Raw genomic sequence first — 57,671 nt, forward strand, 5'->3', positions numbered from 1 at the left:
GTAATTCTCAATTAATGTATTACGGAAGTTCGTTTCAAACTGAGCACGCTGTGCAGCAGTACTATATTGGTTTGTTGCATAAGTACCCATCACAATACGAGTAAACGCTTGTGAATCAACATACGGGTCTAAGTTTTGGCGTACAATTGTTTTTACTAATGCTGGGTTATTTTGCAATTTAGCATGATCGGCTTTTAAACGAGAAATCAAGCCATCAGCAACACGCTTAATAAAGTCAGGTGGTGCTTCTGAAGGTGCAGCAAAAGCTGTACCAGCAATCATAGTAGACAAAATACTTGCTGTAAGGGTTTGTTTAAACAACGTATTCACCTGGAACCACTCCTTCAAATAATCTCTTACTCAACAAATGACGGCTGTGCACTGCTGTCAGTACTTGCAGGAGCTTTTTCTTCTGCTGAGGATGAACCAGCGGCAACCTTACCTGCGCCACCACCAGTAATAAATTTACTAATAAGATCTTCTAGATCCATCGTTCCTTGGGTATTAGAAATAGTATCGCCACGTTTAAGGTAGTTTAGACCACCACCCGGTACGATTTTTAAATATTTCTCACCCAATAAACCATTGGTTGCAACCATTATATAAGCATCTTCATCAATACTTGTGATGGAGTTCATGTTACTGATCAGTTGCTGTTCCATTGTTTTTTGTTGCGCTGGAGTCGCTTGTGTATAATCAGAACTATAACGTAATTCGTCTAAAGCATTTTTTTGAACTTCTTTTAACTGTTCAGCATTAAAGCTTGTCAGTTTTCCATCAAGATCAAAAGTAACCGTAGCCAAACGTGTAACCGGATCAAGCGTGATTGAATCAACGCGGCCAATTGTTACACCGCTCATCGTCACTTTAGCACGAGGCTTTAAACCATTAACGTTATCAAACTGAGCTTTCATGGTGTAGCCATCGCTCAAGTTCGTGCCCACTAAACCACTCACTTTCATTGCTAAAAAGAATAAAGCAATACCGAAGATAATGACAAAGATACCTACGGCCAGCTCACTAGTACGTGATTTCATTAAATCCCTCCGAACATGACCGCAGTCAACACGAAATCAAAACCTAAAACACATAATGAAGAATATACAACCGTGCGGGTCATTGCCGTTGCAATGCCTTCAGGTGTCGGATCACATGCATACCCTTGGAAAACAGCAATCCATGTACACAGCAAAGCAAATACAATGCTCTTAATAATGCCATTTACGACATCGTGGCCAAATTGAACATTATTTTGCATACCACTCCAAAAGGAGCCTTCATCAACGCCAAGAAAGTCAACTCCAACCAATTTACCGCCAACAATACCAATCGCAGCAAAAATAACGGTTAACATTGGCAAACTGACTATACCAGCCCAAAGACGTGGTGATACGATTTGCTTTAAAGGATCAACACCAATCATTTCCATACTGGCAAGCTGTTCACTTTGTTTCATCGAACCAATTTCAGCAGTCAATGCAGAACCTGCTCGTCCAGCGAAGAGCAAAGCTGCAACAACCGGTGCAAGCTCACGCAGTAAAGTTAAAGACACCATTGTGCCTAGCATTGATTCACTACCAACATTGACTAATATTGAGTAGCCTTGCAACCCGAGTACCAGACCAATAAATAAACCTGATACCGTGATAATAAGTAAAGACATTACCCCTACACGATGCATTTGATAGACGAAACGTCCAAAACCGCCCGCTGAAGGTAATGAAAAAATAATCTGTAAGAGCATCAGTGCCGCAACACCAATCCCTCGAATCCGCTCAATAACGAGTCTACCTAACCAGGCAATCGTATTCATGGACGAACCTCGTTATCTAAATAAGCTTGGTGGCTAAACTGGTATTCAACCGGACCTTCTACCGAGCCGGTTAAGAACTGTTTTACAAATGGAGAAGCATAAGCTTGTAATTCTTCTGGCGTTCCTTCCCCTTGAATCTTCCCTTCCGCTACAACATAAATGTAGTCAGCAATAGATAGGGTCTCAGGAACATCATGCGAAACAATAATCGTAGTTAGATCTAAAGCTTCTCGCAATGAACGAATGAGACGTGTTAAAACACCCTTCACAATCGGGTCTTGCCCCGCAAAAGGTTCGTCATACATAATTAAATCGGGATCAAGCGCAATTGCACGAGCTAAAGCGACCCGTCGGTTCATACCACCTGACAACTCAGTAGGCATAAGCTGTTCTGTTCCACGCAAGCCCACCGATTCAAGTTTTAAAGCGACCAGTTCTGCAATGAGATTTTCAGAAAGCTTAGTATGCGCACGAATTGGAAAAGCGACATTTTCATAAACCGACATATCGGTAAATAAAGCTCCACTCTGGAACAGCATTCCCATACGCGCACGTGCTGCAAATAATTCCTGACGTGACATTTGAGCAATATCTTTGCCATCAAGCAAAACTTCGCCCTGATCGGGAACAAGCTGTCCACCAATCAAGCGTAATAAAGTCGTTTTACCTGTACCAGATGGTCCCATAATGGCCGTGATCTGGCCTCGACGTATATTTAAACTAATATTGTCATAAATGACGCGTTCCCCTCGGTTAAAACTCAAGTTTTTCACTTCAATCAGTGATTGAGTCGAGAGAGGAGTTTTATTATTCATAATGGCAATCATTCCTGCACTTTTATGCCCGCATACTATAACACTGAATTTTGGGAATCTTGTTGTAATTTTGACAAAAGCAAAACAAGCTAATATAGGAATATGAGCTAGATTTTGAAAAGAAATTTATTGATCGAGAACTTGAAACTGGTCTACGAAATGGCCAGTTAATAAAGCATAGGCAAAGTAGATTCCATTGCACAAAGCAAGTGCAATAAAAAGATATGGCAAACCACGTTGAAATAAGAATTTACTCAACCATGCCAAAGGCGACTCTTTTCGCTTACTTTTACGCATTATTACAATAAAAATTGAACTGTTTCACACTTTGTTATTTTATAACAAAACTAAAAAATAAAAAAGGCCAGTATGTAAACTGGCCTTTTTTTAAATCTCTTAAAGATTAACGGTCGAATTTACGACGGCGCTCACCACGAGATTCTTGATTAAAGTGTTCTTCGCGAACTGCGCGACGTGGACGGTCTTCACCACCGAAGCTACGTTTTGGACGATCACCAAAACCACCTTCACGACGTGGACGATCTTCACCACCGAAGCTACGTTGTGGACGGTCACCGAAACCGTTTTCACGACGTGGTTTATAGTCTACGCGGTTACCACGATTGTCATCATTTGAATCAAAACGAGGCTTATCGTTAAAACCACCTTCACGGCGTGGACGATCTGAGTTGAACTCGCGACGCGGACGATCTTCACCACCGAAGCTACGTTTTGGACGGTCTTCAAAACCACCTTCACGACGTGGACGGTCTGAGTTGAACTCGCGACGCGGACGATCTTCACCACCGAAGCTACGTTTTGGACGGTCTTCAAAACCACCTTCACGACGTGGACGATCTGAGTTGAACTCGCGACGTGGACGATCTTCGCCACCGAAAGCAGGACGCTCACCACGAGGCTTATCATCGAAGCTACGACGTGGACGATCATCACGACCACCTTCACGACGTTTGAAGTTACCTTCACCCTCGAAACGACGACCACCGCCGAAACCGCCACCACGACGACCATCACGGCCACCGTTACCACCACGACCGCCTTCACGACGTGGACGAGCTGGAGGTGGAGATGGCTCTAAACCTTCAATTTCAGAAACATTTAAACGAGCTTCTAAGTAATCTTCAAGCGCACGGATTTTACCGCGTTCACGATAAGTCGCTAAAGTAATCGCTTGACCTGTACGACCAGCACGACCTGTACGACCAATACGGTGTACATAATCTTCATGCTTCATTGGTAAGCCGAAGTTAATAACGTGTGAAATTGTTGGAACGTCAAGACCACGTGCAGCAACGTCAGTAGCAACTAAGATTTTCGCACGGCCTTCACGGATACTACGCAAACGACGGTTACGAACTGTTTGCGGCATTGCACCGTGAAGTGCAACAACTGAATGACCTGCTTCTGCAAGTTCTTCAGCCAACATATCTGTATCTTCTTGTGTGCTCGCGAATACAACAGCTTGGTCAAGCGTTTCATCAGCCAACCAGTGAGTCAGAAGTTTCTTCTTGTGTTCGAAACCATCTGTCCAGTGTAAAGTTTGGGTGATGTCAGTATTGGTGCTGTGACCAGTTTCAATTGCAATACGCTCAGGTTCATTCATCATGCGCTCAGCAAGACGAATAATACGGTCAGCAAAAGTTGCAGAGAACATTAACGTTTGACCACGATTCGCAGCCAAGTCACTGATCGCTTCTAAGTCTTCAGAGAAACCAAGGTCTAACATACGGTCAGCTTCGTCCACGATTAAAGCATCAACTTTGTCTAGCTTTAATTGACGACGGTTAACTAAGTCTAATAAACGACCTGGAGTCGCAACTACAACTTGAGCACCTTTAAGCTGTTGAATTTGTTTACCAAAAGGCATACCACCCATAATTGCAGCAATACGAACACCTTTCATGTGACGTACAAAAGCAATTGCGTCTTGGCTAACTTGTTGAGCCAATTCACGTGTTGGGCATAAAACTAAAATGCTAGGCTGAGTCACTGCTTTCATACGTTCTTTGAACGGAACGAAAGTATCTTGACCTGCCAAATTATGTAATGTCGGTAATAAGAATGCAGCAGTTTTACCAGAACCAGTCTGGCTAGAAACAAGAAGGTCTTTACCTTCTAAAGCAGCAGGAATAGATTGTTCTTGCACAGGAGTTGGGTTAGTAAAACCTAAACCTTCAAGAGCTTGTTGTAAGGTTTCGTGCAAAGAAAATTCGGCAAAAGTTTTGCTCATAGAGAGTTCCACCCCAAAGGGTGCTCCATTTTTAATAAATACAAATAGACATCGGCAAAAGCGGCAAAGCAAATATTAGCTGAATCTTATTATTCAGCAGCAATCCGAGTAACGACGATGTGGACTAAACGCACGCTTGATTACGGCCGCAACCTGAAGAATCGCTGAGCGATTGGGGCGCAAGAAATGGTCCTCTCTATGGACAGCGTGCGCTTACAATGAATAGAACAGAATGTTCAGGTAATGAACGGAAATTTAAGTGCGTGGGCGGATTATAGCAGAAAGAATTTAAAAGTCATGTGTTTTAATCAACTTTCTCGGTATTTCTACTGTTATTTGTATTTTACCGACCATTAAAAAGTAAAACCCTCTATAAAAAGAGGGTCTTACTCAGAAATAATTTTTTAAATTATTTTGCAGCTTTGTCCCAAGCAGGAACTACAGTTTGCATTAATGGCTTTAACATTTTCAGTGAGCATGCAATCACTTGGCCATTTTCAAGTGAATCATTACCACCACGTGCGTCAACCACAACACCACCAGCTTCCTTGATAATAAGCTCACCAGCAGCGATATCCCATGGCTTTAAACCAAGTTCAAAGAAACCATCGAAACGACCAGCAGCAACATACGCTAAGTCGAGAGCAGCTGAACCACCACGACGGATTTGAGCACCCGCTTGAGTCACAGCTAATAATGAAGCAAAGTGCTGTTCTGCATAAGACACAATTTCACCAGCACGTTTAGCACGGTAAGGGTGACCTACTGCCAAGAATGTATTTTCTAGGCTGTCTTTTACATTTACGCGAATACGACGCTGGTTCATCACTGCACCACGGCCACGACTTGCAGAGAACAATTCGTCACGTACTGGATCGTAAATTACGCCGTGCTGAGTAACACCTTTGTGCTGAACAGCAATAGAAATACAGAAATGAGGGAAACCATTAATAAAGTTTTGCGTGCCATCAAGAGGGTCGATCACCCAGCACCAGTCTGCATCGTGGCCTTTGCCCTCTTGCAAACCGAACTCTTCACCTAAGAAGCTATGGTTTTTATAACTTTTACGTAATGTATCAATCGTCAATTGTTCTAAATAACGATCTACACGTGTTACAGGACCATCAATGCCTTTCTCTTCAACTTGCAAATCGAGCTTATGACGATTTTGATGCGCTTTTAAAAGCTCTTGACCAACTGTTTGAGCCGCACGCGCAGCCATCACCACCATAGGTTCCATTGAACACCCACTACAATACAAATTTGAAGATTTTGACAAAGAATAATGCATAAAAGCGTATCCATTTTAGCAAATGAATACGCTTTTTGGGAAAAAATGTTTCGAAAAATTTTATTGAGGTATTAAACCACCTGATTTACCTTAAGCCATGCTCGCTCAATCGAGTTCAAAATACCCTTAGCATCTAAACCACAATCTTGTAGCATTTGATTATGTGTCGCCTGATGCAAGAACGAGTCAGGTAGACCTAAATTAATGATAGGTTTAACAATTTGTTCTTGAGCCATAAACTCATTCACTGCACTACCCGCACCACCCATAATCGCGTGTTCTTCAACTGTCACGAATAAATGAGTATGCTCAGCCAAGTCTCGAATCATTTGTTCATCAAGCGGTTTTACGAAGCGCATATTTACAACACACACACTGACGTCATGTTTTTGCGCAAATTGCTCAGCTGCTTCCAGAGCAACCATGACACGACTACCAAATGCTAAAACCGTAATCTGCTCATCACTGTTTGCTTTAATTTCTGCAACAATTTCAGCTTTACCCAATTCAAGAACAGTCATCTCTTTTTGGATTTCGACGCCCACACCTGCACCACGTGGATAGCGTACCGCAGCCGGGCCATTATAGGCATAGGCCGTATGAAGCATTTGACGGCATTCATTTTCATCTTTCGGTGCCATGATCACCATATTAGGCACAGTACGCATATAGGCATAGTCATATGCACCTGCATGCGTTGGACCATCTTCACCAACCAAGCCTGCACGGTCAATACCAAAAGTCACGTCAAGATTTTGCAATGCGACATCATGAATAAGCTGATCGTAACCACGCTGCAGGAATGTTGAATAAATGGCGACAACAGGTTTTAACCCTTCGCATGCCATTCCTGCTGCAAGTGTTACAGCATGCTGCTCTGCAATCGCGACATCGAAGAAACGCTGAGGAAATTGCTTCGCAAATTTAACCATGCCCGAGCCTTCACACATTGCAGGCGTGATCGCAAGCAAACGCTCATCTTGTGCAGCTTCATCACATAACCACTCACCAAACACATCAGAGTATTTTGGTGGTGTTTTCCCGCCCGAAGCAGCATTAATTTTGCCAATCGCATGGTAAGTAATCGGGTCTGCTTCAGCAGGAGCAAAGCCTTTACCTTTCTTGGTATAAACGTGAACTAAACGTGGACCTTTGCGTTTTTTGAGCGCGTTGAACACCTGAACCAACTGAGTGACATCGTGTCCATCAAAAGGCCCGAAATAATCAAAACCAATTGCTTTAAATAAATTATCTGCCGCATCGGTTGCCGATTGGTGTAATCGAGAGTTATATGTCCATTTTGGGTGTGGCTGGATATAAGCTTCACCATGTTCATTGACATTAACTAAATGACCTTTTTCCCAAATTGCAGCTAAATGTTTGGCAAAGCCACCTGTACTGCAAGAAATCGACATATCGTTGTCATTGAGTACAACAATTAAATCTGCATCATGAGCAACAGCATCATTCATTGCTTCAAATGCCATGCCCGCAGTCATTGCACCATCACCCACAATACAAACGACTTCACATGGGTCTTTCTGATAGCGACGTGCCAAAGACATACCCAAACCAGCTGAAATAGCAGTTGAAGAATGCCCTACCCCAAAGGTATCAAAAACAGACTCTTCTCTGGCAGGGAAAGCAGCCAATCCATTTTTAGCGCGAATGGTCGTAATTTGTTCACGGCGTCCAGTCAGGATTTTATGTGGGTATGCTTGGTGTCCCACATCCCAAACTAAACGGTCATTTGGTGTATTAAAGCAATAATGCAGCGCTACCGTCAGCTCAACCACGCCGAGGTTAGCACCGAAATGGCCACCACTCTGGCCTGCTGCATATAAAATATATTGACGCAACTCATCAGCCACTTGTAGTAATTGGCTATGCTCGAGCTGACGTAATTGTTGAGGATGATCAATCGCATCTAACAATGGCGTAACAGGGCGTTGAGTTGGAATTTCGGTATACAACATATGTGGCAAAGCCTTTATAAGCCTGGCAAATCCTAAGCTGGGTCAAAATGGGTCGATCATACAATCGAATGAAGTCACCTTCAATCAGCCACATTTGCGAACGAGATCATGCAAAGCAGTCTCTCATACAGTATGGGTATGGTTGGCAGATTATCCTGAATAATCTGACTATTTATCAACTATTATCGTCTTCTTTATACAAAAAAGAAAACCTTAGTGTGCAAAATGATTATGACAATTCGACCAATCTCCCAGCATTACGCTATACTTTAAACCGTTTTCGGTTAAAAGATGAGTTAATCTGTGCCTATAGAGTTCATTGCAACATCAAAACTCCCGACCGCTTTTGGTGAATTCAATATTTCTGTGTTTCAAGATCCCGTAACAGGTGAAGAACATGTGGCACTTTCCAAAGGGTTAGAAAATCCGCCAACGGGTCCTGTTTTGGTCCGCGTACATTCTGAATGCTTAACGGGTGATGCGTTTGCATCATTGAAATGTGACTGTGGCCCACAACTACAAGCCACTCAGAAACTCATCAATGAAGCAGGACAAGGTGTAATTTTATACTTACGCCAAGAAGGACGCGGTATTGGTTTAACCAATAAAATTCGTGCTTATGCCCTGCAAGATCAGGGGCACGATACAGTAGATGCCAATTTACTACTGAATTTACCCGCCGATGCACGTCGTTACGATATGTGCAGTATTATGCTCGACCACTTAAAAGTGAAAGAAGTTAAATTAATTACCAATAATCCTTTGAAAATTCAGGCACTCAAAGATCAAGGTATTAATGTCGTAGACCGTGTACCTTTAACTGTCGGCCGTAACCCTTTTAATGAACAATATTTAAAAACCAAACGTGAAAGAATGGATCACCTTTACCAAAAAGATGATTTTTGATTTCGAGCCCAAAATTTAAAAATTATATTTAAGGGATTTTTTCAGGAATTAGAAAAAATCCCTTACTTTTTTTATGGATTTATGTTTTGATGTATCTAATCTATTTCGATCATCTTTGAGGGTCATTATGCAACATCCGACTTCAACAGATATTCAACGTGTCCGCGAATTTCTCCTCGATTTACAAGCCCGTATTTGTGCCGGTTTAGAACAACAAGAAAAAGCTGGTGGTGGGACAGCAGAATTTATCATTGATGATTGGGAGCGCCCTGAAGGCGGTGGCGGCCGTTCACGTGTACTGCAAAATGGTACAGTGATTGAAAAAGGCGGCGTGATGTTTTCACATATCAACATTAGCAAACTTCCTGCTTCTGCAACAGAACGTCACCCTCAAATTGCAGGGGCAAAAGCTCAAGCGCTAGGTGTGTCTTTAGTCATTCACCCTAAAAACCCGAATATTCCAACCTCGCATGCGAATGTCCGCTTATTCGTTGCAGAACGTGAAGGTCAAGATCCGATTTGGTGGTTTGGTGGAGGTTTTGACTTAACGCCATTTTATCCAGATGATCAAGATGTTTTAAATTGGCACCAAGCCGCTTATGACCTCTGTAAGCCTTTTGGTGACAATGTTTATGCTGAACATAAAAAATGGTGCGATGACTATTTCTATTTAAAGCATCGCGATGAACAACGTGGTGTGGGCGGTTTATTCTTTGATGATTTAAATTGCTGGGATTTCGAAACCTGCTTTAAATATATTCAAGCAGTAGGTAATGGCTATTTAAATGCGATCTTGCCAATTTTCGAAAAACACCGCGAACAGCCTTATACCGAAGCTCAACGCGAATTTCAGCTTTATCGCCGTGGCAGATATGTCGAATATAACTTGGTGTATGACCGCGGTACGTTGTTTGGATTACAAACAGGTGGCCGTATTGAGTCGATTTTAGTTAGCTTACCTAATCTAGCTGCATGGTCTTATCGCCCTGAATGGGATGAAGACTCTTCAGAGAAGCGTTTAACTGACTACTATTTAAAACCTCGTGATTGGTTAGGTTTAGAAGAAAAAGTCGCCTAATTTTTTGTTTTGGGGATTCTTTGGCTTCCACCCTAAAGAATCTCCTTTTTTGATTTCCATTTGCCTTCATTCAAATATTTTTTCTTGTGCTATTTTGACTTATAGTGAGGCCTGCTGAATATTCAGTGCAGGCTCTATCTGCTTCATGCCATTTTAAAATTTTGGATACAAGAATGACCAAACAGTTTGCAGTAATTGGCAATCCGATCGAACAATCACGCTCTCCTGAATTGCATCATGCTTTCGCTGAAAAAACAGGTGTTGAGCTAAACTATCAAAAACGGCTTGCTCCTCTTGACGGTTTTGAATCGAGCATGCGAAGTTTCTTTGCAGAAGGCGGCAGTGGTATGAACGTTACTGTTCCTTTTAAAGAGCAAGCTTTTGCTTTATGTGATGTGTTAACCGAGCGTGCTCAAATTGCTAAAGCTGTAAATACCTTATGGATGGAAAATGGCAAATTGCATGGTGACAATACAGACGGCCAAGGCTTAGTTGCCGCAATTCAAGCTTTAGAATGGAAGCTTGAAAATACAACTATTTTAATTTTAGGAGCTGGCGGCGCAACTCGTGGTGTTATTTATCCCCTTGTACAGGCTGGTGCCAAAAAAATCATCATTGCAAACCGAACTTTAGCTCGTGCAGAACAACTTGTAGATGACTTAAAAACAGCAGTTCCACAAGCCCAATTACAAGCAATTTCCCTAAATGATTTAGAAGGAGATTTTGATATTGTGATTAATGCAACTTCGGCAAGTCTTTCAGGCGATGCTTTACAACTACCTGAAAAATTAGAATTCAAATATGCCTATGAAATGGCTTATGGCAAACCTTCTAGTTTCCTTGATCAAGCGAAACAACGTAATGTGCCTTACGCAGAAGGTTTCGGCATGTTAGTAGGCCAAGCTATTGAAGCCTTCTCTATCTGGAATGGCGTACGACCACAATTAAAAGATTTTCTATAAACCAAAAAAGAACCTACATATGTAGGTTCTTTTTTATCTTACTCATTATTTTTTAGCGGCAACCATTTGCTTATAAACTTCTCGGAAAACTTCATAATCGATAAATTCATTATGTTCAGGTTTTAAGTTCTGAATTGTTTTTTCCGAAAGCTGTTTTTTACGAGCAGCCACATAAACATTCCCTAAAATATCAGCCGTTTCTGATAACAGATGCTTTTCTTCAGCAGAAACACCATTTTGTTTTTCAAACTCTAACTGATACTGTTTTGAGAAAAGTTGGGCTGGCTGTTTATATTGCTTCTGTAGCTTCTGCCAAGCTTCACGCCCTGTTTTACCTTGTATAGTCGTTAATACAATATGATCTACAGCACGTCCTAACTCGTGGTCAAACTGATCATCTTGTTCAAGATGATGTTTTTTCTGTAAAGCGGTAATACGCTCTAAGGCTTTTCCTTGAGGATTATATGTATCTTCATCAGAGAACCAATAAGCATAAACCTCAGCAATTTCTTGTAGCTGTTGAACTGAGTAATACTTAATATATGACGGTTTTTCGGCAGTCAATTTGGCAATAAATACTGCTTTATAAGTTTTGTCATAAGCATGCGTTGCATCATAGGTTTTATCTGCAAGTACAGCCAGATTTGCATCTAAATCTTGTACATCACTATGTGTGCCCACAGGGTGCTCTGAAACATCACTTTGCCCAAGCTTTTCACTAAAACCTTTAATAAAGTTTTCCAGCATAGAACCTTTACTTGCTTCAGCTACAGATTTAGCTTGTTTAAGCTGCTGCTGATCAATTGAAGTCGCTTTCCCATAATTCAGAATTTGCATATCTGCTTTAATATTGAAGCGGTGCTTAAACTCAGCTGGCGTATAATCAACATCGTAATCCATATTGACTGCACGGCCTTTGTCATCTAAAGCCACATCAATTGTGATTGGGTTTCTTTGCTTCGGTAAAGCTTGTTCAATTTCATCCTTATGTTTTAACCAAAGAGCTTTGAATGCTTCATCATTAATAAACTGGTTTTGGTTATACGCTTCAAAAATTTGCTTTAAAGCGTCCTGACGAGACTTAATTTGCGCTTTTTGAATACTTGTATCGCTCTGATCTAGGACATCAATACCGTAGATTTGGCAATAATTAATATCCCCTAAAGCGACCGGTTTTTTAAGCGATTTTAATTCAATACATTGATCTTCCGTCAGTGCAACTACTTCTTCATTTTCTGAGGTTTGTTCAGTCTCTGCTACAGCTACATCACTCGCCTCTTCACTAGAAGCAGACTCTACTTCCTCATCTTCAGAAGTAGAGGTATTGCCTAAATGAGCATTAACAAGGGAGTACAACTGTTGGCTAACAGCAGCGGCGTCATCAGAAGAAACCTTTTGTTCTTCTTTATCTGCAGTGCCTTTTTTCGCATCAGAAGCAGCAATCTCTGCGGCAAGCGTTTCAGCAAGTTTTTCCTCATCAAGACCTAAAACACTTTTTTGAAGATATTTTTTATTAACTTGCCCAAACAAATCTACTTCTAAAAGCAGTTGCTCAACCGTCGTCTTTAAACGAATTCTTTCAACCGCCCCTGCTTTACGATCAGCCTCAGTCAACGATACACGTTGTAAGTTTTGCGGTTCAGCTAATCGATATGAAACAGCACTTGAAGCTTTAAGGTATTCAATAAATTTCTTCTTATCGACATTTTTAAAGAAGGCTTTATATTTTGAGAAATCAACATAAGCTAAATTATTTTGGTTATCTTTATTGACCAAATATGGCATCAAACCAAAATAATTTATGTAAAACTTATAATTCTCAAGATCAAGCACCATTGGCAATTTTGCCTGAACTAAAAGTGTCGGTTTTTCATATCTAGCAGTTAAATTAAATGAACCCATTTTTTGACGATAATGTATCGAGCCGTCATAACTAAACTGAAGATCATTTAACAAATTAAATAATACGGTATTAATTTTTTCAGAACGTGTTGAGGAAGTCAGTCCCAAATCACCTTGTTCGTTTGCAATCGCCGCATATAAGGTTTGTTTCTGTGCTTTACTTAAGGCAACTTTTTGTTCACGTAAATATTGATCAACTTTCTTTTGTAATTCAGCATCTAGCTTAGCAGTATTCTCAGCTTTTACATTTTGCTTTATTTGTGAAGGATCAACGGTAATTTTAAAGTTTCCGCGATAATCATAACTTGGGTATTCATACATCGCATTAACACTTTGAATGGCTTTTTGCTCTAAACTCGCAGATGCCACCTGTGAACGCACGCCGTGTTGTGCACATGCCGTCAAGCCCAAACTAAATAAACATAAACTGAGATATTTTAAATGCATAACCTTTTTTAAAACCTTATCGCTTTATCTTTTTAACAAAACTTGCTAAAAATAAAAAAATTAGTTGTTTTTTCACATAAAAGTATAAGTCCCGACTTTAGCAGAAATTATAATTTCAGGTGTATTTATTTTCGACAAAATTCGCTTTTCTGACATTCCTTTCGGGTGCGATTAACATTGTATTTTTATCATGCGAGTGAATAATCAAATCATCGATTCAGATAATCCCACAATGATTCAAAATTAGGATTAAAGCCATGCCAGCATATAAAGCTCCGCTACACGATATCCGCTTCTTAATGAATGAAGTACTAGACTATCCTGCTCACTACAAAACTTTATCAAATGGTGAAAGTGCAGATCCTGATACAGTAGATATGATTCTTGAAGGTGCAGCAGATTATTGTGAAAATGTACTGTCTCCACTTAACCAATCTGGCGATGAAGAAGGTTGCCATTTTGACAACGGCGAAGTTAAAACGCCAAAAGGTTTTAAAGAAGCTTATGACCAGTTTGTAATGGGTGGCTGGCAAGGTCTTTCTTATCCGGAAGAATTTGGTGGTCAAGGCCTACCAATGTCTTTAAACCTGATTAAATCAGAGATGATGGGTACTGCGAACTGGTCATTTACCATGTATCCAGGTTTAAGCTCAGGCTGTATGAATACTATTTTGCAATTCGGTACAGATGAGCAAAAACAAACGTATATGCCGAAACTTGTTGAAGGTACATGGAGCGGCACAATGTGCTTAACCGAACCTCAATGTGGTACAGACTTAGGTCAGGTAAAAACCAAAGCTGAACCACAAGCTGACGGCACTTATAAGATTTCTGGTACAAAAATCTTTATTTCTGCCGGTGAGCATGATTTAACAGAAAACATTATTCATATTGTGCTTGCACGTCTTCCAGATGCACCAGCAGGTACTCGTGGTATTTCATTATTTATCGTCCCTAAATTTATCCCAACTGCGGATGGCGGCGTAGGTGAACGTAATACTGTAAGCTGTGGTTCAATCGAACACAAAATGGGTATCCGCGCTTCTGCAACTGCTGTATTGAACTTTGATAATGCAACAGGTTACCTCATTGGTGAAGTAAACAAAGGCTTACATGCCATGTTTACCTTTATGAACACAGCGCGTATTGGTACTGCGGTTCAAGGTATTGCCCATGCAGAGTTATCTTTCCAAGGCGCTCTACCATATGCCAAAGAACGTATATCTATGCGTGCCCTTTCAGGTAAAAAAGATCCAGATAAAGTTGCTGATGCAATCATTCACCATGCTGACGTACGCCGCATGTTGTTAACTCAAAAAGCAATCGCTGAAGGTGGTCGTTCAATGATCTACTACGCAGCACAGCTTGCTGACAAAATGACAGATGCTTTGACACGCGGTGACCAAGCTGCATTTGAAGATTATGATGATAAACTTGGTTTCTATACACCAATCTTAAAAGGTTTCTTGACCGAGCTTGGCCTAGAAGCTGCTAACCACGGTATGCAAGTGTACGGCGGCCATGGTTACATTAAAGAATGGGGTATGGAGCAAATCGTACGTGATGCCCGTATTTCTACTTTGTATGAAGGAACAACTGGTGTTCAAGCACTTGATTTGATTGGTCGTAAAGTGTTGTTAAGCTCAAAAGGTAAAGTAGTTCGTGAATACACTGCTGAGATCTTAAAGTTCTGTGCTGCACATGCTCGTAATAAATACTTACGTCGTTTTGCTTGGGACTTAACAAAGCTTTGTGCTCAGTGGAACACTTTAACTGTTCGTATCATGCTTGCTGCACGTAAAGATCGTGACATCGTATCTTCTGCTTCTGTAGATTTCTTGATGTTCTCAGGCTATGTGATGATGGCTTATTTCTGGGCACAACAAGCAGTTGTCGCTTCTGAAAAATTAGAAGCAGGTAATGGCCAAGAAACTCCTGAGTTCTATAAAGCAAAAATTAAAGTTGCAGATTTCTACTTTGACCGTTTATTACCACGTGCTCAAGGTCATGCAGAATCAATGGTAACGACTTCTCGTACGCTGACTTCATTACCAGCGGAACACTTCAGTTTCGACTACTAATGATGTATAGACTCTAAAATCAAAAGAGCGCAATTGATATTGCGCTCTTTTTTATTTTGCTAAAATTGGCTTTACTCTTTATCAAGTACATAAGCTTTTGTAGGAACAAAATAATTTTGTTCCAAAAACTCACGGTTTTTACCAAAATCGCTATAAAATAATTTTTCTAAATTTACGACTAATCTTTGTTTTGCATCAATATCAAAATAGAAGTTAACATCTGATAAAGGACATTGAATCGTTAACTCATGAGCGGCAGGTTCGACCTTCCATTTCAAGGAAGGACATAATTGATTGATGACCGCACTTTTTGAGCCATCTTTACTACCAACACGACCAAAATGAACAACATTCCAATACGCAGTTCCATCAGGTAATAAATTTAAAATATATTCTGCCTCGCCTGTTTCACAATCGGCAAAATTATCTTCACATGAAATACGAGTATGATAACGGCCTGCATATTGTTGGTCTGCTTCGGATAGTTTTGAGGTTTGATCTGGAACGCCCTCAGGCAAGAAAGTTCGTCCCGCTGCATCATCTAAAGTTTTAACCTTCGTAGTGCTTTTAATCAAACTATCTTCATGTCTAGAAGTCGTTGCTACCGCGGAGTGATCTTTAGAGTCGGCATGATTTACATCGCAGGCACTTAACCCCATACACAAGATGGCTGCCACACCCAAATGTTTTATTAAAAGACCAGACCACTTCAAAGACATATACATCATTCACATACAACAGCAATGCTACAGTTCAACCTTATTGTTCAGGAACGATATCATCGCTGCTACAAACACTTTCAGCCCCGAAACAGTGCATTTTAGTAGATGTTGCTTTCATTGATTTAAACCATTTACATATTTTAACCATTTTTAGTTTTGTGAACCTTTAATTCATTCGGATTGGCTCCATATTCTTATTAACCAAGTGAATAAATGATTCCTTGTAACTTATATATTTGAGGAGACTTAGATGGCCAATTCTGGTTTATATCGCTCGAACCGACAAAGCATGATCGCCGGTGTAATGGGCGGTATTGCTGAACGATTTGGTTGGAATGCAAATTTATTACGCATTATTTTCGTGTTAGTTTCGATAATGAGCGCGGCTTTTCCAGGGATTTTAGTGTACTTAGTTTTATGGTTGGTTATTCCTAAAAAACAGCCAGAACAAGTGCAAGGTTATCAACAACCTGTTCGCACTGTACGAGAAGAACAAATACATTAAATAACTTAGTTTATTTTGGTCGCTACGGTTGCATCCCCTAATCAACCGTAGCTTTTTTTATGTTTAAAATTACAATTTACGATTTAACTGCTGTTGTAAAGCCGCAATCATATCTGCACGGCTAATGATACCAATCAGTTTTCGTTCCTCAACCACCGGAATATAGTTAAAAGACTTCTCAACAAAGTAAGGTACAAGGTCTTGAATCGGCTGAGTTGGCAGTACAGTAACTACTCGACGACTCATAATTTGTCTTACGTAATGCTGCCATGAGTTTCTTGGGTCTGTTGCCCCTTTAAACCATTCCACAACTTCATATAACGCCAAAGTACCCACTAAATGGTTGTCTGCATTAACTACAGGCAAACTCATGAGATTTTCTTGTTTAAATTTATCTAATGCCTGATGAATATCATCATTTTCATGCAATTTAATCACATCTCGGCTCATAATATCCTGACAGGTATATTGGTTCACCATGCGTTCATTGGCATGTTCTTGCGCTTCTAAAATGATTTTTTCTAAGTCGTACTGGCTGATATCTAACAATTCAGTATGATGTTCTAATGCATACTCAATATCTTTTGGCTGAATTGATACTTTTTGAGTGGGAGTTGGATCTTTGCTTCGCTCATTTAAATGTGCAGTAACCGGATAATGTCGCCCAATCAATCGATTAAAAAATACAGCAAAACCGAGTAGAAGTAATGAGTTGAGCAGAACCGGATAAAAAACGAAATAAAAGCCTAATTTATGAATGGCAGCGCCGCCCAACACAGCCGTAATCGCAACTGCTCCACTAGGCGGATGCAAGGAGTCGGTAGTCATCATCAAAAATATGGCAAAACCCACAGCCACGCTAAAAGCCGTGGTTAAATCCGGAATCCACTGTGCACAGGCGACCCCAATAATTCCGGCTAATGTATTACCGACAATAACATTCCAAGGCTGAGCCAATGGACTGGTAGGTACAGCAAATAAAAGAACAGATGAGGCCCCCATTGGTGCAATGTACCAAGCATTAATTCCGCCTAAAACATACCAGCTAATTAACGAGGAAATTGCTAAACCACATAGCGCTCCAACGCCACAAAGCAACCGTTCTTTTAGGGGTAAAACCTTAAAATTCGGTTTTAAAATCTGTAACCATTCTGGCTGTATAACACTCACAGTACACCTTAGGGGATATGCCGTTATTTATAACGGGCAAAAGTATACGCCCAAAGCCACATAAAGTGCATTTAAATTATATCTTTCAATTATCAGAAAACCTGTTGAACGTGCTGTTACTATTTTAATGTTTTAATATTCAATTAATTTTTCATTTAAATAGCGCCAGTAACGTTTAGGCAAATATTGCACATGAAGCTTAATATTTTGGCGTTCCGTAATATTAACGCTTTTAAAATAATCCTTCCAAAGCTGGTCATATAAAACTTCCTGCTCATTAAGCTCAAGCTGAAAGCTTTGACTCATTCCATTTTTTAAATTACGGTCAACGTCTGAGGCTTCGAGTGAAACTTCATGTATTTCCCGTAAATCATAATACAGTCCGAATTTACGTTGCTCATCATAAATCAGCCAACGCTGATCTTGATAACGCCGTTTAAAATGCGGCTGAATGAGTGGTAAAACATTAAAATCAGGACGAACCAGACTTAAAAAAAGCTCATCTTTGGTTTTCTTAAACCGAATAAAAGCCTCCATTCGATGCTTCTCTCGTCCGACCTTTTTCGTCCACTGTGCAATCGCTAAGACACTTGGATTTGAATAATCTTTTTCTACAGAAGAATGACTACTAAACACATAAATACAATAATTAAATAAATGCTGATAGGCATCTAAAGATTCAGATAAAGAGGCAAAATAGAATTGTTTTAATGAAGAAGATGAAAGCTTTTTTTTCAGGGCAGACCAAACACGCTCGGCATGTTGCTCGTTATTTGAAACCTCAATTTTATCAGCAAATAAGCCATGTTGAGCCGTATCACTTAAACAGAGTCTGACTTGTAATTCTTTAAATTGAAATGCACGAAACACACAGCTCAGCAGCCCAACCATTGAACCATCAAAATAGTAAGCAACCTCCTCATTAAACATGGCTAAAACCCAAGACTTAATTGTGGCGAGAGCTGCTGTACATATTTTGATGAGCCTTGCGTTAAAATCTGCTGCCGAATAAAACTTGAAGACAATTCTTTTTGGAATTTTGGACTATCTTCACAGCGAATAAAGAATTTTGCACGTTGATAGGCCACACCGAGTTTTTTAAGTAAATCGATATGGATTTTTCCAAAACGGCGTGCTTGCACAATTTTCTTGGCCGATTTCACCCCAATGCCCGGTACACGCAAAATCATTTGATAATCTGCACGGTTTAAATCTACCGGAAACTGTTCTGGATGCCTTAAGGCCCAGCTTAATTTTGGGTCTACATCAAGATCCAAATTTGGGTGTTTTTCATTAACAATTTCATTGACTTCAAAACCGTAAAAACGCATCAGCCAGTCACTTTGATAGAGACGGTTTTCACGAAGCAACGGCGGCGCAGAACCAACTGCGGGCAAGTAATTATTTTCGGTATTAATTGGGATATAACCCGAAAAATAGACGCGCTTGAGTTTAAATTCTTTGTAATGCTTGTCTGCCATAAACAAGACATCTTGGTCTGACTCTTGATGGGCCCCCACTACCATTTGTGTGGTCTGCCCTGCCGGCACATATTTCGGTACATGCTTAATGATTTGTCGCTCATCTTTAAGCTGAATAAGTCTATCACGGACCAAACCTAAATCTTTTTGCACTTCCTGATGTGATTTTTCTGGCGCAAAAGTTTTTAACCCAATTTCGGTCGGCATCTCTAAATTAATACTCATCCGGTCAGCATATAAACCTGCTTCATGAATCAGTTCAGGCGATGCTCCCGGAATAGTTTTTAGATGAATATAGCCATTAAAGTTTTCTTCAAGACGCAACTTTTTCACGACTTGAAGCATGCGCTCCATCGTGTGATCGGCCGATTTAAAAATGCCTGAGCTTAAAAATAAACCTTCAATATAATTACGGCGATAAAAATTAATGGTTAAGTCTACAACCTCTTGCACCGTAAATGCCGCACGCTGGACGTCATTAGAACGGCGTGAAACGCAATAGGCGCAGTCAAAAATACAAACATTGCTAAATAGAATTTTTAAGAGAGATACACAGCGGCCATCTTCGGTATAGCTATGGCAAATACCCGAATGACTGGCATCCCCCAGACCTTTATTTTTGTTTTTACGATCACTGCCACTTGATGAACAAGACACATCATATTTAGCAGCATCAGCAAGAATTTGTAGTTTTTCCCGAATGCGATCAGACATATCAAACGACTCATTTATGACATCGTTTAAAAAATATCATTTCGCATTCTTAAATTTAATCCAGTGAAATACGCTCGGCGTCATGAGATGACGTTTAAAATAATTCGTCTTAATTAACGTATTCTTCAAGCTGCTTTACACGCTTTTCATACTCTTGCATTGGGCAATATGAATACATCGGTGAACCAATGTATGAACCTGCATTATTACATTCCTGATCTACATAAGCTTTCCAAAGTCGTTGAGATTTTAGAATATCTTGGTAACGCTCTGGTTGTTTGTATTCTTCGCTTTGTGTACGAATTTGATCAATTAGAGCAACAATTTTTTCTTCATAAGTCTTTTTAGCTTGTTCAGAACAGCTATGCACAACCATGTTGTTAATACTTTCAAGCTTCATTTCTTTAATGGTCTGGTCTACACATTGGTTGTATTCATCTTGCTCATCAGTTTCTGTTTGCGCGTAAAGCCATGGACTACAGAAAAGACTGGATAAAACAATAAGTTTGCAGCAAAATTTCAACATAACTTCTTCTCAGTTCTATAATTTTTAATATGCTTCAATATAACAAAAAAATGATTATTCACGCACTTGCGCTTGCACCCATCCCATTGCTGAGTTTATCTGCCTTAGGGGTAATAATATTAAATGCTGAGTTCAACCTTTATTCGATTGGAGTTATTTTTCTAGCCCACTTCTTATTTTATTTACTTTTTTATGGCCTTCTGGTTATTCCTTTTGCATATATCATTTCCTATTTTCTCGCCCGTAAAAATCGTTTAAATCTGATGAGTATTTTCATCAGCGCAACTGCGATCTGGATTTTGATTGGCCCTATTACACGTTTGATTTTTGTCGGATCATTCCCTTCCCCTTGGTGGCATATTTATAAGATCTACAGTTTCTATCTGATGATCTTATTTACAGGCTTTTGCTATTGGTTAGGCTTAAAGTGGCTAAGCCAGAAAAACAAATGACCGAATCATGTATTCCCTTGATTAAGCCTTTGCCACTCCCCCACAAAATCCTTATACTTAGGGGCAATTTTTCTCATAAATTCGTGGATGCTACATGAGTCGCGCCATCTCGCACATTGATACATTTCAGGGCTTAATTCTTGCCCTACAAAACTATTGGGCCGAACAAGGCTGCGTCGTATTACAACCTTACGACATGGAAATGGGCGCTGGAACATTCCACACCGCAACATTCTTACGTGCTTTAGGGCCAGAGACTTGGAACGCGGCATACGTTCAACCTTCACGTCGTCCAAAAGATGGCCGCTACGGTGAAAACCCGAACCGTTTGCAACACTACTATCAGTTCCAAGTAGTACTTAAGCCAAACCCAGACAACATCCAACAGCTTTATCTCGATTCTTTAAAAGCAATCGGGATTGACACGCTTACTCACGACATCCGTTTCGTAGAAGACAACTGGGAATCTCCAACTCTTGGTGCTTGGGGCTTAGGGTGGGAAGTTTGGCTTAACGGTATGGAAGTAACTCAGTTCACTTACTTCCAACAAGTTGGTGGTGTTGAATGTTACCCAGTAACAGGCGAAATCACTTACGGTTTAGAACGTCTTGCGATGTACCTACAGGGCGTTGACTCGGTTTATGACCTTGTTTGGACCAAAGGCCAATTTGGTACTGTGACTTACGGCGACGTATTCCATCAAAATGAAGTTGAGCAATCGACTTATAACTTTGAATACGCTCCAGTTGATAAACTATTTGAACTATTTGATTTCTACGAGTCAGAAGCTAACCGTTTAATGGAAGCTAAACTTCCACTTCCAGCTTATGAGCAAGTCGTTAAAGCGTCTCATACCTTTAACTTGCTTGATGCACGTGGCGCAATTTCTGTAACTGAGCGTCAACGTTATATTTTACGTGTACGTACTTTGGCGCGCGCTATTGCACAAAGTTATGTACAAGCACGTGCAGAGCTTGGCTTCCCAATGGCAGAACCACACTTACGTGATGAAGTATTGGCACAGCTAAAAGCACAAGCTGAAAGTGAAGCAGCAAAGGCGGAGAAAAACTAATGAGCAAACATACTGTTTTATTCGAACTTGGCTGTGAAGAGCTTCCACCAAAAAGCTTAAAAACATTACGTGATGCACTACAAGCAGAAACTGTAAAAGGCTTAAATGAAGCAGGTTTAAACTTCGCATCTGTTGAAGCTTATGCCGCTCCACGTCGTTTAGCACTTAAAATTGTAGATGTAGATGCTGCGCAAGCGGATACGCAAAAACGTTTTGACGGCCCTGCAGTTCAAGCAGCTTACGATGCAGAAGGCAAACCGACTAAAGCACTTGAAGGCTTTATGCGTGGTCAAGGCATTACTGTTGAGCAACTTTCTACATTCCAAGCAGGTAAAGTTGAAAAAGTTTGCTATTTAAAAGATGTGAAAGGTCAAAGCCTTGATGCTTTACTTCCACAGATTTTACAAACTGCGTTAGACAATTTACCAATTGCTAAGCGCATGCGTTCTGCTGCAAGCCGTACCGAATTTGTACGTCCAGTGAAATGGGTTGTCTTACTCAAAGATGACCAAGTTATTGAGGCGACTATTCAAGATCACAAAGCTGGTAATGTGACTTATGGTCACCGTTTCCATGCACCTGAAGCTGTGACCTTAGCACATGCAAATGACTATTTAGCTGCGTTAGAAAAAGCATATGTTGTAGCGAACTTTGAAAAGCGTCAGGCAACCATTCAAGAACAAGTGAAAAAGTTAGCTGATGAAGTGAATGCAACTGCGATTGTTCCAACTGACTTACTTGATGAAGTAACAAGCCTGGTTGAATGGCCTGTAGCTTTACGTGCAACTTTTGAAGAACGCTACTTAGCTGTTCCTCAAGAAGCTCTTATTACGACAATGCAAGACAACCAGAAATATTTCTGTTTGATCAATGCGGAAGGTAAATTGCAGCCTTACTTCATTACTGTTTCAAATATTGAGTCTAAAGATCCGACTCAAATTATTGAAGGTAACGAAAAAGTTGTTCGTCCTCGTTTATCTGATGCTGAGTTCTTCTTCTTACAAGATCAAAAGCAACCGCTTGCATCTCGTAAAGAAAAATTAGCAAACATGGTATTCCAAGCTCAGCTTGGTACGCTTTGGGACAAATCAACACGTATTGCAAAACTTGCAGTTGCATTATCTTCAATCACTGGTGCAAACCCAGCTGATGCTGAAAAAGCAGCATTACTTGCTAAATGTGACTTAACTTCTGAACTTGTAGGTGAGTTCCCAGAGCTTCAAGGTATTGCGGGTACTTACTACGCACGTATTGAAGGTGAAAACACTGAAGTTTCAGAAGCTTTAGGTGAACAATACTTACCAAAATTTGCAGGTGATATTTTACCTAAAACCAAAACAGGTACAACTATTGCCCTTGCTGACCGTTTAGATACGCTGGTTGGTATTTTTGGTATTGGACAAGCGCCTACAGGTTCTAAAGACCCGTTTGCTCTTCGTCGTTCAGCAATTGGTATCTTACGTTTAATCATTGAAAATGAATTAGACGTAACAATTGAAGAGTTAGTAAATCTTGCGCTTCAAGGTTATGGCGATATCGTTAAAGACCATGACAAAACTCGTGCTGACGCAGTTGCATTCTTGGAAGGTCGTTACCGTGCTAAGTATGAAGACCAAGGCGTTGCTGTTGACGTCCTTCAAGCAGTTCAAGCTCTTGCACCAAAATCTCCACTTGATTTTGACAAGCGCGTAAATGCTGTTAACCACTTCCGTACATTACCTGAAGCTGCTGCACTTGCTGCTGCAAATAAACGTGTTGCTAATATTCTTGCAAAAGAAGCAGCACCAGAAGGTTCTGTAGTTGAAGCAAACTTGGTTGAAGATGCTGAAAAAGCATTATTTGCTGAGCTTCAAGCAGTTACACCTGTAGTTGAACCATTACTTGCAGCAAAAGATTACACAGCTGCTCTTTCTAAGCTTGCAGCACTTCGCGCGCCGATTGATGCATTCTTTGATGGTGTAATGGTAATGGCAGATGATGCTGACCTGAAAGCAAACCGTTTACGTTTATTGGCTCAGTTACGTAATTTGTTTACTGCTGTGGCTGATGTGAGTGTGTTACAGGGTTAAATTCATCAAGGATGCTATGCTAAAGTAGCTGTATAGCATCCATTTTTGATAGAAGATTATGATAAAGTATATTTCAATTGAAAATTTTAGATGTTTTCACCAAAGTACATTTAAAGAATTCTCGCACGTAAATCTAATTGGCGGTTTAAACAACTCTGGAAAATCAGCCCTTCTTGAGGCTATTTTACTTTTATTATCACCTCAACTTGAAACCATAACTTTATTAAACAAATACAGAAATGAACTCGTAACAAAAAAGAATACATTTGATAAGACTTGGGATTATCTATTTTTTAATGCAAACAAATTAGAACCGATTAAGTTGAAGACATTAAGTGATAGATATAATTATGAATATTGTTTAGCAATAAAAAAATCTGAAAATGATCAATTCAATAATGTTGCTTTTTATGAAAAATTAAAAAATTCAAAAGAAGAGAGTTTAGAAAGGGCTATAAAAGATTTCGAACTTTTCACCCAAAAACAAAATATTATTCATTCATTAGATTTATATATTACAGATGATGAGCTTAACAACTCATTTATGGGAAGTTTTAGTTTTACTGATTCAGGTAGATTAACAATGTTGGAAACACCAACATATCTATTTAATGAAGTAGCATATCGCCCAGCTAAACAAGTAATTACACCCAATCAACTTTCGAAACTTTTGGATATTTCAGTTGATAAGGGACATTTAAATGAAATAATGGAAACTATTCAAATTATTGATGACTCGATTATCGATATTAGAGTAGTAGAAAATAAAGTTTTATTATCCCGTGACCGAGTATCATATTTACCTATTAGTCTTTTTGGTGATGCTATTACATCAACGCTTTATATGATCTTAACTTTATTTAGTGTAGATGAAGGGGGATACCTATTAATTGATGAGGTTGAAAATGGTATTCATCACTCTAAACAACTTAACTTTATTAGACATATTTGTAATTTAGCATTTAAAAGAAATATCCAAATCTTTATGACTACACATAGTGCTGAATTCATTAAGAGCTTTAATGAATATTCATTAGAAAATGAAGGTACGAAACTTCGCTATTTAGAACTTGTGAGAACACGTAAAAATAGAATAATTAGTAATATAATTGAACCTGAAGTTCTTGAATATAAAATAAATCATTCAAAAAATTTTCGTGGTGAGTAACAATTATGAACCATAAGATTATTGTAGAAAGTTTTAATGATCAGGCTATATATGCTCATGTTTTAAAAAATTTCTGTACATCAAATACTGATGTAGAAACTTTTACAGATGGTTTAGACTGGATTGAACTCGCAGGTTTAGAACGGACTAAATTAATCACTAAATTGAAAGACATTCGTTCAGAATTGATAAGAGCACAAGAAATCACAAAAATTGGAATCATTATTGATTTAGATGATTCATCAGTAGAAGAGAGGATAAAATTTTTAAATGAACTTTGCTCTGAAGCATTTGAATTAACTATTGATATAGAAAAAGTAAGTGAATTTAAGCTTTATGAAATTCCTGAACAAGATATTGAATTTAAATTAGCTTATTGTTTTAGTGGTTTAAATGGTCAAGGGGAACTCGAACATCTTTTGAAAGAAATAGCAGATACTAGTAACTCTCACCATGCAAATTGTCTAGAAACTGGCTGGAAACAATGTCTTGCCTCTAAAGGAATTATTGTGAGGGATAAGGATTTAAGAAAATTATGGATGGATTTTTATAAAAGAATGGATTGCTTATCTCATAAGGAAAGAAAGCAAGCAAAGCAAAATGTGCAATGGGATACATTTTTATCGCTTTACCCCGAAAAATTTGATTTCTCTAAAGATATACCAGAGTTAAATGACCTCAGACAATTTCTTACGTTTTTTGGTTAAAAGTTAAAGTTTACTTATAGGGATCTTTTCTAGATCCCTTTATTTTTTGAGTTAAACAAATTCTTTAATCTCTTCTAAACTTTTCGATGGCTCAAACCACATAAAATCATAATCGGCCACATCATGAATATAAAACGGATCATTTTTCATAATCTCTTCAGCCTCTTGAAGCGAAGAGCTTAGAACTAAAATTACCCCACCTACTCTATTTTCCCGGCGTCCCGACGCTAAAAATTTCTTTTGCTCATAGTAATGATCTAAAAATGCAATATGTTCTTTGAGTACAGCGTCAACTTCGGTCAATGGTTTTTTATAGGTGAGGGTAACAACAATCATCTCATTCTCTTAAAGCAAGTAGCGCATGACATAGCTTATTCAATAGTACGCCGATTCCCCCAATTCATCCACACTAAACTTCCCACAATAATTACTCCTCCCAGCAGCACCATCATTGATGGTTTCTCATTTAAGAAAATCACCGCCAAACTCATGGCGACAATGGGCGAACAATACAAAAAATTCGATGCAATCGTTAACGGCATATTTTTAAGTACATAGCCCCAAAGTACATAAGCCATCGCACTTGGAAAAATACCCAATAAGACAACCGACATATTGGCTTGCCAAGTGGCATGTAAAATTTCACTAGGTAAATGAGCACTATAAAATAGTAAAGGAAGGGTCCCGAACCAAATGATGTAGCACATCATGCTCAAGGCATCATAATTTAAGGCAAATTTTTTATATAAATTAAAATAAAGCCCCCATGCAATTGCAGCTAAAACAATCAACAAACTATAAGGGCTCGGCATACCAAAACCATGATCTCCGCTGACCACTAACACGGCGCCACAAAGCCCTAGCAAAATACACAACCACTTTTTAAAACTGATTTGTTCTTTAAAAAGCAAAACCGAAATAATAAAGGTAAATAGCGGAATAGATTGGCTCAAAATACTAGATGCGACAGCAGTTACATATTGCTGCCCCGTATTTATCAGCAAATGATGCAGCGTTACAGAGAAAAACCCTAATACAGCAAGCGCAGGAACATCTTTCCACTTTAAAGGCTGAATTCCTTTTTTTATGACCAGAAGTAATAAAAAAAAATGAAGCAATTAAAAAGCGAAGCAAGGCTATATGCTGCGGTGTATATGAATGCAAAGCACTATGTACACCAATAGGCGAATAGCCCCAACAAAAAACGGTTACAGCAATACATAAGTAGAGCTTAAATGCTGGAGGCTGGGTTTCGGCAGCAAGAGAAATTGCCATGTTAAATCTGCACTAATGAAATGGAACTCTTTCATCATATGCGCATAGATAGTTGAATAAAATTACTTATATTGAGTCAAATATTCATTAAAAGTGAATGATTAAATATGGATATTACCCAGTTAAAAATGTTTCAAACCGTGGTTGAATGCGGAACCATGGCTAAAGCATCACTACAACTACATTGCGTACCCTCCAATATCACTACACGCATTAAGCAACTTGAAGAAGGACTAGGCGCACCGCTGTTTTATCGTGAAGGAAAAAGCTTAAAACTCACCCCATCAGGAGAAATCTTTCTCGATTATTGCCATAAAATTTTAGCGCTATGCGATGAAGCGAAACGAAGTATTCATCCAGATGCACCGCCCTCTGGCCCGCTCAAAATTGGGGCTATTGAATCTTCTGCTACCACTCGCCTCCCCAATTTACTTGCGAAATATCATCAGCGCTATCCAGAGGTTTCTATTCAAATTATTACTGGCACATGGAAACAGTTACTAGTCGATATTTCTCAGCACAAACTTGATGGTGCAATTGTTGCAGGCAATATTGAGTTTCCTATGTTAAATAAACTGAGTATTTATCAAGAAGACATGGTCTTAATCGCATCTCATTCTTTGGGAGAAATTCATTGCCAAGAAGATTTGATTGGCAAAGAAATTTTTATGTGGACTGAAGGCTGTCCTTACCGTGCAGCTCTTGAAGAATGGCTTAAACTGAAGAATATCTCTCTCCCTATCACCAGTATTACCAGTTACGCCACTATTATTGGGTGTGTAAGTGCGGGTTCTGGCGTGGCGTTAGTGCCTAAGAGTATTTATGAGCAATATAAAAATTTGGCCCATATCCAAAGTTATAAATTTGAATATCTTGCTTTTATGCAAAATCACTTTTTCTGGCATAAAAATGTGAGCAACCATAAAGCGAGAGACATGTTTATAGAATTGATTAAGACTGAATTTAGTTTATGAATCATTGCAATGATTGGTTTAGCGCTATTAAATGATGATTTCTCGTAATCAAATCGTATGGGTTTTATCTCATGTCTGCACAAGATTTATTTTTAACAGTAAGATCAGCTATCCATATTTTGATAGTCATTGGGGAGATTAATCCAAAATGAAAGCCATAAAAATTTTATGTATTACAAGCTCTATCTTGGTTTCATCATCTCTCTTTGCTGAAACACTTCAACCTCAACAAGTGAATGAAACAACTTCTAAGACAATGCCTTATGGTGATAATCCAAGCTTAGGCCGCGTACTGTTATACAAAACAGGAAAAGGCATTCAAAATTTAGGAGATTCTATTCAAGGCGCTTCTGAAAAAACTTCAAATAAAATTAGTGAAAAATGGAAAGATACGAAAGAATTTACCGCCGAAAAAGCAGAAGTTGTTCAACAAAAAGCAGATACAGCCAAAGTATTTACTGAACAGAAAATAGAACAAGCGAAGCAAAATATCACCAGCAGTAGAAACGGTGAAAATATTCCAATCGAACAAGGTGAGCTAAGTAAATCTAGTACGACTGCCAATTAAAATTAAATCAGAGTAGCGCGATCATTTCGCGCTTCCAAAGAAACACACTTTAAAAAAGACATACATCCACTACAAAGAGCTAGGAACCTGCCTTATGAACAGTCAAAAACTTCTCTTTTCTACCCTGTGCTGCTTAGCATTAACTGCATGTGCAACTACCGCACCTCTTTCTTCTTATCCTCAGGCACAAGTTTTAGAACAAGATACCAATATCGAAGCTTATCCAACCACCACAGGCAATGTAGCCAAGCTCATTAAACACGATAAGCAAGCTTGTATGATTGAATTTACGGGTTATTTAGGTGGTGGACAAGTAACTGAACATTGGATTTTTAATAATAAAGGCCTGATTTCAGCTCAATCATTTACAGAGCAATATCCAGACTCTTCTGGCATATTAAGTCAAGCGACCAATTCGACAACCAAAAGCTCTACCACTTTTAATATCCAAGATCCCGAAATTCAAAATAATTTCAAAAAACTTCAAAGTAATTTTAGTAAAGATAACTTAGCAAAGTGTGATTAAGGCTTTTTCATAAAAAAACTCGTTGCAGAAGTTATCTTTTGCAACGAGCCATAGCCATTTAAATTTTTTGGACCTAATAAAAAATTATAAATATGCTATTTAGTTAACGGTTAAACCATTGGTTGCCGCCAGTAAATCAATCCGTGGGAAAACCAAGCCCGTTCTTGAGTCAGTAATAGGTTTACCCGTAGCTTTTAACCGGCTAATGGTTTGATCGATACTTTCTGTTGGACTCACACTATTCGCTCTCAATAGAGCAATCGCGCCTGCCACATGTGGTGTCGCTTGAGAGGTACCACCCATGGTATAGCCACCTGCGGTAATCATTGCACCCGGCGCCAATAAAGTCACAAGGCTTCCCCCATTACTAAAGCAGGCTACCTTATCTGCTGCTGTAGTAGGGTCAGAACATTTCACGGGGTTACCCCATGACACACCACCAATATTACTATCATAAACAGCACCTACCCTTACTGCCCCTGCCACACAAGCAGGAGATGAAATTCCGTCAGGGAAGGCATCATTACCAGAGGCTACAACCGGAACCACGCCAGCAGCTCGCGCATTGGCAAATGCTGTTCCATAACTGCTATCGCTACACTCAGAGGTATATTTGACTCCCGGCACACCAAGGCTCAAATTCACCGCTTTAATATTATAGGTTTGTGCATTGTTTACAGCCCAGTTAATCCCCGCGAGAATATCACTATCATAAGCGGTGCTTACCCACTTACCTTGAGATCTGACCTTTCTAAATACATCAATACCAATAATTTTAGTTTTAGTAGCGACTTTCGACACAATAGCGGAAACGTTACTGCCATGCCCATCATCATCCAAAGTGCCATCATCTGGTGCACTATCAAAAGAATAAACCACACGGCAAGTACTTGATGGAGTATTCACAGCGGTACATCCGAAATCTGAATGTAGATAATTTACCCCTGTATCCAGCACAGCAACACTAGATCCCTCCCCCGTAAAACCATTGGTATTGGCTTGTGGTTGATTAATCAAAGGCAAACTTTCAGTAGTTGTAGTACGGTTAATACGGTTTGGATAAACTGCTTTAACGTTCGGATCATTTAATAAAGCTATTAAAGCCTCACGGTTACTAATCCGATAAAAAGCCAAAGGCAGGTTATTGTAATCCCGAAGTACTTGTACACCGCCGGCACGATTAAACCTTGTCTGAAGATTCTTTTTATTTGTAGCAATATAACTTCGCCGTTCTAAACCGGAAGGTACGCTCGATAAAGGAATATTGTATTCGACAATTAAATCGTTTGAATCATTACTAACCAAGGCATCTAAATCTATTTTACCTTGGAATACTTTTTGTTTTGCTGCCTGACTTAACCGCTGTTTGGCCCCTTTGGAGTCCAAAGGAAGAGCGGACGCAGTTGTACTGAAAATTGTACATAAACCTAATAGAAACAATGTTTTAATTTGCATTATTTTTCTCCGTAGTTTTTCAACTAACAATTTGCTTATTTCGCTTTTATTTCATTTGCTGGATCTTTTTCTGGATCAATCGGTTGAATCGAAGGATCACTTTTTGTGTCATAGAAAGGAACGGCATCTGCTGATACCGACTGAGAGTGGTTTGAATTTAAAGATACGTTTTTAAGTTGAGTAGGCTCCTTAAGTTTAGAAAGGGAAGATGAAGTATCTGGTTGCGGTGAATTCGTCTCATGTAAAGCAGAATTGAACACATCAGATGCACCGCTTGTGGGTTTGAAATAAAGAACAACGGCGATCAAGCCGACTATTACAAGTAGGGAAGCTATAATTTTCATCATTTAAGATCTCTGTTCTTTTGTTTATAGACATCTATATTTACTTTTGATTATTCGAAATAAAGAGACATTTCTTGAGTTACATTTCATGTGAAATTTCTATTTCGTAAAATGTATAAACATGAGAAAAGCTAAAATATCTTTTCTCGAATAAGCAAAAATACAGTTCTGCCCTTTACGTTTATATTTCTGGCAGAATAAGGTTCAAAAAAGTGCTAAAAAAGCACTCTATTCTCATAATAAGCAATTATTATGCCGTTTCCTCCAATAAATAATGAGAAACACATCACATTTAGAGATATAGGCATGGATCACATGAACAACGATAGAAAAATTTAGGAGACGAAGGTTAAAAAGCTGTAAGATGAAAATAGGACCAGCTTAATAAGAATAACTAAAAAATAAATGTTCTTTTTCACTTTATTATTAATTTTTATTAATCTTCACAATTTATCCCTAGTCTGTTTACTCAATGTAACACTGTTGTAACGTTTTGATGAAGTGAGTTCCCAAGCTCATATTTCCTTAGCTATGATGCGATTGCGTTTATGAAATACCTCACTAAAAGGGTATATTCTTTGAAGGATATCGCAATGAAAATGATGAAAACAGCTATCGTTACTGCAAGTGTACTTGCTTCTGCCTCTATTTTTGCACAAAGTGCGGGCGTTAATGCAGGTGCATCTGCTCAAGTCAACGTACAACCAGGTGGTCTTGTTAGTGGCGTAGCCAATACAGTCAAAAATACTGCACATACTGTAGGGAACACAGCAAAACATGCTGGTCACGTAGCTGCTGACACAACCGTTAAAGCTACAAAAAAAACAACAGGTAAAGTAACTGAACTTTCTTCTAAAGCTGCTACTGGTACTAAACATGTAGCAAGTGAAGCTGTAACTGGTACTAAACATTTTGCTACCGAAGCAGCAACAGGTACAAAAAATTTAGCGACTAAGGCTGCAACTGGCACTAAAAACCTAGCAGTTGAAGCTAAAGCAGATACAAAAGCACATCTTGATGCTGTAAAAACTAAGGTAGCAGAAAAACAAGCTGACCAAAAAGAATTTACTGCTGAAAAACAGGCCGATGCTCAAGCACGTGTAGATGCTGTTAAAGCTCGTGTAGCACAAAATCAAGCTGAGCAAAAAGAATTCGTTGCTGACACTAAAGCTGATGCTCAAGCAAAATTAAATACAGCTCAACCAACTCATGGAGTTAACGCTCAAACAGGTGTAAACGTTGGTGTTAATGTTGCTGGTATTAATGCAAATGCAAACGTAAATGCAGGCGCTCAAGCGACTACACAAAAAGGCGAAAAGAAATCTTTTATTAAAGGTCTTTTCGGTACTAACTAATTAAGTTAGCAATAAAAAAAGGGCGATTCATCGTAAGCATCCGGCTAACACAGCCTTACCAAGCGGTCCTATAAGCCTTAATTTAGTTCCCACCTAAAAACAAGTGGGGACTTAATCCATGAACATGGATATATATTCAGCAACACCTCCTGTTGCTAAAAAACGCAGAACATACAGCAAAGAATTCAAACTCAGTATTGTCAATGCCTGTAAAAATCCTAATACCTCGATCGCTTCGGTCGCACTGCAACATAGTATTAATGCCAACCTTGTCAGTCGTTGGATCAGGATCTTCAGCCATCATGAGGGTGCCGTGCAGGATCCTACTCATGTGAATCCAGCATTTATTGCTTTGCCTTACACTGCTGCAATCAGCCAACCTATTGATGAGAGGATCACGTTGTGTATCACCGTGCCTCATACGAATAATGATATTCAGCTAAAATGGCAGACATCAGAAATACCTGCCTTGGCAGAATTACTCAAGGCACTGGCAACATGATCCGTATCAATGAAATTTGGCTCTCTACCCAGCCCATGGATATGCGAGCAGGAATGGATACTGTCATGGCTCAGGTGGTGAGAGCCTTTGGCTACATCAAACCGCATTGCGCCTACCTGTTCTGTAATAAACGTGGTCATCGTATGAAAGTGTTGGTACATGATGGACTGGGCATCTGGCTGTGTGCCCGGCGTTTGGAACAGGGTAAATTTCACTGGGCTCAAGTTCACCAAGGTGAAACCGTGGCCCTCAGCCCGGAACAGTTACAGGCATTAATCCAAGGTTTGCCCTGGCAGAGAATTGGATTGCAGCAAGTGGTGAATATGCTCTAAACCAAGCTCGACCATTCTGCCATCCTCCAAACGTTCTATTTCATTCTCTTCATGACCTCAGGCATACTGCGGTCATGAATACGCTGCCTGACTTAAGCCAACTGACCCATGAACAACTGCTGGAATTCACCAGACAGTTGGCGATGCAGCATCAGTCTCTAGCACAATCAAACCAACAATTGGATGCCAAAGTTCAACATCTTTCTATTCTCAATCAAAATACGAGCATGAACTGGCGCTGTTTAAAAAGCACAAATTCGCCCAAAAGAATGAACACTTAACGGCAAAACAAATCCACCTATGGGATGAAGCGGTTGAAGAAGATATTGCTGCTGTTGATCTGGAATTAGAACGATTAAATGCAGATAAAACCGATGCAGCGACACAGAAAGCCAAAACCAATAAACCTAAACGTCGACCACTGCCAGATCATCTACACACCATCCGTATTGAGCATGAACCTGCATCAACCCAATGCACTTGTGGATGCCAACTCCGTCGTATCGGCGAAGATGTCAGTGAGAAACTGCATTTCAGACCGGCACAGTTCTATAAGGAACAGCATGTGCGTGGTAAATGGGTCTGTGATCAGTGTGACACTCTGACTCAGCAAGCGATGCCCGCCTATGTGATTGATAAAGGCATTGCTTCACCTGAATTGCTCAGCCATGTGCTGGTATCGAAGTATGCCGATCATTTGCCGCTGTACCGTCAACGTCTGATCTATCAGCGGGCGGGAATCGAACTTTCTAGATCAACTTTATCTGACTGGATAGGTCGCTGCGGTGTAGAACTGGAACCTCTGGCCAATGCCTTAAAAGAGGTGGTGCTGCAACAGCGGGTGCTGCATGCAGATGAAACACCGGTCACCATCATGCGGATGGGTGAGAATGAGAAAAAACCGAAGAAAGGTTATGTCTGGGCCTATGCCACCACACAGTACAATCCAGTTCAGGCGGTGATCTATGACTTTCAGGATAGTCGTTCAGGCCAGCATGCTGCAGAGTTCTTGAAAGGCTGGCAGGGCAATCTAGTCTGTGATGATTACAGTGGTTATAAAGCACGCTTTAAATCAGGCCAGGTCATAGAGGTCGGCTGCATGGCCCATGCACGTCGTAAATTCCATGAACTGCATGTGACCGGGAAAAGTCAGGTCGCTGAACAGGCATTGGTGCTGATTCAGAAACTGTATGCGATAGAAGCAGAACTCAGGAAAAAGACCGATGGTACAGCGGAAGACCGCCGCGAATACCGACAACAGCATAGTCAACCAGTGATGCAACAACTATATGAATGGCTCAACCAACATCATCTGACAGTGCCATCGAGTTCTCCCACCGCCAAGGCCATCAATTACACTCTGAAGCGTTGGCCAGCCTTAAGCCGCTATCTGGATGATGGCAATCTACCGATATGCAACAATTGGGTAGAGAATCAGATGCGTCCCTGGGCGTTGGGGCGCAAGAACTGGCTGTTTGCAGGTTCGCTGCGCAGTGGTCAGCGAGCGGCAAACATCATGACTTTAATCCAGTCAGCAAAGCTGAATGGGCTGGATCCGTATGCCTATTTAAGTGATGTGCTGAAAAGGTTACCGACACATAAAGTGACCCAGATTGAAGAGTTACTGCCGCACTGCTGGAAACCTAAATCGAATTAAAAAATAGGTATGGGATTCAGCGGACGCTTACGATTCATCGCCCTTTTTTATTTGTCTAAAATTAACTATTCAGATTGTTTCAGTTAAAACCAAGCCTGCACGTAAACCAATCTTCACATTCGGGTTTGGAAATAAAATCCAGACCTGATCTTGTTCAACTACATAGTTACCAGAAGGTTGAGTCGCAATGATTTCGCCTTTAGTAAAAGTTGAAAAGTTGGGAGCCTCAGCAGATAAATTCAGGTGGAACTCTTCATCTTTTTTTATTAAAGAGTCAGATACCTGAAACACACGAATTTTTGGTTTATTACGCACTGGTAAAGCTTGCTCAGAAACCACGTTACGAATGACTTCATCAATTGAAGCAAATTGACTCAAGTCATTTTGTCCAAATGGCAATGCTTTGCCTAACTCTAAAGTTGCACTCGCCGCCTTAAAATTCTCACTCGTAAAATGGGTAAACGTTTTACCTACCGCATTATGATAAACCAAAGCATCCAAATCAGCTGCTTCAAGACTTGCTGTTAAATCAGCATCATAGCCATGCGTTTGATATGGAAATAAAGCAAATGTTGGCAATAATGAAGCCCGAATTGCTGTGTGCAAATCATAATGATAACGTTTTGCCTGACTCGAACTTTCCTGAAAGAAGGTGGCAACAGTTTGCTCTAAAACCTCAGCACGCTTAGATTCTTCAGTTACAGGCAGATTTTTATACCCACCACAGAACATACGGTTTACATCGTCATGTACATAACGCTTGCCTTGACGCATCGCATAGGGATTACCCAATACAAGCAATAATCTCACCGCAAGCTTTAAACGCCCGGCAAATAAATCGGTGCAAAGATGAGATAGCAATTCAATTGGTGCCGTTTCATTTCCATGTACTCCAGCTGACAGTACGACAGCTTTGTCGTACTGCGCATGTGGTGTACATTCAAGAAGTCCCTCACCTAACCAACGCCAAGAAAAATTTGCTTGTTTTCCCTCGCGCGTTGCAGGTTGCTCACCTTGTAAGGTTAATGCTAGAAAATCTTGCATGTCACCTCCTCATTATTTTTGGAAAGGATAAACCGAACCTAAACCTAAAATTTTAGTCAGTTCATCAAGTGCCATACGGCTTTCCATGAGTAAATGCGGATCTGCCAAATCTTCTTGTGCTAAACGATCGCGATAGTGTTTATCTACCCACTGATTAAGCGTCATAAACAATTGATCATTCATGAGAACTTTTGGATTTACGGCATTTAATTCAGTTTCATTTAATGCTACACGTAAACGTAAACAAGCCGGACCACCACCGTTACGCATACTTTCACGCAAGTCATAAACCTGAATTGCATCAATTGGTGTACCCATTTGAATCATGTCATTCAAATAGCTCCATACCGCAGCATTTTGACGAGACTCTTCTGGCACAACAATGGTCATTCCGCCATCTGGACGAGTCAAAATCTGACTATTAAATAAATATGTTGCAACAGCATCATCCACCGTCACACGGTTTTCAGGCACTTCAATTGAAATAAAGTCTTCACCGATGCTTGCCATTTTCTGACGAATTTCGGCAAATGCCTGATCTTGATTTAAAAATGCATGTTGATGGTGGAATAAAACCTGCTGGTTACTTACCGCAATTACATCATTATGGAAAACACCCTGATCAATCACATCCGGGTTTTGTTGAACAAAAACGGTATGTGCTTCATCTAAACGGTGCAAACGTGCAATGGCCTCGCTCGCTTCACGTGTCTGACGTGCAGGATAACGTTTTGGTCCCGGTAAACCATTATTTAAATATTGTTGACCATAAACAAACACCTGAACACCACGTTTAGCATAATCACCACCTAAACGATTGTGATTTGCTGCCCCTTCATCGCCGAATAAAGCCACTTGCGGTAAAGCTTCATGGTGTACAAAGTGACGTTCATTTTTAAAGATCGCTTGTAAAACTTGGCTTGTAGTTTCAGCTTCAATTGAACGGTGAAATTTATTGTTCAGGTTAGCCGCAGTAAAATGCACGCGCTCATCTTGGCTATCAGCCGAAGGTGAAACTGTCGCAGCATTTGCAGTCCACATTGGAGAAGCTGAGCTTAAAGATGACAGTAGCTCTGGTGAATAACGCATTGCTTGAGCCACAACACTAATGTCATCTCCGGTAAAACCTAAACGGCGTAACATCGGAACATGTGGACGCTCATGCGGAGCAAGTACACCTTGTTTCATCCCCATGTCAGCCAAAGCTTTCATTTTTAATAAGCCTTGTTTCGCCGCCAATTTTGGGTTAGACAAATTATTGCGGTTTTTGGTCGATGCTTCATTACCAAAAGACAAACCCGCATAGTGATGTGTTGGTCCCACTAAACCATCAAAATTTACTTCATATCCTTTCATTTTTTCTTTCCCTAGTGTTAAGGCAACACAATCCCTGGAGATAATTTTTCTGGCAACGTCAAGCTTTCACTTTCGAGTGAAGCCATTGGCCAAGCACAGTAGTCAGCAGCATAAAATGCACTTGCACGGTGATTACCTGAAGCTCCTACACCACCAAATGGTGCTGCACTCGATGCACCTGTTAATGGTTTGTTCCAATTCACAATTCCGGCACGTGCTTCAATGAGTAAGTCATCAAACAATTCACGTTTTGGAGAAACCAAACCAACTGACAAGCCGAAACGAGTTGCATTGGCAATTTTTAATGCTTCATCAAAACTGTCATAACGCTGAATAGTGGTAAGCGGACCGAAATATTCTTCATCTGGAATACCCGCCACACCTGTTACATCAATAATGCCTGGAGTAAGTAATGAGCTGTCTTCTTGAGGACGTGTCATTGGCAACAAGCTTTTTGCACCCAGCTCAAGCAACTTTTGCTGGGCATTCATCATGTTTGTTGCAGCAGCCGATGAAATTACGCCGCCCATAAATGGTTGTTGCTCATCATTCCAACGACCAACTTTTAAGTTTTTAGCAACCTCAACAAAACGTTGAATAAATGCATCGCCTTGCGCACCATTTTTTACCAAGATACGGCGCGCACATGTACAACGCTGCCCTGCCGAAACAAATGCAGATTGAATAGTGAGGTTAACAACAGCATCCATATTTTCGATTTCATCGATAATCAATGCATTATTGCCGCCCATTTCAAGCGCAAGAATTTTCTCAGGAGCACCCGCCATTTGTTTGTGTAGGTGATAACCTGTGTTTGCACTTCCAGTAAACAAGAGGCCATCAATTTCATGTGAGGCAGCTAGCGCTTCACCCGTGGTACGACCACCTTGCACCAAATTCATTACACCATTTGGCAAACCGGCTTGTTGCCAAAGTTTTACAGTTTCTTCAGCAGTCCAAGGCGTTAATTCACTTGGTTTGAATACAACTGTGTTACCAGCAAGTAACGCAGGAACAATATGTCCGTTCGGCAAGTGGCCCGGGAAGTTGTATGGACCAAAAACTGCAAGTACGCCATGTGGGCGGTGACGTAAAGATGCCACACCATCTGCCATTTCAGTTGAGCTTTCACCGGTACGTTGGTGATAAGCACGAATCGAAATTGCAACCTTGCCAATCATTGACTGAACTTCAGTTAATGTTTCCCAAAAAGGTTTACTGGTTTCTTGGCTAATCACTTCCCCTAAATGCTTTTTATTTTCTTCAAGCAAAGCTGCAAACTTTTCTACAATCGCCACACGCTCAGCAAAAGGTAAACGCGCCCACGCTGGGAATGCTGTACGAGCAGCTTGGCAAGCTTTCTCAACATCACTAGCCGTAGCTTCAGCGCCTGACCATACAGTTTGGTTATCAACCGGGTTTGTTTTTACAAATGTTGTACCGCTGCCTTGTAACCAGACACCGTTTATAAATAAAGAGTTTGACATCAGGATACTTCCATAGGATTTAGTGATAACACACGAACAGCGTGACCTTCTTGTACACCGAGTTTTTCAGCTTGTTCATGCGTTAAATTTAAAGTGTTATCTACGAGATCAAGCTTCAATAACATGGCCCGATAGTCGTGGTAATTATCATTGGCAACAAGGTATTGTGTTTTACCTACTGTTGCTTCATTGGTAATTTTGACGTTTAAGAGTTGACTTTCTTTGACTGCACGCAACTCATCAATATTCGCTTCAATAGTTGGACCCGCATCAAAAATATCGACATATCCTTGATAACGTAAACCTTCTGATTCAAGCACATGATAAGCAGGCAAAGTATGTGGATGCATTTTCCCAATCACTTCTTGCGCATCTTTTGGCAAAAGGTCAACATAGACTGGAAAACGTGGCATCAGCTCGGCAATAAAAACTTTTTGGCCAATACCACTTAAATAGTCTGCAGTTGAGAAATCCATATTGAAAAAATGGTGCCCAATCGCATCCCAAAAAGGTGAACATCCATTTTCATCAGAGTAGCCACGCATTTCCGCAATTAATTTTTTCTCAAAATATTGCTTAAATGCTGCGATAAACATAAAACGGATTTTCGATAAAAATTTACCGTTTTGATTTTCACGGCGTTCCGGATCTAAAAATAATGTACAGAGCTCACTACTTCCTGTTCTGTCATTACTTAAAAATAAAGTCGGTAATGACTTATAAACGTTTAATGCTTTTGAAGCGTGTACTTGTGTTCCCACATGAAAGTTGTACCAAGGTTCAATTAAACCTACAGCAACCTCAATTGCACTTACACCAATAACACGTTGAGCTTCGGTATCTTCCAGAACAAACAAATATCCCTGCTCACTCTTATGAACATTGCCATTTAAAGTATTGCGAGTACGTGAAATTCGAGCCGAAAGCGTATCCATATTTTGTGGCAAGGAAGTCAGGCCAACACCTGACTTACCTGCTAATTTATAAATATCTTCAAGGTCTCGAAACTCGGCATGACGGACAATCATCATGGCTAGCTTTCCTTTTTTTTATTTAGCCAACTTTGCCAAAGCTCTTTTTAAACGAGCAATCCCTTCATCAATATCTTGTTCAGGAATAATTAAAGAAGGAGTGAAACGAACCACGTTAGGTCCTGCGATTAAAGCGAGTAGTCCTTCTTCGCCTGCCCATGTGGTAATGTCTTTCGCTTTACCTGCATATTCAGCTTTTAGTACACAGCCAATCAATAAACCTTGACCACGAATTTCATCAAATACTTGATATTCAGCATTTAAAGTATTTAAGGCATCAAGGAAATATTGATGACGGTGTTTTACGCCTTCAAGTACTTCTGGTGTATTAATAAACTCAAAAACTGCACCTGCAACTGCACTTGCTAACGGGTTACCACCGTAAGTTGTACCATGTGTACCTACAGAAAAATGCGGTGCGAACTTATTAGTTGTTAACATTGCACCGACCGGGAAACCACCGCCCAATGCTTTTGCAGTGGTTAATACGTCTGGAATCACACCGTAGTTCATGTAGGCATAAAGAGCACCTGTACGGCCTACACCAGTTTGTACTTCATCAAAAATAAGTAAGGCACCAAACTGATCACACAGTTCACGTAAACCTTTTAAAAATTCGATATCAGCTGGAATTACCCCGCCTTCACCCTGTACAGGCTCTACAATTACTGCACAAGTTTGTTCATTAATAACTGCTTTAGCTGCTTCTAAATCATTATAAGCAACATGGCTAATGCCGTTTGGAAGTGGTGCAAAGTCTTGTGAATATTTTGGCTGACCACCTGCCGAAACGGTAAATAAAGTACGACCGTGGAAAGCATTGTTAAATGCCACAATGCCACTTTTACCTGCAACACCGCTGTCGAGTCCAACTTTACGAGCCAGTTTTAATGCTGCTTCATTCGCTTCTGCACCTGAGTTACAAAAGAATACTTTATCGGCAAATGTATTTTCGGTGAGTTGTTTAGCAAGGCGTAGTACTGGTTCATTAGTATAACCATTACCGACGTGCCAAAGTTTTTTTGCTTGTTCTGTTAACGCATTAACTGCCACTGGATGCGCATGACCTAATGCATTTACTGCAATCCCGCCTGCAAAATCGATATATTCTTTATTTTCTTGATCCCAAATACGTGAACCTTCACCACGTACCGGAATGAAATTTGCCGGTGCAAATACTGGAACCATCCAGTCATTAAAGTTGCTTCGAGTTACAGAAATTGGCTGTTCCATGCTTACCTCAGTATCTATTTAATTTATTTAATCTGTCTTACTGTCTTTAATTTAATTCATTTAGAACAAGGGACCGAACAAATAACCCTATAACATCCTTTATATTTGCTCGGCCCACCTTTCCTAAAAGGTAGTTTCCTCAGATTAGCCTGGGAAAATACCGCGTTCTTTACGAGCTTTTAAGATACGCTCACATGCCAAGATGTAAGCTGCTGTACGTAAAGTACAAGCATTCTTGTTCGCTGTATTCCAAACGTCATCCATTGCTTGAACCATCAACTTGTCTAAACGCTCGTTGATTTCTTCTTCGCTCCAGAAATAGCTCGCCATGTCTTGAACCCATTCGAAGTAACTTACAGTTACACCGCCGGCGTTACATACAACGTCAGGAACTACAACAATGCCACGCTCAACTAATACATCTTCAGCTTTAGGATAAGTCGGGCCGTTCGCGCCTTCTAAAATCAACTTAGCTTTAAGTTTTTCAGCACGCTCAACTGTAATTTGGCCTTCTAATGCAGCAGGAATAATGATGTCTACTTCTGCAGTCCAGAAATCTTCATCTGCAATTGCTTGTGCACCAGCAAAACCACCAACACCTTGGTTTGCATTTACGTGATCACGTAGCGCAACAAGATCAATACCATCAGCATTGAAAATTGTGCCAGTGTGGTCTTGAACGTGAGTGATTTTTGCTTTTGATTCAACAAATAAGAAAGCAGCTTCACTACCTACGTTACCAAAACCTTGAACAGCAACTTTCGCGCCTTCAATTGGTAAGTTGATTTTTGCAGCAACTTCACGACCAGTAACGAATACACCGCGACCAGTTGCTTTCACACGACCTAAAGAACCGCCTAAGTGCACTGGTTTACCAGTTACAACACCAGTCACTGTGTGACCTTGGCTAGTAGAATAAGTATCCATCATCCAACCCATGATATTGGCATTTGTACCGACGTCTGGAGCAGGAATGTCTTTTTGAGGTCCGATAATGTGACCAATTTCAGTCGTATAACGGCGAGTTAAACGCTCTAATTCACGATTTGATAATTTACGTGGATCAACACGGATACCACCTTTTGCACCACCAAATGGCAAGTTCAAAACTGCAGTTTTAATTGTCATCCATGCAGACAATGCCATCACTTCATTTAAGTCAACATTTGGATGGTAACGAACACCACCTTTACCAGGACCACGAGACAAGTTGTGTTGTACACGGTAGCCTTCAAAGTGCTGGATTGAACCGTCGTCCATTACAATTGGCACGTCCACAATAAGCGCACGCTTAGGACGTTTTAATGTATCGATATAATCAGCTAAATGTTCTAAGTATGGCGCTACACGGTCAATTTGAGCCAAGTAAGTTTGCCATGCATCGCTATGTTCGTTTACGTATGAAAGATCTGACATCTTTTTTCCTATCTACCTACACAGACTCAGATGTGATAAATCTGCAGTCTTTATTATTCAGCAACCAAAACCTTGCAATAACAATGTTTTGATTTATTTATAAAATCTTCAGCTCTTCTAAAGCTTTAGACCTTTTAAATTCCATCTTGTGATATCAAAAGTACGATTTACTTTTATATATCGATATCTTTTACAATATTCTTTTGCCTCATCTGCCGTTTATAAAAAGTCTTTATAAAAGCAAAAGTTCCACCGCAACCAACTCAAATAAGTCGACTGGAAATAAGTACAAAAGAGGTGACATAACCGTTTGGGAGTTAAAAAGAACTAGGGTTCATGAAACAAAAAAACCATAAGTCCCTAAAATTATTTTTGACTAATCGATAGATCCCTCCATTAGTCTTTTTAAATAAAAATTGTTCAGTAATACTGCAAGTTTCACATCACTACTCAAGCGAGTTAATCAAGCCTTCATATAGACATAAAATCTTTAAGTAAATATAGCACAGAGCAAGTTAATTTAGAACATTTTAAAATAAACAAGCAGAGAAAAAATAATCAATTTTCTCTATTTTTTATAATAAAAAAGTAACCAGACCTAAAAAAACACTACACTATAATAATTTTATTTTATGGAAATTAAAAAAATATTAAAATTAAAAATGATTAAAAAATTACCATTTAATAACAACAACTTAATTAACAAAAAATTTCAAAAAATTCTTAAAATTTCTATAAATTTTCATAATATTTATTCAGTTTCTCTAATTCAAAACAAAGATATATAAATATTTAAACAATCTCTTTATTAAATAACCATGATAAACATATACTTATTTAAAAACTTATAATAATTAGCTATTAATAATATTCCGACAAGTGGTTAATTTATGTGTCAATATTTGCTTTTATTATCAAAACAAAAAAAACATTTTCAAAAAAAATATATAAAACTCACTTTAAAGCTCAAGTTACGCCCATGAAAAAAGGCCCCATAAGGAGCCTTCAATCAACACAACCAAGTAAGCAAAAGACTTAGTTTTGAGCTATATCTTTTTTACGATAAAAGATGAAATAGCTGACATAGCATAGCAAGATAAAAATAATGCAGCAGATAAAGCCCACTTGCATAGAAGGATCAAATACCATACTGATACAAGTAACTATACAGAATAGCCCGCCTACAATTGGAGTAAGAGGAAAAAGTGGTGCAGCGAAACGTAGATCTTTTACTGTTTTTCCTGACTTATACCACTGTCTACGGAAGTTAAATTGCGAAATACAAATTGCAATCCAAACGACAACCATTGTAAAAGCAGCAACGCCCAACAAATTTTTAAAAATTGTTTCTGGTGCAAATTGTTCTGAAAGCAATCCTGGAATAGCACCAAACATGGTGACAATAATGGCAATAATAGGTGTTCCAGACGGCGTGAGTTTCGCGAAAATTTTAGGTAATTGATTTTTTGCTGAAAGCGACCACATCATACGTGATGCAGCAAATAGACCCGAATTAGCAGCTGAAAGTAAAGCCGTAATAATTACGAAACGGATAATATCCTCTGCATACGGAATACCAATGTAATTAAATACAGTCACAAATGGGCTACTGCTCACATCATTTGCACTAAGACCTGCTAGGTGGTATGGCAATAGTGAGCTAATCACTACAATCGTACCAACAAAGAAAATCAATAAGCGCCAAATAGCCGCATTAATTGCCTTAGGAACTGTTTTTGCTGGATTCTCAGCTTCGCCAGCCGCCACCCCAATTAATTCTGTGCCAGAAAATGCAAAGTTAACGATAAGCATAGTGGCAAAAATTGGGAAAAGACCATTTGGGAACCAACCATGAGCAGTCAAATTACTGAACAATGGTGCTGTTTCATGCCCCTGATAAGGAATAAAGCCGAAAATCGCCAGCAATCCCAAACCAATAAAACAGATAATGGTGATTACTTTTACAAGCGCCAACCAAAATTCAGACTCTGCAAATAAGCGGGTTGAACTTACATTAAGAAAGAAAACCAAGGCGCCAAAGAAAAGAGTCCAAGCCCACACTGAGGTAGATGGAAACCACTCCTGAACCAACAAGGCCGCAGCGGTAAACTCAGTCCCCAAAGTTGCAGTCCAAGTCAGCCAATACAGCCAAGTAATCATATACCCTGTACCTGGACCGATATAACGCCGTGCGTATTCACCAAAAGAGCCAGACTCAGGGACATGAACCGCTAGCTCACCGAGACACAGCATAACGGTATAGGCAATTAAACCGCCCAAGAAATAAGAGATAATTGCGCCAATTGGACCTGCTTGAGAGATTACGTCGCCAGACCCAAGAAAAAGACCTGTACCTATGGCACCGCCAAGGGAGATCATCACCAAATGTCGAGTACTCATTGCTCGTTTCAAAGGTGCAGAACTTCCATGTTGCGATGCATCATTATTCCGATAATTTAATGATTGCATATAAAAAACTGTAACGACAATTTAGTAAAAAATCATTTTAGGATAAAAAAATAAATATGCAATTATCTTTGAATAGTGGAGTTATTTTAAGCAACCCTTTACCAACCAAATAAAATATATTTTAAAAACAAACAATTAATAATTACTAGGATAATTATTGTATTTTAATTAATCTTACATCATTTCTTTAATTTATATAAATTAAAAAACTATACTTTTTAAAACATAATAATTTTTCACTTAATTCCCCATACCTACTTTTAGCTCTATCTTTATTTAAAAATTAGACACACTATTTATTTAAATAATGACTTTTAATTTTATATACAAATAAAGTGATAAAAAAATATTTTTTAAGCAAAAAATAAAGCTCAAATCTCAAGATTTGAGCTTTATTTAATCGAGGAAATAACTTAGTAACTGGTCAATACAAACTGTTGAGATGGCTGAACGGAACCTTCAACGTAATCACAAGCACCTTGTTCATCACAATTTAAATTTAATTGCTTGTAGCTTAACGCAAAGAAATCAGAATATTGTTTAATGACAAATGGACTTATATCCGAAGTGAGTGCATCACCCTGTTTAAACAATTTAATAATTTTTCGGTCATTCATCCCTAACAAATAAAGTTCATTATTTAACTCAATCTGAACAACCCCAGTGTGTTCTGCCACAATCGGAATCAAATATGATGGGTTTGCCAACACTACATCTACAGCATAGGTTTCAAGCTTTAGATTAATCAAATTAAATACCAATATTGCCTCAAATTGATTTTTCAAACCCTTTTTATGGTTTTCAGCTTGCTGCCTATACTGAATTTTAATTCCAAGCTTCTGGAAATCTTGCTCTGTAGCTTGCTTTGTTTTAATAAGACTACGAGTGACTGCTTGCTTAAGTGGATTGTCTAAATAACGTTCATCTAACTGAAAGTCATTTTGACGCAATATTTTCAATAACATGCTGTCATGGTATGTCAGCACATTTGCAAGAACATTACGATAATAGAACTTGCTTTGTTTTTTGATTTTACGAACTTGTTGATAGAAATACGTTTCATCAAATTCATGCTCAATAAAATCATGTAAAAGGCTTGAGCTTGCCAATACAGATAAAGCTTCATGTCCTGTAAAAGGCAAATGAATTGTATGTAAACTTGGTAAGATCTCTTTTATTTTTAAGTAATGTTCGCGATCAATTGAAAAGTAAGGATCATAAACAATAATGTATTCACGACTTGCATCTACATCTTGCGGCTGAATTTGCATGTCTTTATTCGCGACAGCATCGAAGAACTCAGCATAGCGTCGGTCTTCAACTTGTTCAGGGTCAATTGAATACTGAGGCACAAATGCAATGATTCGATTCATATTTAATAAATTCGAATATTTAATTGCTGCATAGCCGCCCATTGAGCCGCCATAACCTACAATATTTTTAAAACGCTGAATAATAGGCAAAATGACTTTTGCCAGCTCAACCATACTGGCCTTTGGGAACCATGATTTTTGTTTTGGCATCACCCCAATAACATTGTATTGGTACTTTATAAGAGACTTTTCAGCATTGATAGATAAGCCACTCGCCCGGGTAATCAAATCGCCAAAAGAGAGAACTAATGTATTAGAATCGCCTTGTAAAAAAATGGCTCTAATGTGTTCGTCTTCAAAAATAATTTGCTTATCCATGCTCACACCGAAAGAAAATTTACTCCCACATACATCGTCAAAAATGAAACAAAATAGGTGTTTTGCCAATTTATGATTGCGGAGTATCTTATTTTATAGATGCCAGTCAGATTAAAAAGCGCAAAATATGACACAATCCTTACATCCTGCCGCTCAAAAAGGCTTCAGCTCTGCTGCTGAGCTTTATCAGCAAGTTAGACCAAATTATCCCGTAGAAATAGTAAGTTGGCTACAAGATCGGCTCCAAATCCATGAAAATTCTACTGTTATCGATCTTGGATCGGGTACTGGCAAATTCTTACCTTACTTAAAACAGACACATGCCAATATTATTGCGGTAGAGCCAATTGGCGAGATGTTACAACAGCTTCAGCAAGCCTATCCTGATATTAAAACTATACAAGCCTTTAGCCACAATATTCCGGTAAATGACCAACAAATTGATGCTGTCATTTGTGCCCAATCTTTTCATTGGTTTGACAACATAGAAACATTGACCGAAATCTATCGAGTATTAAAACCTCAAGGACATTTAGGACTTGTTTGGAACCAGCGCGATGAAGGTACAGATTGGGTAAAAGCCTTAGCGGATTTTTTACTACCACTCGAAGGTGATACACCTCGTTACCATAGTGAAAGGTGGAAAAAGGTTTTTGAAGAGCAAGATTTATTTACTTTTGACAATTTAAATACTTTTTCGCAATCGCAGCATGGTACTGTCGAACAAGTGGTGAGTAAGCGGTTACTTTCAACAAGTTTTATTGCAGCAATGACTGAAAAAGATCAACTACAGCTCAAAGCTCAGTTTGAAAAAATTGTTTATGATTTTACTGGGTTAGGCCCACAAGATCAGATTGATTTTCCATATGTCACATATGCATATCATTTTCAAAAAAGTACGTCGTCAAATCATAGAGAATAGGTTCGGTTGAAAGCTATGTTAAAAAAAACGCCTCATATCATCTTAATGTCTTTGCTCAGCTCTAGCCTATTATTGACGGCTTGTAAAAAAGCAGATGAGCCAGCAAAGACTGAACAATCTCATACAAGTTCATCTACCGATCAGGTCTTAGAAAAACTCAATGAAAGACCAGTGAAGAAATTCCCAGCTACTGCGGATGACGCTCATGATATTGCACTACTAGAAGATTACGATCACCGCTTTACTGAAATGAGTGATGAAATGGAAACTGAGCTAGAAAAAATGCATGAGGCAGGTACGCTCACCACAGAATTTGAACAAAAACGTACGCTTGATAATGTGCGCTCAGCATTGACCATGCTAAAAGACCTCGATTTAAAAACTGAACAAGGTCGTTATATTCAGGGCTTACTCTATCAATATTGGGAAAACCAAGAAAAGAACTTTAGTGATAAGCAGGCAAGTAAAGATGAGCAGGTCAAACAGCTTGCTGACTATTTACAAGCACAAAATCAGTTAAAGTACTGGAAAGCCTCACAGCAGCATTAATTTAACTGCATGCAATAAAAAGCCTTCTTATAAAGAAGGCTTTTTTAATTTAAATATTTTGTTTTTCAACCCAGTGAATGGATTGAACACGGAAGAGTTCACATGCACCATCGCCGGTATCAGTTGGGGTCAAAGATGACTTCCAAACTAAATCTTTATCTTTGATTTCAACCAGATCACCTTTTAAATAAACCAAATCACCACGTTTAACTTGCTTAATTTGTTGGGCGATTTCAGGGTTTGCAGGAATAATGTGCATATTCGATACCATCTGCATCGCTTGCTCAGCTGGTACAGGTAGTTTTGCTATTTTCCAGTTTAAATAGCGGTCATATTGTTTCACTGAAATATGTCGTGCGATTTCAGGTTGAGCAAATAAACCCCAACTTACCGCATAATCAATCGGTGAAAATTTGGCTTGCTCATCATTGTGATAAATTTTTGAACCTAAAATCCTAAAATTTCCCTGAAATGGTTGTAATACAGAAATTGATTGATCTTTTTCAACTGGAAGCAAGCCATTGGCAATATTGTATTCACTCGAGGTTGATGCAAATGCTGAACCCATGCCTAAAGTCGCCAGCAAAGCTATCATCAAACGTTGTTTTTTCATCGCTTTATACCTCAAATATTGCTAGATCAAATTCATTAGATCTTCGTTTTATGGTAGCTCTAAGGTATGAAAAAAATATCGGAATTTAGTAACAATACAGATCAATTTCGTCTATTTTTGTGCCTAATTAAATAGATTATTAATCTTCAAAATCTATTCTTAAAGTTTCAAAGCGAACTTTCCCTTCCTTAATTGCCTGAGCAATTGCTTGCTGCCCTTTTGTTAAACGTGCCCCTCCACTTTTGACATCTAGCAAAATAATTTGAATATCATCGGCAGTTCCGTCTCCATCTCGAAAATCGGTATAGCCATCGAAAATAATATAATCAACCGGGTCGCCCATAAACTTGGCATCACTTGGCAAATACTGAAATTCCGGCAAGACTGGCGCAAATTGTTCTGCCATTTTTCCTTTTAATACGGCGCGGCTCGTATTTACACTTCTCTTTTGTGCTTGGGCAAGGGCTTGTTGATGCTCAAGCTCCAACTCGGCAATATATTGCTCGTATTCAGCCTTGATTCGGCCATTACGGGTATTTGATAAAATGAGCGTCGTGATAATAATACCAATACCAGCACCAATAAGCATGGCCAGCCATACGGACATAAATTTTCCTTAACAAATACACATCATCGCGATAGATGAGCAATCATATCTAAAATTAGGGAGTAGCTTAAACTTTTGTCAAAGGCAGTCATCTACTTCACATAAAAAGATGCTAAGGTATAAGTAGAACAAGTGTGCTGCTGAATATAACTGAATTTATGAAAACGATACTTATTGCAAATCAAAAGGGCGGATGCGGAAAAACCATGACAGCCATTACGTTGGCAACAGCTTTGGCACAAAAAGGATATAAAGTAGCATTGGCAGATTCTGACAACCAGAAATCTTCCTTACAATGGTTAAAACAACGTCCAGATAACGTAGCTGTCATTCAAAGCCTCGACTGGCGTCAAGAAAAATCAATTGGTGATGCGCCTAAAAATTTAGACTATTTAATTATTGATGCGCCGGGTGCACTTTCAGGTGATCATGCTGAACAATTAGTCAGCGAAGCTCATGCGATTATTACTCCACTTCAGCCTTCATTTTTCGATATCGACAGTACACGACGTTTTCTCAAGCATTTGCAGGATATTAAACGTATTCGTAAAGGTAAAGTACAAATTTTACTCCTTGCAAACCGAGTTAAACCGAACAGCGCCAGCTCAAAAGATATTCAGCAATTTTTTGAAAAAATCGAACATGAACCTATTGCATGGATTGCAGAGCGTAGTGCTTATGGCAGTTTAGCAATGCAAGGTTTAAGTGTATTTGATAAACCACAAAAGAACTTTATTGCAATTCAGAGCCAGTGGCAGCTTCTTTTAAATAAACTGATTGAAGATAAATCTGAGTGGTTCTAAAACCATCTCTTTATTTTAGGGGGGCAAGATTCAGAAATGAGCACGCCTGTCTAAAATTTGTCTCAGGTCATTTTTCAGTTAATATGACCTTATTCTATTTTAAAAATTAGAGAATTTTGTTCGTGCATCCATACGCTCCTACTTTACAGCGCGTTTTATTGTTTGGGCTGTTTTTTATCCTGATCTTTTTAGGATTTAACATCCTGAAGTACTTTATTGTACCTGTACTTTGGGCTGCCATTATTGCCTACATGACTTGGCCGATTTATTTAAGAATTCAGCATTTTTTTGGTGAAAACCGAAATAATTTAAATGCTACAGTTATGATTAGCTTAGTCATTTTAATTGTTGGCGTACCATTTACATGTGCTATTTTTATTCTACAACATGAAGGTCGCAACCTTTATTTTGATTTACAGCGTCAAGTCTTTTCAGGTCATTTAAGCGTTCCCGATTTTATTCGTAATCTTCCGTTTATTGGTAAAGAAATATCTCGTACACTCAACGAAATTAACACAGATCCTAATAGTACTATTCAGAATATTGCAGCTTGGGTACAAAGCCATTTAAGTTATGGGCGTGTGTTATTAAATGAAATTAGTAAAAATATCGTCAAACTTTGTTTTGCGATTTTAAGTCTTTTCTTCTTTTATCGTGATGGCCACACGATCTTAACCCAAGTGAGTAAAGCCTTGGAAATGGTGATCGGGCCACGTATTCATCATTATCTCGACACAATTTCAGAAACCACACGTGCCGTTGTGTATGGCGTGGGTTTAACTGCAATTGCTCAAGCTGTACTTGCTGGATTAAGTTATTTCGTCGCTGGTGTACCTAACCCAATGGTTCTCACCATTGCAACGTTCTTATTAGCCCTAATTCCGTTTGGTACTCCTGTTTCCTACTTAGGCGTTGGACTATGGTTGTTCTCTCAAGGTCAAACCATGGAAGCTATTGGCGTCATCTTATGGGGTGTGTTGATTGTAAGTAGTTCAGACAACGTGATCCGTCCACTTGTAATCTCTGGTGCGACTCAAATTCCGTTTTTATTGATTATGTTCGGTGTATTGGGTGGTATTGCAAGTTTTGGTTTAGTTGGTCTATTTATTGGCCCTGTTATTTTAGCTGTTTTATTAGCAATTTGGCGTGAATGGCTTCATGAGACGATTGACCCTGAACCCATGCCAAAAACAACCATGATTTATGATTCAGATGATGATTTACCGCCATCTAAAAACTAAGCTAATGATTTAAAAATATTTCAAGATACAAAGTGACTATTTAAATTAACTTGTAGGGTTCACGCACCTTTGCTTGAATAAAAAAATCAGATTTATAGTTATAAGGATATCTATAATGCCAGTATTTAATAAAATTGGTGCAGTATGTGCACTGACAGCTTTATTAACGGTCGGTTGTAGCACGGTAAGTAAGACTGTATCTGATACAGCCCATGCACTTACCACAATGCATACTAAAAAAGTGGTGGATGTTAATGAAGTGACAGCCAATGGTATAGGTAAAAAACTTGGTACGATCAGCTTTCAAGACAGTGATAAGGGCTTAATCATTACCCCTGCTTTAGCAGATTTACCAAGTGGTACTCGCGGTTTCCACATCCATGAAAATCCATCTTGTGCCCCTGCTGTTAAAGATGGAAAACCAGGCGCTGCTTTAGCTGCTGGTAGCCACTATAACCCTAACCAAGCCCCACATCATGGTACGCCAACTACCGGGCATTTAGGCGATTTACCAGCATTAGTCGTTGACAATACTGGTGTAGCTACAACTGCTGTTATTGCACCACGTTTAAAACTTGCTGACATTCAAGGTCGCGCTATCATGATCCATGCTGGTGGTGATAACTATTCAGATTCTCCTTTGCCTCTAGGTGGTGGCGGAGCGCGAATCGCATGTGGCGTAATCAAATAAATGCTATTTTTAAATTGTGGGTATCTAAAAAGATATCCACAATTTTGTTATTTTATTAAGCAACTTAGACTAATTAATTATTATAAAGTCTAAAAAAATAAACTGACTTTTTTAGACAAAACGCATAATATTTTTCAAGTAATAAAAATTTAAATACCAATTGTCACGTACCCTCTCATTTAGAAAAAAAGCCGTGAATAATCTGACTCAACTATTCAATCGTTTTAAAGCGAATTCAATTTTAATTTATTGCCTGCAAATTTTAATTGTACTCACAGGCACAACTTTAGGTTTACTTTGGTTAGGTCATAATGAGCTGATCGTTCCTGTGACTTTAGGTGCGATTGCTGCTGCACTTACTGATTTTGATGATCGCTTAAGTCTTCGTTTACGCAACCTGCTCTATGTCTGTCTACTCTTTTTTACTGTCAGCACTATTCTTGGTTTTTTAGCACCTTATAAATTTTTATTTATTTTATATCTTTCAATTTCCAGTGCTTGTTTCATTTTATTGGGAGCTTTAGGGCAACGCTACGCTACCATTTCTTTTGGTACGATTTTACTCTCAATTTATAGTATGTTTGGTTTAGGAGAATATGCACACTGGTACCAACAGCCTACTTATTTTGTCTATGGTGCGTTGTGGTACGGCCTAACTTCTATTTTATTTTTTATTCTTAAACCAACACTTCCTTTACAAGATAAACTTTCACAAATTTTTGAAGAAATTTCAGCCTTACTTCAAGCTAAAGCACGGTTGTTCGACCCAGATAATAAAGAAAATGTTGAACAGCTTTTATTTGAGTTATCACTACAAAATACACAAGTTGCGCAAAGTCTTAACCAAATACGCAGCTCTTTGCTAACTCGCCTTAAGGCATCACGAGTCAGTAATAAAAGTATTTACTGGTTAAACCTATACTTTTTTGCGCGAGATATACACGAGCAGGCAACTTCTAATTATTTACACTACGAGCATATCCAACAAAATTTTAGCCGTAGTGATCTCATTTTTCGTTTTCAGAAAAACCTACGCTTACAAGCTCAAGCTTGCCATGATTTAGCCCAATGCATTTTGCATAATCAACAATATCAGTCTTCTCAAGAAAGCCAAATTGGCCTAAACCATTTGGAAAGCTCTTTGAAAGACTGGATACAACAGCATCCACAAAATTTTGAAGTTAAAAATTTAAAGCTAATTTTTAATAATTTAAAAGGAATGCATGAACAATTTGAACAACTTCAATATGCTCAACCGTTTAATGAAACGCTAAGTCAAAACAAGCAAGAACATCTCAATTTACTAGATGATGATATTCAAGGATTTTCAGACCTTGTTTTAAAAATTCGGCAGCAACTGACGCCACAATCGGCCCTATTTAGACATGCAATACGAATTGCGGTTGTGTTTGCCGCAGGTTATGCCATTTCCCTCCTACCTTTTGCCCAACATGGTTACTGGATTTTGCTCACCAGTTTATTTGTTTGCCAAATTACTTACTTTGCAACCAAAAGTCGTTTAAAGCTTAGAACGATTGGGACTTTACTCGGCGTTTTATTGGGTATTCCCATTTTATATTTTGTTCCTAGTATTGAAGGTCAACTCATTCTTACCATTATTTGTGGAGTTAGCTTTTTCTACTTACGCCAGAAAAAATATGCGCTGGCAACACTGATGGCAACCTTAATGGTATTGCTCATTTTCAACTTAAAAGGTGCAGGTTACAGCATTATTTTACCTCGCCTAATCGACACCTTATTAGGCTGCTTTATTGCTTGGCTTGCTGTTAATTTTATTTGGCCAGACTGGAACTTCCGTAATATTCCAAACAATATTAAGAAAAGTAGCCAAGCCACCTTTGATTACTTCAATGTGATTGTCGAGCAATATCAGCATGGGAAAAATCAAGACATTGAATATCGTCGAATTCGCCGAGCTGCACATAACGCTCAAATTGAACTGTCGAATATGATTTCAAGCTTAAGTGCCGAGCCCAACCCAAATCCAGAGCTGATTCATTACGCCTTTCGTTATTTGGTTTATAGCCACAGCCAGTTGAGTTATGTCGCAGCATTAGGCAGCCAAAGACAAAAAATTGATGATCAACAGGTATTACAACTTTTACTGGATTGTCAGCAAATTCTTAAACAAAGTTTATTTGAACAAGCTTCGGTTAACTTTAGTTTTCTTGAACAAACTTTAAAGCAAATTCAAAGCTTAATAACTCACGAACATTTTTCAGAAAACTACACACTTGTCTTAAAACAGATGAGTTTATTATTAGAAACCTTGCCTGAACTCTTAAGCTTAAAAGGCAAACTTTTAGAGCATGAAATTAAATAGAATAAAAAATACCGGAATATAAATTCCGGTATTTTTTTAATGTAAGTCTTGTGCAACTCTTTCCTGCATTTCTCGTTTTAAAGCTAAACGTGGTTGAGTAAACCACAAGGCAATAAATGCAAAAGCAGATAAGACAAAAGCCCATAAATGAAATTGGGTGTAGAGGTAACGTACAAGCTCAATCATTGCAAAAAAGCTCGTCATCAATAGCATTGAAACAGCAGCAGCTACAGTTCCTTTTGACACTTCAGATGACATGAGCGCAAAACGGTACAATACTGAGAAGCTAATTCCTTCACCAAAACAAATGAGTGTCATACCTATTAGTAAGCAAGGAATTAAATAGGCTTGCCAGACAACACCTAATATTAAAATTAGCGTACCAGTGAGCATAATCGGTAAGCCAATTAAGACAGTTTTACCTAAAGCTAAACGGTCAATAATTTTAATTAAAACAATGTTGCCAACAATTAAACCTAAAAATACCGGGAACTGTGCTAAACCATATTGCACACTCGTTAGCATCAGTTCATCGACCAAAATAATTGGTGATAATGCAATCCAGAGCATAAGCGGCATACCCACAAGCGGTAAGGCCAACGTTAACCCAAGGAACTGCCGATTGCTAAATACCTTTTTAAAGTCATCAAAAAGATAACTAAAAGGCTGTTTGGTTACACTCACCTTATGACTAGGCATTTGTTTCTTTAAGCCAACCCAACTCAGCAGTGCAAGTAAAGCAATTGCCACAAAGCCCCAGTGCCATGAAACGTAGTCAATTAAGAAAGCTCCAAGTACAGGTCCTAGCAAGGGCGCAAGCAATGAGATATTTGCCATAAGTGCCATGACTTTAATCGCATCACGCTCGGCAAAATTTTCCTGAATTGCGGCATATCCCACTGCTGAAATTACGCTTAACCCAATACCTTGTAAAAAACGTAATGTCAGAAAGTGTTCAATTTGTCGCGTTAATAAAATTAAAAAACAGCACAAGGCAAAAAATAAAACACCAGACAAAAGTACTTTTTTACGGCCTAATCGATCTGATAAAGGTCCTAGTAACCATGCAACAGATGCACCACCTAATAAATAAAATGACATTGAAGACGGCGCCCAAGTTGCACTTACACCGAAATCTTCAGTAATTGCCAACATGGCTGGCTGAATCAGGTCATTACCAATATAAACCGCAAATTCAAATAGCACTAAAGCTAAAGGAAACATCAACGTTGTACGGTTCAACGCTGTCGTTTGAATATTTTTCATGAGTTTGTACCCTTCAAAATAGCGGCCACTATGTCTCAGCAACTACATATTGAAATAAATAATGTAGTCATGACGATGACAGTATGGTCAGTCAATCTTTAGTTAAGTTGTTATATGCCGTGAGAGTGCATGTTTAGAATGTGAAACACCGTATTCACAAGGTGTCTAAAACGAGAAAAAATGTATGACGTGAGATTCGGTAATTTTTACCATCTGGCATAATTGCCGGATGACACAATATCACTTTTCAAATTGATCATCAATCGGACAATTCCAACAATTTTAAATTCTATATTTTAATGATGACGAACTCATTTTTATATTGTGAATAACCCTAAAGTTATCCACATATTCAATAGAGATTCAGCTTTAAGGACAAGGATTAACTTGAAAGTCTGCTGTTTCCTCGCCTTTTGTACATTGATAACTTTGTTTTTTATTCACGATTTTCCAAACAGTCTGATCTTTTTTTAATAAATACTCAGTACGTGTTTTCGAAACAGCATCTTCACTCGGCTCTGTCTGCAAAATAGTGACTTGAGCATTAGAAGGATCCTCTAAGGCATTCATTTGCTGTGAAATACTTAAATTACTGGCATTATTTAAAAGATTAGGTTGATCGAGCAAAACAGCTTGTATCGGACTGTTCGCTTGAGGTGTAGGTGGATTTGTATTTGGTGTACAAGCACTTAGAATCAACAAATTACACATCATGAATAAACCAATCTTTTTCATACTCAACTCCACCACAACTTCACCTTGATGCTAAAGGCTACAAACAATTTTTTCCGTTCAACTTTGTAAAGTATTTGCCATTAAAATAAAGAAACCAGTATAAGGTATCAAACCAAGATTAATGATTTTTAATCAATAATATTTTTCCAATTACTACATTTTTCTTTAAGAGTAAGTTCTCTAAAGTATCGCTCAAGTTTAAGAATTGAATTAGAGTAACTCCCATGAGCAATATTTTAGTCATTAATGGTGCCAAACAATTTGCCCACTCAAATGGTGAATTAAATGACACACTCACGACATTAGCGACGAATCACCTGACTGAACTCGGCCACGAAGTAAAAGTCACTCGTGCAGATAGTGACTACAATGCTGAAGCTGAAGTAGAAAAATATTTATGGGCAGATGTCGTGATTTATCAAATGCCGGGCTGGTGGATGGGTGCACCGTGGACCGTAAAAAAATATATTGACGATGTATTTACGACAGGTCATGGTTCTCTTTATGCAAACGATGGTCGTAGCCGCTCTGATGCCTCAAAAAAATATGGTTCAGGTGGTTTAATTCATGACAAAAAATATATGCTGTCACTTACTTGGAATGCGCCAATGGAAGCATTTGACGATGCGGATCAGTTTTTCCATGGCGTGGGTGTAGATGGTGTTTATTTACCATTTCATAAAGCAAATCAGTTCTTAGGTATGAGTACCCTACCAACATTTATTGTAAATGATGTAATTAAAATGCCTGATGTAGATAGTTATGTGGAAGCATACAAAGCACATTTGAACACACTATTTGCAGCAGCCTAACCCGGAGAAAACCATGCTTACTATTATCGCGGAAATTCGTACTCAATCGGGTGGACAGCACCGCCAAAACGTATTGAATGCATTTCAAAAAATCATTCCAACTGTTTTAGCCGAAGATGGTTGTCATGGTTATGAACCTTTGGTTGACCACATTTCAAATGCGAGCTTCCAAAACAAAGACCCTGACATTATTGTGATGTTAGAAAAATGGGAAAGTGTGGCTCATCTTGAAGCACACTTAGCTACACCTCATATGCAAGCACAT

Annotated in this window: 53 protein-coding genes and 2 pseudogenes (2 of these 55 running past the window's edge); 25 read left to right on the forward strand and 30 right to left on the reverse strand. The window is 39.0% G+C overall.

The window, feature by feature from the left end:
• From EGS71_RS10620 to dxs, 8 genes are all read right to left on the reverse strand, one after another.
• Positions 1-330 carry the 5' portion of an MlaC/ttg2D family ABC transporter substrate-binding protein gene (locus EGS71_RS10620; protein ID WP_001093907.1) on the reverse strand. It extends 312 nt beyond the left edge of the window, so the window shows 330 of its 642 coding nt (coding positions 1-330); the start codon lies at positions 328-330; the stop codon falls past the left edge of the window.
• A 26-nt stretch (positions 331-356) separates the two neighbouring features.
• Positions 357-1,037, reverse strand: coding sequence for an outer membrane lipid asymmetry maintenance protein MlaD (locus tag EGS71_RS10625; protein ID WP_000842362.1), 681 nt, complete (start codon positions 1,035-1,037; stop codon positions 357-359).
• A complete protein-coding gene (gene mlaE / locus EGS71_RS10630; protein ID WP_001091949.1) occupies positions 1,037-1,813 on the reverse strand; it encodes a lipid asymmetry maintenance ABC transporter permease subunit MlaE in 777 nt (258 codons plus the stop codon). The genes EGS71_RS10625 and mlaE overlap by 1 nt, the downstream gene beginning before the upstream one ends.
• Complete coding sequence (locus tag EGS71_RS10635) at positions 1,810-2,628, reverse strand: ABC transporter ATP-binding protein (protein WP_004735419.1); 819 nt, start codon at positions 2,626-2,628, stop codon at positions 1,810-1,812. The genes mlaE and EGS71_RS10635 overlap by 4 nt, the downstream gene beginning before the upstream one ends.
• A gap of 126 nt (positions 2,629-2,754) precedes the next feature.
• A complete protein-coding gene (locus tag EGS71_RS22460) occupies positions 2,755-2,895 on the reverse strand; it encodes a hypothetical protein (RefSeq protein ID WP_002125530.1) in 141 nt (46 codons plus the stop codon).
• 136 nt (positions 2,896-3,031) lie between these two features.
• On the reverse strand, positions 3,032-4,879 hold the full coding sequence (locus EGS71_RS10640) for a DEAD/DEAH box helicase (RefSeq protein ID WP_000047395.1): 1,848 nt from the start codon (positions 4,877-4,879) through the stop codon (positions 3,032-3,034).
• A 409-nt stretch (positions 4,880-5,288) separates the two neighbouring features.
• Positions 5,289-6,119 carry an inositol monophosphatase family protein gene (locus tag EGS71_RS10645; RefSeq protein ID WP_000433617.1) on the reverse strand — a complete coding sequence of 277 codons (831 nt, stop codon included), beginning with the start codon at positions 6,117-6,119 and terminating at the stop codon, positions 5,289-5,291.
• Positions 6,120-6,241: 122 nt separating this feature from the next.
• Positions 6,242-8,146 (reverse strand): 1-deoxy-D-xylulose-5-phosphate synthase, encoded by a 1,905-nt coding sequence (gene dxs, locus EGS71_RS10650; RefSeq protein WP_000967375.1) that lies wholly within the window; start codon positions 8,144-8,146, stop codon positions 6,242-6,244.
• Between the two features lie 303 nt (positions 8,147-8,449).
• Between dxs and ribA the strand changes: the two genes are divergently transcribed.
• The 3 genes from ribA to aroE all read left to right on the forward strand — a co-directional run bounded on the left by ribA (position 8,450) and on the right by aroE (position 11,092).
• A complete protein-coding gene (ribA, locus tag EGS71_RS10655; RefSeq protein ID WP_001121174.1) occupies positions 8,450-9,052 on the forward strand; it encodes a GTP cyclohydrolase II in 603 nt (200 codons plus the stop codon).
• A 127-nt stretch (positions 9,053-9,179) separates the two neighbouring features.
• The gene (gene hemF, locus EGS71_RS10660) at positions 9,180-10,130 is read left to right on the forward strand and encodes an oxygen-dependent coproporphyrinogen oxidase (protein ID WP_001164617.1); all 951 of its coding nucleotides are present in this window, start codon (positions 9,180-9,182) and stop codon (positions 10,128-10,130) included.
• Positions 10,131-10,303: 173 nt separating this feature from the next.
• Positions 10,304-11,092: a shikimate dehydrogenase gene (gene aroE / locus EGS71_RS10665; protein ID WP_000166021.1), complete on the forward strand. Its 789-nt coding sequence runs from the start codon at positions 10,304-10,306 to the stop codon at positions 11,090-11,092.
• A 45-nt stretch (positions 11,093-11,137) separates the two neighbouring features.
• Here the strand turns inward: aroE and EGS71_RS10670 are convergent, their stop codons facing one another.
• On the reverse strand, positions 11,138-13,441 hold the full coding sequence (locus EGS71_RS10670; protein ID WP_000550364.1) for a hypothetical protein: 2,304 nt from the start codon (positions 13,439-13,441) through the stop codon (positions 11,138-11,140).
• Between the two features lie 257 nt (positions 13,442-13,698).
• Between EGS71_RS10670 and EGS71_RS10675 the strand changes: the two genes are divergently transcribed.
• Positions 13,699-15,522 (forward strand): acyl-CoA dehydrogenase C-terminal domain-containing protein, encoded by a 1,824-nt coding sequence (locus tag EGS71_RS10675; protein ID WP_001112079.1) that lies wholly within the window; start codon positions 13,699-13,701, stop codon positions 15,520-15,522.
• A gap of 71 nt (positions 15,523-15,593) precedes the next feature.
• Here the strand turns inward: EGS71_RS10675 and EGS71_RS10680 are convergent, their stop codons facing one another.
• Positions 15,594-16,241, reverse strand: coding sequence for a hypothetical protein (locus tag EGS71_RS10680; protein ID WP_000054175.1), 648 nt, complete (start codon positions 16,239-16,241; stop codon positions 15,594-15,596).
• Between the two features lie 253 nt (positions 16,242-16,494).
• Between EGS71_RS10680 and EGS71_RS10685 the strand changes: the two genes are divergently transcribed.
• Positions 16,495-16,749 (forward strand): PspC domain-containing protein, encoded by a 255-nt coding sequence (locus EGS71_RS10685; protein WP_000013717.1) that lies wholly within the window; start codon positions 16,495-16,497, stop codon positions 16,747-16,749.
• Positions 16,750-16,818: 69 nt separating this feature from the next.
• On the opposite strand, the gene EGS71_RS10690 is transcribed toward EGS71_RS10685, so the two are convergent.
• The 4 genes from EGS71_RS10690 to EGS71_RS10705 form a co-directional block, all read right to left on the reverse strand.
• Entirely contained in the window at positions 16,819-17,919 is a 1,101-nt protein-coding gene (locus EGS71_RS10690; RefSeq protein WP_000111462.1) for an HPP family protein, read from the reverse strand.
• Between the two features lie 132 nt (positions 17,920-18,051).
• Complete coding sequence (locus EGS71_RS10695) at positions 18,052-18,849, reverse strand: TIGR03915 family putative DNA repair protein (protein WP_000481397.1); 798 nt, start codon at positions 18,847-18,849, stop codon at positions 18,052-18,054.
• Between the two features lie 2 nt (positions 18,850-18,851).
• Positions 18,852-20,114 carry a putative DNA modification/repair radical SAM protein gene (locus EGS71_RS10700; RefSeq protein ID WP_001283774.1) on the reverse strand — a complete coding sequence of 421 codons (1,263 nt, stop codon included), beginning with the start codon at positions 20,112-20,114 and terminating at the stop codon, positions 18,852-18,854.
• A gap of 109 nt (positions 20,115-20,223) precedes the next feature.
• A complete protein-coding gene (locus EGS71_RS10705; RefSeq protein WP_000910993.1) occupies positions 20,224-20,640 on the reverse strand; it encodes a lysozyme inhibitor LprI family protein in 417 nt (138 codons plus the stop codon).
• 29 nt (positions 20,641-20,669) lie between these two features.
• Here EGS71_RS10705 and EGS71_RS10710 point away from each other — a divergent pair, with 29 nt between their 5' ends.
• The 5 genes from EGS71_RS10710 to EGS71_RS10730 all read left to right on the forward strand — a co-directional run bounded on the left by EGS71_RS10710 (position 20,670) and on the right by EGS71_RS10730 (position 26,108).
• Complete coding sequence (locus tag EGS71_RS10710; RefSeq protein WP_002010652.1) at positions 20,670-21,092, forward strand: hypothetical protein; 423 nt, start codon at positions 20,670-20,672, stop codon at positions 21,090-21,092.
• Between the two features lie 94 nt (positions 21,093-21,186).
• On the forward strand, positions 21,187-22,164 hold the full coding sequence (gene glyQ / locus EGS71_RS10715) for a glycine--tRNA ligase subunit alpha (protein ID WP_000085212.1): 978 nt from the start codon (positions 21,187-21,189) through the stop codon (positions 22,162-22,164).
• Positions 22,164-24,233, forward strand: a complete 2,070-nt coding sequence (gene glyS / locus EGS71_RS10720) for a glycine--tRNA ligase subunit beta (protein WP_000033903.1) — start codon at positions 22,164-22,166, stop codon at positions 24,231-24,233. The genes glyQ and glyS overlap by 1 nt, the downstream gene beginning before the upstream one ends.
• A 58-nt stretch (positions 24,234-24,291) precedes the next feature.
• Positions 24,292-25,401, forward strand: a complete 1,110-nt coding sequence (locus EGS71_RS10725) for an AAA family ATPase (RefSeq protein ID WP_000598970.1) — start codon at positions 24,292-24,294, stop codon at positions 25,399-25,401.
• Between the two features lie 5 nt (positions 25,402-25,406).
• Positions 25,407-26,108 carry a DUF3226 domain-containing protein gene (locus EGS71_RS10730; protein ID WP_001015801.1) on the forward strand — a complete coding sequence of 234 codons (702 nt, stop codon included), beginning with the start codon at positions 25,407-25,409 and terminating at the stop codon, positions 26,106-26,108.
• A 51-nt stretch (positions 26,109-26,159) separates the two neighbouring features.
• Here EGS71_RS10730 and EGS71_RS10735 read toward each other — a convergent pair whose 3' ends face one another.
• Both EGS71_RS10735 and EGS71_RS10740 read right to left on the reverse strand, forming a co-directional pair.
• Positions 26,160-26,444, reverse strand: coding sequence for a YciI family protein (locus EGS71_RS10735; protein WP_000637651.1), 285 nt, complete (start codon positions 26,442-26,444; stop codon positions 26,160-26,162).
• Between the two features lie 35 nt (positions 26,445-26,479).
• Positions 26,480-27,383: pseudogene (locus EGS71_RS10740) on the reverse strand (DMT family transporter).
• A gap of 107 nt (positions 27,384-27,490) precedes the next feature.
• Between EGS71_RS10740 and EGS71_RS10745 the strand changes: the two are divergent.
• The 3 genes from EGS71_RS10745 (at position 27,491) to EGS71_RS10755 (ending at position 29,451) form a co-directional block, all read left to right on the forward strand.
• Complete coding sequence (locus tag EGS71_RS10745) at positions 27,491-28,357, forward strand: LysR family transcriptional regulator (protein ID WP_000355665.1); 867 nt, start codon at positions 27,491-27,493, stop codon at positions 28,355-28,357.
• A gap of 148 nt (positions 28,358-28,505) precedes the next feature.
• Positions 28,506-28,925: a hypothetical protein gene (locus EGS71_RS10750; RefSeq protein ID WP_000644152.1), complete on the forward strand. Its 420-nt coding sequence runs from the start codon at positions 28,506-28,508 to the stop codon at positions 28,923-28,925.
• A 94-nt stretch (positions 28,926-29,019) separates the two neighbouring features.
• Positions 29,020-29,451 carry a hypothetical protein gene (locus EGS71_RS10755; RefSeq protein WP_001088069.1) on the forward strand — a complete coding sequence of 144 codons (432 nt, stop codon included), beginning with the start codon at positions 29,020-29,022 and terminating at the stop codon, positions 29,449-29,451.
• A gap of 99 nt (positions 29,452-29,550) precedes the next feature.
• On the opposite strand, the gene EGS71_RS10760 is transcribed toward EGS71_RS10755, so the two are convergent.
• The gene (locus tag EGS71_RS10760) at positions 29,551-30,906 is read right to left on the reverse strand and encodes a S8 family serine peptidase (protein ID WP_001166110.1); all 1,356 of its coding nucleotides are present in this window, start codon (positions 30,904-30,906) and stop codon (positions 29,551-29,553) included.
• A 35-nt stretch (positions 30,907-30,941) separates the two neighbouring features.
• A complete protein-coding gene (locus tag EGS71_RS10765; RefSeq protein ID WP_002004883.1) occupies positions 30,942-31,250 on the reverse strand; it encodes a hypothetical protein in 309 nt (102 codons plus the stop codon).
• Between the two features lie 593 nt (positions 31,251-31,843).
• Between EGS71_RS10765 and EGS71_RS10770 the strand changes: the two genes are divergently transcribed.
• The 4 genes and pseudogenes from EGS71_RS10770 to EGS71_RS10785 all read left to right on the forward strand — a co-directional run bounded on the left by EGS71_RS10770 (position 31,844) and on the right by EGS71_RS10785 (position 35,096).
• Positions 31,844-32,605, forward strand: a complete 762-nt coding sequence (locus tag EGS71_RS10770; protein WP_000783290.1) for a hypothetical protein — start codon at positions 31,844-31,846, stop codon at positions 32,603-32,605.
• Between the two features lie 118 nt (positions 32,606-32,723).
• Entirely contained in the window at positions 32,724-33,107 is a 384-nt protein-coding gene (locus EGS71_RS10775; RefSeq protein ID WP_001055589.1) for a transposase, read from the forward strand.
• The gene (gene tnpB / locus EGS71_RS10780) at positions 33,104-33,439 is read left to right on the forward strand and encodes an IS66 family insertion sequence element accessory protein TnpB (protein WP_000619347.1); all 336 of its coding nucleotides are present in this window, start codon (positions 33,104-33,106) and stop codon (positions 33,437-33,439) included. The genes EGS71_RS10775 and tnpB overlap by 4 nt, the downstream gene beginning before the upstream one ends.
• 74 nt (positions 33,440-33,513) lie before the next feature.
• Positions 33,514-35,096: pseudogene (locus EGS71_RS10785) on the forward strand (IS66-like element ISAba25 family transposase).
• A gap of 69 nt (positions 35,097-35,165) precedes the next feature.
• Here EGS71_RS10785 and astE read toward each other — a convergent pair.
• The 8 genes from astE to EGS71_RS10825 form a co-directional block, all read right to left on the reverse strand.
• A complete protein-coding gene (gene astE, locus EGS71_RS10790) occupies positions 35,166-36,140 on the reverse strand; it encodes a succinylglutamate desuccinylase (RefSeq protein ID WP_001150817.1) in 975 nt (324 codons plus the stop codon).
• A gap of 12 nt (positions 36,141-36,152) precedes the next feature.
• Complete coding sequence (astB, locus tag EGS71_RS10795; protein WP_000679452.1) at positions 36,153-37,496, reverse strand: N-succinylarginine dihydrolase; 1,344 nt, start codon at positions 37,494-37,496, stop codon at positions 36,153-36,155.
• A 17-nt stretch (positions 37,497-37,513) separates the two neighbouring features.
• Entirely contained in the window at positions 37,514-38,983 is a 1,470-nt protein-coding gene (astD, locus tag EGS71_RS10800; RefSeq protein WP_000071651.1) for a succinylglutamate-semialdehyde dehydrogenase, read from the reverse strand.
• Complete coding sequence (gene astA, locus EGS71_RS10805; RefSeq protein WP_000973732.1) at positions 38,983-40,014, reverse strand: arginine N-succinyltransferase; 1,032 nt, start codon at positions 40,012-40,014, stop codon at positions 38,983-38,985. The genes astD and astA overlap by 1 nt, the downstream gene beginning before the upstream one ends.
• An 18-nt stretch (positions 40,015-40,032) precedes the next feature.
• Positions 40,033-41,247: an aspartate aminotransferase family protein gene (locus tag EGS71_RS10810; RefSeq protein WP_000437498.1), complete on the reverse strand. Its 1,215-nt coding sequence runs from the start codon at positions 41,245-41,247 to the stop codon at positions 40,033-40,035.
• 144 nt (positions 41,248-41,391) lie between these two features.
• Positions 41,392-42,663 (reverse strand): Glu/Leu/Phe/Val family dehydrogenase, encoded by a 1,272-nt coding sequence (locus EGS71_RS10815; RefSeq protein WP_001281781.1) that lies wholly within the window; start codon positions 42,661-42,663, stop codon positions 41,392-41,394.
• A gap of 1,035 nt (positions 42,664-43,698) precedes the next feature.
• Positions 43,699-45,132 carry an amino acid permease gene (locus tag EGS71_RS10820; RefSeq protein ID WP_001191140.1) on the reverse strand — a complete coding sequence of 478 codons (1,434 nt, stop codon included), beginning with the start codon at positions 45,130-45,132 and terminating at the stop codon, positions 43,699-43,701.
• 413 nt (positions 45,133-45,545) lie between these two features.
• The gene (locus tag EGS71_RS10825; RefSeq protein ID WP_000360740.1) at positions 45,546-46,823 is read right to left on the reverse strand and encodes a hypothetical protein; all 1,278 of its coding nucleotides are present in this window, start codon (positions 46,821-46,823) and stop codon (positions 45,546-45,548) included.
• Positions 46,824-46,950: 127 nt separating this feature from the next.
• On the opposite strand from EGS71_RS10825, the gene EGS71_RS10830 reads away from it, so the two are divergent.
• Both EGS71_RS10830 and EGS71_RS10835 read left to right on the forward strand, forming a co-directional pair.
• A complete protein-coding gene (locus EGS71_RS10830; protein WP_000194463.1) occupies positions 46,951-47,745 on the forward strand; it encodes a class I SAM-dependent methyltransferase in 795 nt (264 codons plus the stop codon).
• 15 nt (positions 47,746-47,760) lie between these two features.
• Entirely contained in the window at positions 47,761-48,294 is a 534-nt protein-coding gene (locus EGS71_RS10835) for a hypothetical protein (protein WP_000915015.1), read from the forward strand.
• A 49-nt stretch (positions 48,295-48,343) separates the two neighbouring features.
• On the opposite strand, the gene EGS71_RS10840 is transcribed toward EGS71_RS10835, so the two are convergent.
• A complete protein-coding gene (locus EGS71_RS10840) occupies positions 48,344-48,907 on the reverse strand; it encodes a hypothetical protein (protein ID WP_000744750.1) in 564 nt (187 codons plus the stop codon).
• Between the two features lie 139 nt (positions 48,908-49,046).
• Complete coding sequence (locus EGS71_RS10845; protein ID WP_000118035.1) at positions 49,047-49,514, reverse strand: Holliday junction resolvase-like protein; 468 nt, start codon at positions 49,512-49,514, stop codon at positions 49,047-49,049.
• Positions 49,515-49,672: 158 nt separating this feature from the next.
• Between EGS71_RS10845 and EGS71_RS10850 the strand changes: the two genes are divergently transcribed.
• From EGS71_RS10850 to yccS, 4 genes are all read left to right on the forward strand, one after another.
• Positions 49,673-50,317: a ParA family protein gene (locus EGS71_RS10850; protein ID WP_000849144.1), complete on the forward strand. Its 645-nt coding sequence runs from the start codon at positions 49,673-49,675 to the stop codon at positions 50,315-50,317.
• A gap of 122 nt (positions 50,318-50,439) precedes the next feature.
• Positions 50,440-51,558, forward strand: coding sequence for an AI-2E family transporter (locus EGS71_RS10855; protein WP_000553809.1), 1,119 nt, complete (start codon positions 50,440-50,442; stop codon positions 51,556-51,558).
• Between the two features lie 115 nt (positions 51,559-51,673).
• On the forward strand, positions 51,674-52,249 hold the full coding sequence (sodC, locus tag EGS71_RS10860; protein ID WP_001143890.1) for a superoxide dismutase family protein: 576 nt from the start codon (positions 51,674-51,676) through the stop codon (positions 52,247-52,249).
• Between the two features lie 193 nt (positions 52,250-52,442).
• A complete protein-coding gene (yccS, locus tag EGS71_RS10865) occupies positions 52,443-54,593 on the forward strand; it encodes a YccS family putative transporter (RefSeq protein ID WP_001061806.1) in 2,151 nt (716 codons plus the stop codon).
• A gap of 36 nt (positions 54,594-54,629) precedes the next feature.
• Here yccS and EGS71_RS10870 read toward each other — a convergent pair whose 3' ends face one another.
• Positions 54,630-55,859 carry an MFS transporter gene (locus EGS71_RS10870; RefSeq protein ID WP_025464981.1) on the reverse strand — a complete coding sequence of 410 codons (1,230 nt, stop codon included), beginning with the start codon at positions 55,857-55,859 and terminating at the stop codon, positions 54,630-54,632.
• 369 nt (positions 55,860-56,228) lie between these two features.
• Positions 56,229-56,594 carry a hypothetical protein gene (locus EGS71_RS10875; protein ID WP_002010886.1) on the reverse strand — a complete coding sequence of 122 codons (366 nt, stop codon included), beginning with the start codon at positions 56,592-56,594 and terminating at the stop codon, positions 56,229-56,231.
• 224 nt (positions 56,595-56,818) lie between these two features.
• On the opposite strand from EGS71_RS10875, the gene EGS71_RS10880 reads away from it, so the two are divergent.
• Positions 56,819-57,406, forward strand: coding sequence for an NAD(P)H-dependent oxidoreductase (locus EGS71_RS10880; protein WP_000065452.1), 588 nt, complete (start codon positions 56,819-56,821; stop codon positions 57,404-57,406).
• Between the two features lie 13 nt (positions 57,407-57,419).
• Positions 57,420-57,671: the 5' portion of a putative quinol monooxygenase gene (locus tag EGS71_RS10885; protein ID WP_000955560.1), read on the forward strand. 63 nt of this gene lie beyond the right edge of the window; the window shows 252 of its 315 coding nt (coding positions 1-252); its start codon is at positions 57,420-57,422; its stop codon lies off the right edge, out of view.

Origin of the sequence: Acinetobacter sp. FDAARGOS_559 (assembly GCF_003940475.1) — a bacterium.
Classification (GTDB): domain Bacteria; phylum Pseudomonadota; class Gammaproteobacteria; order Pseudomonadales; family Moraxellaceae; genus Acinetobacter; species Acinetobacter baumannii.

Coding starts and splice junctions, on each gene's coding strand:
- EGS71_RS10625 (WP_000842362.1), bottom strand. CDS start 1,037: ATGAAATCACGTACTAGTGAGCTGGCCGTAGGTATCTTTGTCATTATC.
- mlaE (WP_001091949.1), bottom strand. CDS start 1,813: ATGAATACGATTGCCTGGTTAGGTAGACTCGTTATTGAGCGGATTCGA.
- EGS71_RS10635 (WP_004735419.1), bottom strand. CDS start 2,628: ATGAATAATAAAACTCCTCTCTCGACTCAATCACTGATTGAAGTGAAA.
- EGS71_RS10640 (WP_000047395.1), bottom strand. CDS start 4,879: ATGAGCAAAACTTTTGCCGAATTTTCTTTGCACGAAACCTTACAACAA.
- EGS71_RS10645 (WP_000433617.1), bottom strand. CDS start 6,119: ATGGAACCTATGGTGGTGATGGCTGCGCGTGCGGCTCAAACAGTTGGT.
- dxs (WP_000967375.1), bottom strand. CDS start 8,146: ATGTTGTATACCGAAATTCCAACTCAACGCCCTGTTACGCCATTGTTA.
- hemF (WP_001164617.1), top strand. CDS start 9,180: ATGCAACATCCGACTTCAACAGATATTCAACGTGTCCGCGAATTTCTC.
- aroE (WP_000166021.1), top strand. CDS start 10,304: ATGACCAAACAGTTTGCAGTAATTGGCAATCCGATCGAACAATCACGC.
- EGS71_RS10670 (WP_000550364.1), bottom strand. CDS start 13,441: ATGCATTTAAAATATCTCAGTTTATGTTTATTTAGTTTGGGCTTGACG.
- EGS71_RS10675 (WP_001112079.1), top strand. CDS start 13,699: ATGCCAGCATATAAAGCTCCGCTACACGATATCCGCTTCTTAATGAAT.
- EGS71_RS10680 (WP_000054175.1), bottom strand. CDS start 16,241: ATGTCTTTGAAGTGGTCTGGTCTTTTAATAAAACATTTGGGTGTGGCA.
- EGS71_RS10685 (WP_000013717.1), top strand. CDS start 16,495: ATGGCCAATTCTGGTTTATATCGCTCGAACCGACAAAGCATGATCGCC.
- EGS71_RS10695 (WP_000481397.1), bottom strand. CDS start 18,849: ATGTTTAATGAGGAGGTTGCTTACTATTTTGATGGTTCAATGGTTGGG.
- EGS71_RS10700 (WP_001283774.1), bottom strand. CDS start 20,114: ATGTCTGATCGCATTCGGGAAAAACTACAAATTCTTGCTGATGCTGCT.
- EGS71_RS10705 (WP_000910993.1), bottom strand. CDS start 20,640: ATGTTGAAATTTTGCTGCAAACTTATTGTTTTATCCAGTCTTTTCTGT.
- EGS71_RS10710 (WP_002010652.1), top strand. CDS start 20,670: ATGCTTCAATATAACAAAAAAATGATTATTCACGCACTTGCGCTTGCA.
- glyQ (WP_000085212.1), top strand. CDS start 21,187: ATGAGTCGCGCCATCTCGCACATTGATACATTTCAGGGCTTAATTCTT.
- glyS (WP_000033903.1), top strand. CDS start 22,164: ATGAGCAAACATACTGTTTTATTCGAACTTGGCTGTGAAGAGCTTCCA.
- EGS71_RS10725 (WP_000598970.1), top strand. CDS start 24,292: ATGATAAAGTATATTTCAATTGAAAATTTTAGATGTTTTCACCAAAGT.
- EGS71_RS10730 (WP_001015801.1), top strand. CDS start 25,407: ATGAACCATAAGATTATTGTAGAAAGTTTTAATGATCAGGCTATATAT.
- EGS71_RS10735 (WP_000637651.1), bottom strand. CDS start 26,444: ATGATTGTTGTTACCCTCACCTATAAAAAACCATTGACCGAAGTTGAC.
- EGS71_RS10745 (WP_000355665.1), top strand. CDS start 27,491: ATGGATATTACCCAGTTAAAAATGTTTCAAACCGTGGTTGAATGCGGA.
- EGS71_RS10750 (WP_000644152.1), top strand. CDS start 28,506: ATGAAAGCCATAAAAATTTTATGTATTACAAGCTCTATCTTGGTTTCA.
- EGS71_RS10755 (WP_001088069.1), top strand. CDS start 29,020: ATGAACAGTCAAAAACTTCTCTTTTCTACCCTGTGCTGCTTAGCATTA.
- EGS71_RS10760 (WP_001166110.1), bottom strand. CDS start 30,906: ATGCAAATTAAAACATTGTTTCTATTAGGTTTATGTACAATTTTCAGT.
- EGS71_RS10765 (WP_002004883.1), bottom strand. CDS start 31,250: ATGAAAATTATAGCTTCCCTACTTGTAATAGTCGGCTTGATCGCCGTT.
- EGS71_RS10770 (WP_000783290.1), top strand. CDS start 31,844: ATGAAAATGATGAAAACAGCTATCGTTACTGCAAGTGTACTTGCTTCT.
- EGS71_RS10775 (WP_001055589.1), top strand. CDS start 32,724: ATGAACATGGATATATATTCAGCAACACCTCCTGTTGCTAAAAAACGC.
- tnpB (WP_000619347.1), top strand. CDS start 33,104: ATGATCCGTATCAATGAAATTTGGCTCTCTACCCAGCCCATGGATATG.
- astE (WP_001150817.1), bottom strand. CDS start 36,140: ATGCAAGATTTTCTAGCATTAACCTTACAAGGTGAGCAACCTGCAACG.
- astB (WP_000679452.1), bottom strand. CDS start 37,496: ATGAAAGGATATGAAGTAAATTTTGATGGTTTAGTGGGACCAACACAT.
- astD (WP_000071651.1), bottom strand. CDS start 38,983: ATGTCAAACTCTTTATTTATAAACGGTGTCTGGTTACAAGGCAGCGGT.
- astA (WP_000973732.1), bottom strand. CDS start 40,014: ATGATGATTGTCCGTCATGCCGAGTTTCGAGACCTTGAAGATATTTAT.
- EGS71_RS10810 (WP_000437498.1), bottom strand. CDS start 41,247: ATGGAACAGCCAATTTCTGTAACTCGAAGCAACTTTAATGACTGGATG.
- EGS71_RS10815 (WP_001281781.1), bottom strand. CDS start 42,663: ATGTCAGATCTTTCATACGTAAACGAACATAGCGATGCATGGCAAACT.
- EGS71_RS10820 (WP_001191140.1), bottom strand. CDS start 45,132: ATGCAATCATTAAATTATCGGAATAATGATGCATCGCAACATGGAAGT.
- EGS71_RS10825 (WP_000360740.1), bottom strand. CDS start 46,823: ATGGATAAGCAAATTATTTTTGAAGACGAACACATTAGAGCCATTTTT.
- EGS71_RS10830 (WP_000194463.1), top strand. CDS start 46,951: ATGACACAATCCTTACATCCTGCCGCTCAAAAAGGCTTCAGCTCTGCT.
- EGS71_RS10835 (WP_000915015.1), top strand. CDS start 47,761: ATGTTAAAAAAAACGCCTCATATCATCTTAATGTCTTTGCTCAGCTCT.
- EGS71_RS10840 (WP_000744750.1), bottom strand. CDS start 48,907: ATGAAAAAACAACGTTTGATGATAGCTTTGCTGGCGACTTTAGGCATG.
- EGS71_RS10845 (WP_000118035.1), bottom strand. CDS start 49,514: ATGTCCGTATGGCTGGCCATGCTTATTGGTGCTGGTATTGGTATTATT.
- EGS71_RS10850 (WP_000849144.1), top strand. CDS start 49,673: ATGAAAACGATACTTATTGCAAATCAAAAGGGCGGATGCGGAAAAACC.
- sodC (WP_001143890.1), top strand. CDS start 51,674: ATGCCAGTATTTAATAAAATTGGTGCAGTATGTGCACTGACAGCTTTA.
- EGS71_RS10870 (WP_025464981.1), bottom strand. CDS start 55,859: ATGAAAAATATTCAAACGACAGCGTTGAACCGTACAACGTTGATGTTT.
- EGS71_RS10875 (WP_002010886.1), bottom strand. CDS start 56,594: ATGAAAAAGATTGGTTTATTCATGATGTGTAATTTGTTGATTCTAAGT.
- EGS71_RS10880 (WP_000065452.1), top strand. CDS start 56,819: ATGAGCAATATTTTAGTCATTAATGGTGCCAAACAATTTGCCCACTCA.